Raw genomic sequence first — 56,011 nt, forward strand, 5'->3', positions numbered from 1 at the left:
GGAAAATGCACACCATACGAGGCCGGACGTGAACGAAACACATCGAGGACGATTGACGCGCGAGGGCATCCGCATCCATGAGACTGCGGATTTTGCTGGTATGCACCGGGCCGGGGCACTTGCCGCGCAAATCCTCGACGAAATCGCAGAGCATGTCTTTGTCGGACAAACCACCGCCGCCATCGACAAGCTGATCGAGGACAAGGTTAACGCCTCTGGCGCGAAATCCGCCACCATCGGGTATAAGGGCTATCAGCACGCCAGCTGCATCAGCGTCAATCACGTGGTCTGCCATGGCATTCCCGGCGACAAGGTGCTCAAGGATGGTGACATTCTGAACGTCGATGTGACGGTGATCGTGGATGGTTGGTTTGGCGACACGAGCCGGATGTATGTAGCAGGCAAACTCAGCCGCAAATCCGAACGGCTAATCCAGGTCACACATGACGCCCTGATGAAGGGGATCGAAGCCGTGCGCCCCGGTGCCACCTTTGGCGATATCGGCCACGCGATCCAATCTTACGTCGAGGCGCATCGCATGTCGGTGGTGCGTGATTTCTGCGGGCACGGCTTGGGCCGCGTGTTCCATTCACCACCCAATGTGCTGCATTACGGGCGGGCAGGCAGCGGGCCGCGTCTGGAAGAAGGCATGTTCTTCACCATCGAGCCGATGGTCAATCTCGGACGCCCCGAAACCAAAGTGCTCGCCGATGACTGGACCGCGGTCACCCGCGACAAATCTCTGTCGGCGCAATTCGAACATTCCATCGGCGTGACCGCCACCGGCGCCGAGATTTTCACCCTCTCGCCTGCGGGAAAATTTCATCCGACATGGGCGTAAAACCCCTGCGGGTTTGATCGTGATCGAAACGAATTTCAAAGAGCGTTGATAGGCTGCTCTCACCAAAATAGCGGTAAATCAAACGGCTATAGCGGCTTTGCCGGGGCCTGTGGGGTAAACTCGCAACGATCAGGCTTGATGTCCACCAAAGGCGTGCCATCCAGACAATCCAGCCCCCGAACGATCAACACCGCCCCCTCTACCCCGATCAGGCGCACCTGCGACGTGCCAATGGGATTGGGCCGCTGCGGCGAGCGCAGGGCAAAGGTGCCAAAATAGCGCGTACCATCCCCTTTCGGGTTCTGCCGCACCAGATCCCGCCGGGACCGGTCCAACCAATACAGAATTTCAAGATGCTTATAGGCCGCGATTCCCTCCAGCGCCGCGACCCAAGGTGCAAACACCTCAATCCGACACTCTGGTCCCTCCAGCTGCCCCTGCCGCGGGCACTCTTCGCGCCGGGTCCATGGGGTGTTGATCCGACCAATGAAATGCAGCGCGGCATCCTGCCCCTCTGGCAGCACCGTGGTCTCCTCGCCCGGACGCAATCGCATGTCCATCCCAACGCTCTCCGCCTCAGTAAACGTCTTGCCAGTCATCCTCGTGGAACACCTCACCAAGCGCCATCCAACGCACCCGCACCCGGGCCACCCGCGTATCCGCCCAAGTGCGGAACACGATCTCAAACCCATTTGGCGTGATCTTTTCCGCCGTCACATCGGCACGGGCATTGGTGGCGCTGTCCATATCCCAAAGCGACAGGGCCACATGCACCGCAGGTTCGGACTTGAACGGGCTGGCAAAGGTGATCAACTTGCGCCGCTCACGCGCGCCTGATCCGGTCCACATTTCGCCCCCATCAGCAAAATCTGAAAAGAGGACATCATCCCCCTGTTCGATCCCAATAGCTTGATTGATCAAGAATTTCATATGATGCCTTCCGAAACTCTGGCGAGCCTACACCGATTTTCCGGCAAAATTGAGAGCAAAAAAAAGAAAAAAGGGCCGCAGAACGGCCCCTTTGATAGCAGAATCCGCCGCAACCTCAGTTGGAAGACAACCCGATATGGTCGCCTACAGCCACCATATCCGCCAAGAGCTTGGCCATCTCGTCGACAGGGCCGGGCTCATTGACGAATTTTTCCTGCGCATGCGCCAACTTGTCGGTCGCCGCATCCACCATCGCCTTGAACGCTTCGCGCGTCATATCCTCACGCGCAACGGCCTGCTCCGCAAGAACGGACACGCTCTTGCCGCTGATCTCGGCGAAACCGCCGGTCACAACATATTCCTTTTCGCCCGATGGCCCCGACACCCGCAGGATACCGGGCCGCAGCGTGGTGATGAGCGGGGCGTGATCGGCCATGGCGGTCAGATCGCCCTCAGCCCCCGGAATGCTCACCTCATGGGCAGCAACCGAGGCCAAAAGCCGCTCGGGGCTCACCAGATCGAATTGCACTGTTTCAGCCATCTCGGCCTCCCTCATGGTGTCAGGCCCGCGCGGGGATCACCCGCGCAGGACCGTGACAGGCGTTGATCAGGCCGCGTCAGCAGCCATACGTTCGGCTTTGGCGAGCACGTCGTCGATGCCGCCCACCATGTAGAAGGCACCTTCGGGCAGGTGATCATACTCGCCCGCGACCACGGCCTTGAACGATTTGATCGTTTCTTCCAGCGGCACCTGAACCCCGTCAGAGCCGGTGAACACCTTGGCCACGTCGAACGGCTGGCTGAGGAAACGCTGGATTTTCCGGGCACGCGCCACGGTCAGTTTGTCCTCTTCGCTCAGTTCGTCCATGCCCAGAATGGCGATGATGTCCTGAAGCGATTTGTAACGCTGCAAAATCCCCTGCACGTCACGCGCAACCTGATAATGCTCTTCGCCCACGATCTGCGGGTCCATCAGACGCGAGTTCGAGTCGAGCGGGTCCACAGCCGGGTAAATACCAAGCTCGGAAATCGCACGGCTAAGAACGGTCGTTGCGTCAAGGTGGGCAAAGGTCGTGGCAGGTGCCGGGTCGGTCAAGTCGTCCGCAGGCACGTAAACGGCCTGAATGGACGTGATAGACCCCTGCTTGGTCGAGGTAATGCGCTCCTGCATGGCACCCATGTCGGTGGCCAGCGTCGGCTGATAGCCCACGGCAGACGGGATACGACCCAACAGCGCCGACACCTCGGACCCTGCTTGCGTAAAGCGGAAGATGTTGTCGACAAAGAACAACACGTCCGACCCGGACTGATCGCGGAACTGCTCGGCCAGCGTCAGGCCGGTCAGGGCCACACGCGCACGCGCCCCCGGAGGCTCGTTCATCTGACCATAGACAAGGGCCACTTGGCTTTCTTCCAGATTATCGGGCTTGATCACGTTGGATTCGATCATCTCGTGATACAGGTCGTTCCCTTCACGGGTCCGCTCACCCACACCGGCAAACACCGAATAGCCCGAGTGCACCTTGGCGATGTTGTTGATCAGTTCCATGATGAGAACCGTCTTGCCCACACCGGCACCGCCGAAGAGGCCAATTTTGCCGCCCTTGGCATAGGGGGCCAGCAGGTCCACAACCTTGATCCCCGTCACGAGGATCTCGGATGCGGTCGACTGCTCGGAAAACTCCGGCGCAGGCTGGTGGATAGAGCGGTATTCCGTGGCCTTGATCGGCGCGCCCTCGTCCACCGGCTCACCGATGACGTTCAGGATGCGGCCCAGGGTCGCGTTGCCCACCGGCACCGAAATCGGCGCACCGGTATCGCTCACGGCCTGACCGCGCACGAGGCCTTCGGTCGCGTCCATCGCGATGGTGCGCACGGTGTTCTCGCCCAGATGCTGCGCCACTTCGAGGATCAGCTTCTTGCCGTGGTTGTCGGTCTGCAGCGCGTTCAGAATGGCTGGCAGATCGCCGTCAAATTGAACGTCCACAACGGCGCCAATGACCTGCGTCACCTTGCCTTTTGCATTTGCCATGTTTCGTCTCCGGTTCTCTTACAGCGCTTCCGCGCCGGAAATGATTTCAATTAGCTCGTTGGTGATCACGGCCTGACGCGAACGGTTGTATTCAATCGTCAACCTGTCGATCATATCGCCAGCGTTGCGCGTCGCATTGTCCATCGCGGACATACGCGCACCCTGCTCAGAGGCACCATTTTCCAACAGCGCGGCAAAGATCGCGGTCGCCACCCCACGCGGCAAGAGATCGGCAAGGATCGCCTGCTCGTCGGGCTCGTAATCATAGAAGCTGTCGGTATCGACCTTGCCCGCCGTGGTGTCCACGTCAAACGGGATCACCTGCTGCATGCTCGGGATCTGGCTGACGACGTTCTCGAACCGCGAAAAGAAAATCTTCGCGACATCGAACTCGCCCCCGTCGAACCGCTTGAGCACTTCGGCCGCGATCCCTTGGGCATCGGCATACCCAAGGCGCTTGACCTCGCTCATGTCGACGTGACCCACGGAATATTGACCAAAGTCGCGCTTCATCGCGTCACGGCCCTTCTTGCCAACGGTCAAGATCTTGACCGTCTTGCCCTTGGCCAGCAACTCGGCGGCATGGGTTTTGGCCAGCTTGGCGATGTTCGCGTTGAAGCCACCGCAAAGGCCCCTCTCGGCAGTCATCACCACCAAGAGATGCACCTTGTCCTCACCCGTGCCCGCCAAAAGACGCGGCGCATTGGCCGCATCCCCGACAGAGGCCGCAAGCTTGCCCATTACCGCGTTGAAACGCTCGGTATAGGGGCGGGCCTGCTCGGCAGCATCCTGAGCGCGGCGAAGTTTTGCCGCGGCAACCATCTGCATGGCCTTGGTGATCTTGCGGGTCGATTTGACCGACGCGATCCTGTTTTTCAGGTCCTTGAGATTCGGCATTGCCTTATCTCCCCCTTATGCGAAGTCAGCGGCGAATTCGTCCAGCGCAGCTTTGATACGGTCCTCGGCCTCACCCTTGATCTTGGGGTCTTCCTTGGTGATGTATGCCAGCAGATCGGCATGTTTGCCGCGCAGGTGCTTGAGCAGACCTTGCTCATAGCGGCCCACTTGGCTCACCGGGATCTTGTCCAGATAACCCTTGGTGCCCGCATAGATCACGCAGACGATCTCGGCATTGGTCAGCGGCGAATACTGCGGCTGCTTCATCAACTCGGTCAGACGCGCACCACGGTTCAGCAACTGCTGCGTTGCCGCGTCAAGGTCGGACCCGAACTGAGCAAAGGCCGCCATCTCGCGATACTGCGCCAGTTCCAGTTTCACCGGACCCGCGACCGACTTCATCGCATTGGTCTGAGCGGAAGAGCCCACACGCGACACCGACAGACCGGTGTTCACAGCCGGACGGATACCCTGATAGAACAGTTCCGTCTCAAGGAAGATCTGGCCGTCGGTGATCGAGATCACGTTGGTCGGAATAAACGCCGACACGTCGCCACCTTGGGTTTCAATGATCGGCAGCGCGGTAAGCGAGCCCGAACCATTGTCACTGTTCAGCTTGGCCGAACGCTCCAGCAGACGGGAGTGAAGATAGAACACGTCCCCCGGATAGGCTTCACGACCGGGCGGACGACGCAGCAACAGCGACATCTGGCGATAGGCCACGGCCTGCTTGGAAAGGTCATCGTACACGATCAGCGCGTGACGGCCATTGTCGCGGAAATGCTCGGCCATCGCGGTTGCGGAATAGGGTGCCAGGAACTGCATCGGCGCGGGGTCCGACGCGGTGGCGGCCACGACGATCGAATATTTGATCGCGCCGCTCTCTTCGAGCTTTTTCACCAGCTGCGCCACGGTCGAGCGCTTCTGGCCCACAGCGACGTAAACGCAATAGAGCTTCTTGCTCTCGTCGTCGCCCGCCGCTTCGTTATAGATCTTTTGGTTCAGGATCGCGTCCAGCGCCACGGCAGTCTTGCCGGTCTGACGGTCACCAATGATCAGCTCGCGCTGACCGCGACCGATCGGGATCATGGCGTCCACGGATTTGAGGCCAGTCGCCATCGGCTCGTGCACCGATTTACGCGGGATAATGCCGGGGGCTTTGACGTCAGCCAGACCGCGGGTCTTGGTTTTGATCGGGCCCTTGCCATCCAGCGGGTTGCCCAGACCGTCCACAACGCGGCCCAACAGCTCGTCGCCAATCGGCACGTCCACGATGGACTTGGTGCGCTTGACGGTGTCGCCTTCCTTGATGTCACGGTCCGACCCGAAGATCACGACACCGACGTTGTCGCTCTCAAGGTTCAGCGCCATGCCCATGATCGAGCCCGGAAACTCGACAAGCTCGCCAGCCTGAACATTGTCCAGCCCGTGAACCCGTGCGATCCCGTCACCCACCGAGAGAACCCGGCCGATCTCTGCAACTTCGGCGTCTTGGCCAAAGTTCTTGATCTGGTCCTTCAGGATCGCAGAAATCTCTGCTGCTTGGATACCCATTTATCCGACCTCTTTCATTGAATTCTGGAGGGAATCGAGCTTGGAGCGGATCGACGTGTCGATCATCTTCGAGCCCATCTTGACGACTAGACCGCCGATGAGGCTTTCATCAACGGTCGCATTGATCTTGACATCCTTGCCCACGCGCGCCTTCAGCGCTTTGGCCAGCTTGTCGGACTGCGCCTTGGTCAGCGCCTTGGCACTGGTGACGTCGGCGCTTACTTCGCCCTTGTCTTCGGCAATCATGGCGTTGAGCTGCGTAATCAGTTGCGGCAGCACAAACAGCCGCCGCTTCTGGCCCATCAGCGCCAGACCATTCTGAAGCTCGGGCAGCAGCTTCATCTTGGCCGCCACGGCGGACATCGCAGAACCCTGCACATCCCGGCTCAGAACCGGCGAGGCGATCATCGCACGCAGGTCGTCGCTGTCATTCAGCGCCTGTGCCAGATCAGTGAGATTGCTTTCGAGTTTGGCCAAGCCTTTGGCCTCTCTCACAAGCTCGAATATCGCAGTGGCATAGCGCGCGGCAATGCCAGTAGAGATCGAAGCTGGTTCGGACACGTCCACCCTTCCGATAATCTGGCCCCGGTTGGTCAGGCGTGACGCGGGGTCACATCCGGGGACGTTGGCATAGGTTGCGCCCAACGACGCACCCAAATTCGGCTGCGGTGTAGCAGAGCCTTCCCAAGCGGGCAAGCCGCTTGAAAACTATTGTATACTAATGAATACAGCGCAATTTCAAATACTTAACTCAGGTGCGACCTATTGCGCGCATTTTAATCTTCAAAAAGTTTCACTTTTTACTACGAAATGGCGATTCCCCTCACGAATGCCCCGCCCAAAGCATGGTCAAGCGTTAACGCTATCAGTGTTTTTGAGAGGCGTCGCGCGATTTTTGCGCCATCGGCCAAACGCCGCCAAGGCCGCATTGCGGCCCTTACCCCAGCGGCGAGACGCCAAAGAAATGCGGATGCGCCACCAAAAGCGCGGCGTATAGAAACAGGCCCAAGATGCCCCGCATCAGCGCCGCGCCCCCGCTCTGCGGTGCCATTCCCGCCCGCCGCCGGGCATGGTCCAGCCGCAGCCATTCTGCCCCCATGATCCGCCGCTTGCGCCGGTCGATCAGCACCGCCCCCAAGATGGCAAAGCCCGCGAAACTGCCAAACAGGATCACATGCGCCAGATCCCCATTGGCAAGCAAATGCCCCAAGGCCCAAAGCGCCAGCGCCACCAGCATCGGATGCCGCGTCACCCGCACGAGCCCCGGCCGCTCGGGATCGAACCGCGCGTTGTTCGCCCCGCCAAAGGAAAACGGATTGGGCCTGCCAATGGCCAGCGCCAGAATTATGCAGACCGCCAGCATCACGCCCAGCGTCACGTAACCTTGCCACGGCGCCCAATCCCAGAGCGGCAAAAACGGCGCGCGCCCCGCCGCACCAATGACCCATGCCAAGACGCCCAGTGACAAAAGCGAATAGCCAAGGGTGAATCCCCTCGGCCCCAACCGCTCCACCAGCCATGCCTTGACCTTGGGGCGCACCGGCACCGAATGGCTCAGGAAAAACCCGCCAAACGCCGCGATGAATTCCGCCCAGCCCATCACGCCGCCGGGATCGTCTTTGCCGGTTTCTGTCGCAGCATCAGCGGCCCGTACAGCACCGCAAACCCGCCAAAGGCCCCGATCCACGCGGCACCCGACAGCGCATGCAACATACCCGCCTCCGCAGGCAAAACCCCCGCCGCCAGTCGTGCCAGCACAGATACCACCAGCGCGAGGTAAATCGCCACCGTGCCGCCCCCTGCCGTCAATGGCCGACCCGTATGGCCCAGTGTCGCCCGCGTCATCACCGCCAGCGTCATCAGCCCTGCCGCCCCGGCCATCCACAGGTGTTGCACCGCAGCCATGCCGAATATGCCCGAACTCAGCCCCTCAAGCCCAATGGCCAACGCCCCCAGCGGCACAAAGGCATAGGCCAGATGCAAAACCCAAACCAACGGCTCTGCCCCGGTGCGATCCCCTGCCCAGCGCGCCAGACGCATCGCGTGGCATGCACCGGCCACCACCAGCGCCCCGCCCGTGGCCAATCCATCAGGCCGGGCGATCCACATCCCCAGCGCCCCCAACAGCAGCAAGAGCGCCAGCTTGTCGAACCGCTGCATCGGCGGCACAGGCAGCCGCCCAGGCCCCCGCCGCGCCAGCCAGTTGCGCGTAAACGACGGAATGATCCGCCCGCCAATGACCGGGATCATCATCACCACCGCCGCCAGCCCCACCCGCAGCCCATAGCCCTGCGCGGCATAATCGCCCCGCGCCGCCTCCCAATGAAACAGGCCATTGCCCAGCGCAAAGACCGCCAGCATCACCAGCACAATCAGATTGCGCCAGTTCTTGCCCGCCACGATCTCGCGCAGCATGACCGCGCCCAGAACAACCGGCATCGCCAGATCCATCAGCGCCACCGCCATAGGTGGCACCCCGGCAGACACTAGGACCGCCACGCGCCCCAACAGCCACAGCGCCGCCAAACTCGCCAGCGGCCAGCCGACAATGGGCAAACGCCCCGTCCAATTCGGCACCGCCGTCAGCATGAATCCGGCAATCACCGCCGCCAGATAGCCAAATAGAAACTCATGCGCATGCCAACTCACCGGGTCAAAGCCTGTCGGCAGGCTCAGCGCGCCCGTCAGCATCAGCACCCAAAGCGCCATGATCCCCGCCGCCCAAAGGCCCGCCCCTAGGAAAAAGGGCCGAAACCCGAAACTCAGGACCGCAGGCCCGCGCCAGCTCCGCATTTGTTCCGCCGTGCTCGTCATCTCTTGTTCCTTTCGGCCCCAAGGCCCGTGTCCGTCACGACCATGTCGAGCGGAATGTCATGCGGCTGCGGATAGATGGTCTCGATCTGCGCCGAGCTCAGCGCAATGCCGATGCTCACCGGGCGTGGGTCAAGCGCCGCCAGCGTGCGATCGAAATAGCCGCCGCCATAGCCCAGCCGGTAACACCCCGTCGTCCAGCCAATCATCGGCGCAAGGGTGATCTCGGGCGTCACCTGCTCCGCCTCGGGCGGCGGCACTGGGATATTCCAATCGCCCCGCACCATCTTGGTCTCTGGCGTCCAGCGACGAAAGACAAGCGGCGCGGCCTTGACCTCGACGATGGGCAACGCAATCCGCACCCCGCTTGAATGCCACTCCGCCATCAGATCACGCAGATCCGGCTCGCCTTTGATGGGCCAGTAGCAGGACAGAACCTTGCCCCGCGCCCCGTTGAACCTCTCTTGCACCACCGTGCGCAGATGATCCGCCAAGCTTCGCCCAACCTCTTGCCGCGCCGTAACACTCAAGGCACCGCGCAAGCGCCTGAGACGCTGACGCTCGGCCTTGCGCCACCGCGCGACATCGCGCGCCTGCGCCGGATCGGTGACAAGAGGGTCGAAATAGGCTGGGTCCACCTCCCCCGCCATACAGGGTGGTGAGGCATATGTGCCCGGCTTCGAGGTATCGGACATAACGCGGTCCTTTCCGTGGTTCGGGACGGGCACGCGGCACCAATCCCGCTTTGCATTCTCGTCTAGCCCTGCTAATAGGTATTGTAAATACCGATTAAAGCGGAACCCTAGCGACCATGCGCCTCACCTCCTTTACCGATTTTGGCCTGCGGATGCTCATGCGGATGGCCAGCGCCCCCGACCGCGCCTTTTCCAGTGCCGAGTTGGCAGCCGAGTTTGACCTCTCGCGCCACCACCTCGCCAAGATCATGCAACGGCTGTCACAGGCTGGCCTGATCGACACAAAGCGTGGCGGCGGCGGCGGTGCGATCCTCGCCCGCCCCCCATCAGAGATTCGTTTGGGGGATGTGATCCGCCACCTCGAATCCGGTCAGGCACTTGTGGTCTGCTTTGGGGCAGATGCGGGAGAATGTTCCCTCGACGGGCGCTGCCGACTCAAGGCGCGTTTGAAGGCGGCAGAGCGCGCCTTTCTCGACGATCTCGATCGCAGCACATTAGCCGACATCGCACTCGACCAGCGGCCACCGATTGCGGATGTCGCGACCTTACATAATCGACCCTGATTCCTTAAGGTCTGTAAGGTCTTAGACCGGCTTGGCCTCTGGCTGCGGGTTCAGCACCGACAGCGGTTTGCGCACTTTGTCCCGCAACCCCGGACCGCTTGGGGCCTGCACCCGTTTTGTGGCCTCAACCATCAGCACCCCGCCCGAGACAACGACCGATAGCTTGCCCCCCATCCGCTCCCACATGCCCGCCGTCTTGCGCCAGAACGGGCGCTCTGACGGTGGCTGATAAAGAGCCGTCGCATGGCGCTCGGGCAAAAAGTTCTGCGATTTCAATTGGCTTTCCAGCTGCGTCTGGCTGTAGGGCCGTCCAAAACCAAACGGCGTGCGATCCGATCGCGACCACAGACCAGCCCGGTTCGGCACAATAAACAGCGCCGACCCTCCCGGACCCAAGACCCGCCAGCACTCCTCCAGCACCGCGCCGGGCTGCTCCGAAGTCTCCAGCCCATGCACAACCAAGAGCTTGTCGACATGCCCCGTTTCCACAGGCCAAAACGTCTCTTCACAAAGCACCGAGATGTTCGGCATCCCCTGCGGCCATCCGATAACCCCTTGAGGTGCGGGCATTAATCCAATCACCCGACGCGCATCGGCAAGATAGGGGCGCAGAAACGGCACAGCGAATCCATAGCCCACCACGGTCTGGCCTTGTGCCTCGGGCCAGAACTCCGCAACCTGCGCGCGCAAGGTTTTCTGCACCGCGCGCCCCAATGTGCTGCGGTAGTAAAAATTTCGCAGGTCTTGAACGTCCAGATGCATTGCAGCCCGGCCAAAGATCAGTCACTCTCGACCCTAACACTAACCGGCAATCGGGAAAATACCATGGTTTTGCAAATCCTTACTGTTCCCTGCCTAGCCGACAACTATGCCTATCTCGCGCATGATCCGGCCACGGGGGTGACCGCGGTGATCGACGTGCCAGAGGCCGAACCGATCCTGCAAGCCCTTGATAAAAAAGGTTGGTCCGCCTCTTTGGTGCTGCTTACCCACCACCACGCCGACCATGTTCAGGGCCTCGATGCGGTGCGCGCGCGGCATTCCGTATCGGTGATCGGTGCCGCCGCTGACGCACACCGCCTGCCCCCCCTTGATCATCGCGTCACCGAAGGTGACCTGATCAAGATCGGATCGGAAGAGGGGCGCGTCCTCGATGTCTCTGGCCACACGCTCGGACATATCGCGTTTCACTTCCCCACAAGCGCCATGGTCTTCACCGCCGACAGCCTGATGGCCATGGGCTGCGGGCGCGTATTCGAAGGCACAATGCCGCAAATGTTTGAAAGCCTTGGGAAACTTGCCAATCTCCCGCCTGAGACGCTGGTTTGTTCCGGTCACGAATACACGCAAAGCAACGCGAAATTCGCACTGACCGTTGACCCCGACAACCCCGCCCTTATATCAAGGGTCAAAGAGATCAGCGCCGCCCGCGCCGCAGGTCGGCCCACTGTCCCCTCAACCCTGGCCGAGGAATTGGCCACTAACCCGTTTCTGCGCGCTGAAAACGCGAGCGTGCAGGCACATTTGGGCATGTCCGGTCGCGCTCCGGTTGATGTCTTTGCCGAAATCCGCGCCCGCAAGGACCGTTTCTAAGCGGGGCGTGATGAAAACAACGCTGGTCACACGAAATGTGAGCCAGTTTGATGAAATAATCCTTGAAGACTGGCCACTATCGACCAAACTTTAAGATTATGAGGCCAAGGTTAGTGGGCAGCCCGCCCCGGCCAAGATCAGAAGGAGCACGACCGTGCCTTCATTCTCGAACACGCTCGAACAGGCAATCCATGCGGCATTGGCTCTTGCCAATGCACGTCAGCACGAATTCGCGACACTCGAGCACCTTCTGCTCGCCCTTGTCGACGAACCCGACGCCGCCCGCGTCTTGAAGGCGTGTAGCGTCAATACAGAGGAATTGCGCACCACTCTGGTGGAATTCATCGATGATGACCTCGCCAATCTGGTGACTGACATCGAAGGGTCAGAGGCGGTGCCAACAGCGGCATTCCAGCGCGTGATCCAGCGCGCGGCAATCCATGTCCAATCTTCGGGCCGCACCGAAGTGACCGGGGCCAACGTGCTCGTCGCGATCTTTGCAGAGCGCGAGTCGAACGCCGCCTATTTCCTGCAAGAACAGGATATGACGCGGTATGATGCGGTGAATTTCATCGCCCATGGCGTGGCCAAGGACCCGGCCTATGGCGAATCTCGCCCCGTTACCGGCGCTTCCAGCCAAGAGGGTGATGGGGCTGCCAAATCGACAGAAACCGATGCGGTCGAGGCGGGCGACTCGGCGCTTGCGAAATACTGTGTCGACCTCAACGAAAAGGCCCGCAAGGGTGACATCGACCCACTGATCGGCCGCGATGCGGAGGTTGAGCGCTGCATTCAGGTGCTCTGCCGCCGCCGCAAGAACAACCCGCTTTTGGTGGGTGACCCCGGCGTAGGCAAAACCGCCATCGCCGAAGGCTTGGCGCATAAGATCGTGCAGGGGGAAACCCCGCGCGTCCTGTCGCGCACCACGATCTATTCGCTTGATATGGGTGCCCTGCTCGCGGGTACACGTTATCGGGGCGATTTCGAAGAGCGCCTCAAGGCGGTCGTGACCGAGCTTGAAAAACACCCCGATGCGGTTCTGTTTATCGACGAGATTCACACAGTGATCGGGGCTGGTGCCACCTCGGGTGGGGCGATGGATGCCTCAAACCTCCTGAAGCCTGCCTTGCAGGGCGGCAAACTGCGTTGCATGGGCTCAACCACCTACAAGGAGTTCCGCCAGCATTTCGAAAAGGATCGCGCGCTTGCCCGCCGGTTCCAGAAAATCGACGTGGCAGAACCGACGGTTGAGGATGCGGTCAAGATCCTTAAAGGTCTCAAACCGTATTTCGAGGATCACCACAGTGTGAAATACACCAATGAGGCGATCCGCTCTGCGGTCGACCTCTCGGCGCGCTACATCAATGATCGCAAACTGCCTGACAAGGCCATCGACGTGATTGACGAGGCTGGAGCCGCCCAGCATTTGCTGGCAGCTTCCAAGCGGCGCAAGAGTATCGGGGTCAAGGAAATCGAAGAGGTGGTGGCCAAGATCGCCCGTATTCCACCGAAAAACGTATCCAAGAACGATGCCGAAGTTCTCAAGGACCTTGAAGGCACGCTCAAGCGTGTGGTTTTTGGCCAGGACGCAGCTATCGAGGCACTCAGCTCTGCGATCAAACTGGCACGTGCTGGCCTGCGCGAGCCGGAAAAACCGATTGGCAACTACTTGTTTGCCGGCCCAACTGGCGTTGGCAAGACCGAGGTGGCCAAGCAATTGGCCGATACTCTGGGCGTGGAACTCTTGCGGTTCGACATGTCGGAATACATGGAGAAACACGCGGTTTCGCGCCTGATAGGGGCACCTCCGGGCTATGTCGGCTTTGATCAAGGCGGCCTGCTGACCGACGGCGTCGATCAACATCCGCATTGCGTTCTCTTGCTCGACGAGATCGAAAAGGCGCATCCCGATGTCTTCAACATCCTGTTGCAGGTGATGGACCACGGCACGCTGACCGATCACAATGGCCGCAAGGTGGACTTCCGCAATGTGGTTCTGATCATGACCTCAAACGCAGGGGCTGCCGAACAGGCGAAATCCGCCATCGGCTTTGGCCGTGACCGGCGCGAGGGCGAGGATACTGCCGCCATCGAGCGGACGTTTACGCCCGAATTCCGCAATCGCCTGGATGCTGTTATCTCGTTCGGCGCACTGCCGAAGTCGGTGATCCTCAAGGTGGTCGAGAAATTCGTGTTGCAGCTTGAGGCCCAGTTGATGGATCGCGATGTGACCATCGAACTGACACAGGCGGCGGCGGAATGGCTGGCGGACAAAGGGTATGACGACAAGATGGGCGCACGCCCCTTGGCCCGTGTCATTCAGGAGCACATCAAGAAGCCGCTGGCCGAGGAGCTACTGTTTGGCAAGCTTCTCAAGGGCGGTGTGGTGACCGTTGGGGTCAAAGACAACAAGATCGACCTCGTGGTCGAAGGCCCTGTGACGCGCCGCCTTACCGGCAAGAAAAAGCCACCCTTGCTGACAGCCGAATGACGGCTAGGCTTGGAACGGCACTTGCGATCCTGACACTGGCGGTGGCCCTTCCGGCCACCGCCCAACCACCCAAGTTGAGCCTGCCGCTAGACTGCGACATCGGGCGAACGTGCTATATTGAAGATTACGTTGATACCGATCCGGGACCCGGACAACGTGACTACACCTGTGGCATAAAAAGCCGGGATGATCATCGCGGCATTGATTTCATGCTTTTATCCTTCGACGACATGGAGGCAGGCGTCAATGTTCTTGCGGCCGCCTCGGGCACCGTTGCCGCCACGCGCGACGGCATGGCCGACACCGCTGTCACAGCCGAAACCCGCGATGCCATCCGAGGGCAGGAATGCGGCAATGCGGTGCGCGTTGATCATGGCGACGGCTGGCAAACGCTCTATTGCCACATGAAACAAGGCTCTCTCAGCGTTCGTCAAGGCGACATGGTAAAGGCAGGAGATGTGCTGGGTCAGGTGGGTCTTAGCGGGTTAACCAATGCCCCCCATGTGCATTTGGGTGTCTTGCGGGACGGGCAGATTGTCGATCCCTTTGCGCCCGACGCGCGTGATACTTGCGGTGCGCCCCTCGATCAGAGCCTGTGGGAAATCGCTCTGCCCTATGATCCCGCCGGGCTGTTCACCGCCGGCTTCTCGACCGCTGTACCAGAGTTTGAGGCGGTGCGCTCTGGCGCTGCGCGTGCCAGCACCGCGCAACCTGATCAGCCAATAGTCCTTTATGGCCATGTCTTTTATGCGCAACCGGGCGACCTTTTAACTCTGACCGCAGAGGGACCGCAGGGCGAGATTTTCACCCACGAGATCACGCTCGACGCCCCGCAAGCCCAACTCTTTCGTGCCTTTGGGCGCAAGGCGCCGGAGGGCGGATGGGAGCCGGGCGATTATCGTGGCTATGTGCGCCTGACGCGCGGCGAGGCGATTCTTGCAGTCCGGCACGCCGATATCACCATCGCACCCTAACGCGCAGGTTATCGGGTTGTCAGCTTCAACTCGATGCGCCGGTTTTGTGCCCGAGCGGCGGGCGTATCCTCTGGATTGACCGGCTGAAACTCGCCATAGCCATTGGCCGAGAGCCGCCCTGCCGGAAAACCAAGAGCCCCCGTAAGGTAGCGTACAACCGAAAGCGCGCGCGCTTGGCTCAGCGCCCAGTTATCGGCAAACCGCGCGCCCTCGATGATCGGCACATTATCCGTATGCCCATCGACCTGAAGCACCCAGTCGATCCCCTCGGGAATATCGCCAATCACATTGCGCAGGATGCCTGCAACCTTGGCAATCTCGCTTTGCCCTGCGGCTGACAAATCCGCCTCACCCGGAGCAAAGAGCACCTCGGACGAGAACACGAACCGGTCGCCTACGATTTGAACGCCCTGCTGCTGACCCAACACATCACGCAGGCGGCCAAAGAATTCCGAGCGGTATTTTTCCAGATCCTCTTTCTCGGCTTCCAGAAGACGTGCGCGCTCTTCTTCCGCGATCCGCCGCCGCCGCTCTTCGGCGGCCACACGGGCAAGGGCGGTGTTCAACTCATTGCCAAGCGACTGCAACTGCACTTCGGTCTCCGCCTCACGGGCCTTGGATTCGTCCAACAGCGCCTGAAGACCTGAAAGTTGTTGGCGCAGGGCGGCCACCTGCTGATTGAGCAAAGCCTGCTGCTTTTGTGCCTCGGTGGCCTGCGCCGCCTCTTCGGATAGCTTCGAGCGCGCCTCGGCCAATAGCGAAGCGCGTGTTTCGGCCTCAGTCATCTGCGTGGCAGCGGCAGCTTCGGCAGCGCGTTGCGCGGCAAGGGCGGCTACCAATTGATCCCGCACAGCCTGCGCCTCTTGCGCGCTTTGCGCCGCCACATCGCGGGTCTCGTCCAACTCGCCACGCAGCCGCGCGATATCCGCCTCTTGTTCTGCGGCACCCTGCTCCGCATCCAAGAGCGCCTGTGCCAATTGGCTGTTCAAATCCGCCCGCGCCGTTTCCGCCGCCGCAAGTAGCGTCAGCGTTTCCTCGGCGCGCTTGCGTTGTTCTTCCAGTGCCAGCGTCATCGCGGTCAGTTCCGCATCCGCCTCTGTTAAACGCGCACGCAGAGCTTCGGCTGCAGCGGCCTCAGCCAGACGCGCCTGTTCTTCGGCGCTTAATCTCTGTTCAAGAACAGCCTGCGTCTGAGCCGCATCGGCGTTGCGCTGCCGCAGGCCCGCCGCGAGCGCCTCAAGCGCCTCACGCCGGGCGGCAGCTAGGCGCGCGGCCTCTGCCTGAGCATCCACCTCGTCGCGCAAGCCCGCAAGGGCCAGTTGCAACTGCTCTTGCTCGCTCAGCAACTCTGCGCGCGCGGTCTCAAGATCGGAGATACGCCCCTGTGCAGTCTCGCGTTCCGCCAAAAGGCCCGCGACCTGTTCCTCAAAGCTGGCAATGCGCCCCTGCGCCACTCGCAGCGCTTCGGCCTGTGCAGCCTCTCGGGTGCGGGCGTCGTCAAGCGTTGCGGTCAAGGTGCCAACCCGGCTTTCCAACCCCGCGCTGCGATCCTGTTCCAGTCCAAGCGCCAGCGACAGCGCTGCCACCTCCGCCGAGAGCGCATCAAGTTTTGTCGCTTGGCCGCTGATTTCCTCGCGCAGAACGAATTGCACCATCATGAAGATCGTGAGCACAAACATCAGCACCAGCAAGAGGCCAGTCATGGCATCGACAAAACCTGGCCAAATCGACGATTGCAACCGCGCGCCACTGCGCCGCGAGAGGGCCATGCTCAGCCCTCCTCAGCCTGATCCGGATCGGAGCGTGGCACGACCGGGCGTGTCGGACGCGGCGTAGTCGCCGGGCGCGCCTGCCCCAGAACCCGCGTCAGGGCCGCCAGATCGGTGCGCAATTCGGTCATGGTTTCCTGTCGTCCGGCGCTGATTTCTTCAAGAATACGCAGCATCTGCACATCGATTGACCGAAGTCGCATCCGGCTTTCCGCATCAATCCCCTCATGTGGGGTCGTTTCGCGCGCCTCAAGTGTGGCAATCAATCGTTCCTGCCCCTCAGCCAGACGCAAAAGTGCCAATTGCACGGGGTTCTGATCGCTCATCCGATGGGTCAGACGCTCGATGGAATCCGCCAAAACCCCAAGTTTCTGATCGACCATCGCGCGGCTCATGTCTGACTGACTGAGCATGGATTGCAGCGCATCCATCTGCTCGGCCATGTGATCGAGCAGATGCGTCACAGCGCCACCGCCCCCGTCACCACCCTCGCCGTCACTACTGGCAAAACCCACCCGCGTGATCGTGGACATCCATTCCTCAAGCTCGCGGTAGAACCGATTTTGCCCGTGCCCGGCAAATAGCTCCAGCAACCCCACCACCAGCGATCCAGCAAGCCCCAGAAGCGACGAGGAAAAGGCCACACCCATGCCACCCAATTGCGCCTCAAGACCGCTCATCAAGCGATTGAAAACGGCAATGCCTTCTTCTCCCTCTTGCGGGGCAAGGCTGCGGATCGTGTCGACAACAGCAGGCACCGTTGTAGCCAAGCCATAAAACGTGCCCAAAAGCCCAAGGAAAATCAAAAGGCTGACGATGTAGCGGGTGATCTCGCGCGCCTCGTCGATCCGTTGCGCGACCGAGTCTAGGATCGAGCGCGCCGAGGTAGAGGCAATCTGCATCCGCTTGCCACGCGAGCGCAACAATGTGGCCAAGGGCGCCAGCATCGAGGGCGGCTGCGTCATCTCATGCCCGGGCAGTTGCGCGGCAAAGCCATCGATCCAGCGGGCAGAACCGATCAGTTGTAGCACCTGCCAAAAGGTGGCGATCACCCCCAGCACGAAGACAAAGAAAATGAACCCGTTGAGCCAGAGATTGGCCTCGAACACCGGCAGCACTCTGGGAAGCGCCAAAAAAGCACCAAGAGCGGTTAGCCCGAGCACCACCAGCATCAAGAATATCTGGCGGTAGGGATATGAAAACTGCGGCTCGACCTCACGGTCCGGCTGGTCCATCTGGACGCTCCCGACACTTGGATTTCTTGGCCCAACCCTACGCGGCTTGAACGCCTAAGCCAAGGATTTATCCACAGATATGGCGTACCCGCCGCACCAGCCAGTCTAGCTCTTTGTCATGGATGCCCAACTGGCGCAAATGATCGGCAGTGTTGAAGAGATATTCGGTATTGGGGCCGCGCCCCCCCACCGCGCGGGCGATGATGCCCGCCTGCTCCTCAAGATCAAGGCCGCCGCAATACTGGACGTGATCAGGGTCGATCACATAGGTCACAGCCTCGACCCGGCGCCCATCGGTTAGATCAATCTCTAGCATCCGCTCCAGATAGGCGGAGGAAATCAGCTCGCGTTCGCGCAAATAGGCCAGCACGTCTTCGGCCTCTGCTGGATCAGCCCGGAGCGCGACCCCCTGACAGAGCGCGCCGGGGCTGGCATCGAGCGCCAGCACTAGACCGGGCAGGTCATCGGTTCCACGATGGTGAATGCTGCGCATACAAAAGCTGCGATGATAATCGGGCAGACGGGCAATCACGCGCTCTACCGCGTCAAAGCCGGGGTTCCACACCAACGATCCGTATCCGAAAACCCACATCGCCTTTGCCTCTGTTCCTTGCGCCCTACCCCCTATAAACAGCTCTTGATAGGCATGAAAGGGGCGCGCATCATGAGATTTCTGCTTGCCGTGATCGTGATCGCCGCATCGGGCTGGTCCGGTTATTGGTTTATCGGGCAAAGCGGGTTGAACCGTGGGTTTGCCGCTTGGTTCGAAGCCCGGCGCGCCGACGGTTGGGTTGCCGAAGCCTCGGACATTGCGGTGCAGGGATTTCCAAACCGCTTTGACACGGGCTTCACGGACCTTGTGCTCGCCGATCCCGAGACGGGGCTGGCTTGGGAGGCGGAGTTCTTTCAGATCCTGGCGCTCAGCTATCAGCCGAATCATCTCATCGCTGTTTGGCCAGATCAGCAGTTGATCGCCACACCACAGGAGAAGTTCTTGGTCGAGAGCGAGGATATGCGCGCCAGCCTGCGGATTGCGCCCGACACGCGTTTGGCCCCGGAACGCGCCACGCTGACGGCGGAATTCCTGCAAATCACCCCCGAGGCCCGGCCAGACGAGGCGACCGCTCTGACCAGTCTGACATTGGCTGCCGAACGCCAACAAGAGACAGAGTACCGTCTGGGCCTATCGGCCGAAGGTCTGACGCTCGCCGCACCCTGGCAGGCGCGACTTGATCCGCAAGGCCGCCTGCCCCGCCAGATTTCCGGGCTGCATGCGGATTTGACGGTGCGTTTTGACCGGGTCTGGGACCGCAGCGCGGTTGAGGATGCCCGGCCACAGCCGACCGAGATCAAATTAAAGCTGGCGGATGCCAAATGGGGACAGTTGCATCTGCAGGCGGCAGGTGAGGTGACAGTAACGCCCGAAGGCTGGCCAGAGGGCGAGATCACGCTCAAGGCGCGCAACTGGCGCGACATGCTGCGCATCGCCGCTGAAACCGGTGCGGTGCCTGAGAGCATGCTGGGGACACTGGAAAACGGATTTTCCCTTATGGCGCAAATGTCGGGCAATCCCGAAACGCTGGATGTACCGCTGACGTTTCGCAACGGTCGTATCCAGCTTGGCCCTATCCCGATAGGCCCTGCGCCAGTTCTGCGACTGAGATAGGATCAAACGCCGTCGCGCAGAGCAACAAACGCGGGCCAAGCATCCGGGTCCGCCACGGTCTTATCCCGGCAAAAGGGATTGCAAAAGCCAAAGATCCGGCCTTCGCTTTCCATGAGGTCGGTCACCGGATCGCCGGAATAAGGGCAAGCCATGTTCTCAGGCGTGCCCTCGGCCACAGCGCGTGCCGGTCGCGGCACCGGCCCGGGCCAAGGCACTGTGGCATAGGGTTTGGCATAGCGGGCAAGCGTCGCACCGCGCACCAGCCCCATCGCCCGCCAACGGCGGAACGCGGGGTCGGCCAGATGAGCGGCGACATAGGCACGGGCCTCCTCGGACACCGAAAGGCCGTAGCCCGCAATCCGTGCCGCCACTGGGGCAAAGAACGCATCTGCCGCACTATAATCACCACAAAGCCAAGGGCCGGTCGGCGCGCAGGTGGCGCGGGCGTGCTGCCATAGGGTTTCGATCCGCGCCAGATCAGCCAGCACCGCCGCCGAAGGTGTCACGCCGGAATAGGCAGTGCGCAGGTTCATCGGGCAATCGCCGCGCAGCGCGCCAAAGCCCGCGTGCATTTCGGCTACAAGCGTTCGCGCCGTGGCGCGGGCACGCGCATCCTTGGGCCATATCCCCGCCTCGGGATGGCGGCTGGCCAGTTCCTCGGCCATGGCGAAACTGTCTGACACTGCCACACCTTCGGGTGTGACCAACACGGGCACTGTGCGCGCCGGGGCCAGATCCGCCAATTGCTGCGCCACGCTTGCTTTGGCATCAAAATCGAGCAAGCGCACGCGATACGGCACTCCAAAGCGCGCCAGCAAGAGCCAGCCGCGCAGGGACCAAGAGGAATAGGCGTAATCGCCAAGGATGAGATCATAGGTCATGGCGCGATGCTATCTCTGGCTGTGGCTGGTTCCTAGCGCGATTTTGTGCGTCTCGACATCACGGATGATGATTGATCACCTGTGCGCGCCAGCCCCCATTAAGCCAGTGCAATTCCGTCACTGAAAGGTTGTCGATCCGATGCCCAAATGCTTCATAGGCCGTGACGCCAAGCGCCGCTTGGACTTGGGTCAGGATTGCGCCCATATGAGCCACGGCTACTATGTCGCGCCCCGGATAGGCCATGCGCAGCCGCTCCGCGGCCCGAGACACGCGCGCCGATACCTCATGCCAGCTTTCGCCTCCGGGCGCGCGGATATCGCCCGGTTGCTCCCAGAAGGCGCGCAAAAGGGGTTGGTCGGGCACCGTGTCAAAGGCCTGTAACTCCCAGGCACCAAAGTGGATTTCGCGCAGGTCAGCATCATCGGGCAGCCTTTCACGCCCACCTGAAATGGCGTCAGCGGTTGTGCGCGCACGGCTCAGGTCCGACGAAATCACTATGGCATTGCTGGGCAAATGCGAAGCCACCCGTGCCAGCCGCGCCGCATCGCTCAAATCTGCAGGGATATCCGACCAACCTACCATGGATTTGGCATGGGTGGGGCCGTGGCGCACCCAGAAAAAGCGGCTCAAGGCAGCGTGCCCTTGAGCACCTGCGGCAGGCCCGCAATAACATGCACCACCAGTTCAGACCGCGCCGCCAAAACCTGATTGACCCGCCCCTGCGCGTCGCGGAATCGGCGGGCAAGCGCGTTATCCGGCACGACCGACAGGCCCACCTCGTTCGAGACCATAACAACCGGCGCAGCACAGGCATCCAGCGCCGCGAGAAGCGCCGATTGAGCCGCCTCAAGATCATGTTCCGCCAAGAGGTGATTGCTGAGCCACATCGTGATACAATCAAGCAACACGATATCGTCCGCCGCCGCCTGTTGAAGCGCGGGCGCCAGATCAAGTGGCGCCTCGATCGTGCGCCAATCCGGGCCGCGCGTCACCCGATGACGCACCAACTTGGCCTGCATTTCATCGTCAAAGGCCTGTGCCGTCGCAAGATAAACGCGGTTACGGCCCGTGCCGGTGACAAGCGCCTCGGCAAAGCCCGACTTGCCCGAAGCGGCCCCACCTAGAACAAGGCTCAGTCGTGGATGGTTCGACACGCGCACTCCTTTTTTTAATCCGGTCACGCCTGCGCTGCGTAGCACTTTGCGACAAGAGGAAAAAGGGCGCAACGAAGTCACGCCGCCGATAGGGGGAAATCCGATGCCACTCGACGCACCGCAGCAAAGGTCCATGTCTCGCACCGCCATGAAAGCGGAAATGCTGGATGCCGAAACCGAATTGGCGCTCGCCTACGCCTGGCGCGATCAGCGCGACGAAGAGGCTTTGCATCGCCTCATCAACGCCTACATGCGGCTCGCGATTTCCATGGCGTCGAAATTCCGCCGCTACGGTGCGCCGATGAATGACCTCATCCAAGAGGCTGGCCTCGGCTTGATGAAGGCTGCTGACAAATTTGACCCTGATCGCGGCGTACGCTTTTCGACCTATGCGGTCTGGTGGATCAAGGCCAGCATTCAGGACTATGTGATGCGCAATTGGTCGATGGTGCGCACCGGGTCAACCTCATCGCAAAAGTCGTTGTTTTTCAATATGCGCCGGGTGCAAGCGCGGCTGGAACGTGAGGCGCTTGCCAATGGGGAGCAGCTTGACGGCTATCAATTGCGCGAAATGATTGCCCATGAGGTGGGTGTTCCGCTGCGCGATGTTGAGATGATGGAAGGTCGGCTCTCGGGGTCTGATTTTTCATTGAACGCAACGCAATCGTCAGAGGATGAAGGTCGCCAGTGGATCGACACGCTTGAGGATGACGGCGCGCGCGGTGATGAGATCGTGGAACGCGACCACGACATGCATGCCCTGCGCACATGGTTGGCCGATGCGCTGTCTCGGTTAAACGACCGCGAACGCTTTATCGTGCGCGAACGCAAGCTGCGCGATGATCCGCGCACCCTTGAAAGCCTTGGTGAGGAATTGAACCTTAGCAAAGAGCGCGTGCGACAGCTTGAGGCAGCAGCCTTCCAGAAAATGCGCAAACATCTTGAAAAGCATGGGGGCGAGGTGCAAAACCTGCTCGCATGATCCTGCGCGCGCTTGCCCTCTTTACTGGCCTCTTGATAGCCGGACCCGCCCTATCGCAGGATGTGGTGATCTTGGGCGAGGTGCATGACAACCCCGCGCATCATGCCGAACAGGCAGCGCGGGTGCTTGAATTGCAACCCAAGGCGATCGTGTTCGAGATGCTGACCGAGGAGCAGGCATCAAAGGTGACACCCGAGCTGCGCGGGGATCAAGCAAAATTGGCCGAAGCCCTTGCATGGGATGAAAGCGGCTGGCCCGATTTTGCCATGTATTACCCCATCTTCAGCGCCGCACCAGAGGCGCAGATCTATGGCGCGCAGGTCCCTCGTGAGGCCGCAAGATCGGCGCTGTCAACAGGGCCTGCCGCCTCTTTTGGCCCAGAGGCCGCACGCTACGGCCTTGACCGCGACCTGCCCCCAGAGGAACAGACCGCGCGGGAAACACTCCAGATGGAGGCGCATTGCAACGCCCTGCCCCCAGAGATGCTGCCCGGTATGGTTGCTATCCAACGCCTGCGCGATGCGGTTTTAGCCCGTACAACGATAGAGGCGCTCGAGGCAACCGGCGGTCCAGTGGCGGTGATCACGGGCAATGGCCACGCCCGCCGCGATTGGGGCGTGCCTGCCTATCTGACCAAGGTCGCGCCCGATCTCGACATCTGGGTTTTGGGCCAGACCGAAGATGACAGCCCCCTTGACGGTGGGTTTGACATGGTTACAAGCGCGCCTGCGGTAGAGCGGCCCGATCCCTGCGCGGCCTTTCAGTGATCTGCCGCACCCTTGCGCGGCCCCTGCCCCGGCCCTAGTGTCAGGGCACATGTCACAGGGAACCCCCATGCTCGGCTCGAAACGCATTCTTTTGATCATCGGCGGCGGTATCGCGGCCTACAAGACGCTTGACCTCATCCGGCGTCTGCGCGAACGCGGGGCCATGGTAACGCCGGTGCTGACGCGCGCCGGGGCGGAATTCGTGACACCTTTGTCAGTCTCGGCCTTGGCTGAGCGCAAAGTCTTGTCAGACCTGTTCGACCTCACCGATGAGGCAGAGATGGGCCATATCCAACTTAGCCGCTCTGCCGATCTGATCGTGGTGGCCCCGGCCACCGCTGACCTCATGGCCAAAATGGCAACGGGGCGGGCGGATGACCTTGCCTCGACGGTTCTACTCGCCACGGATACGCCCGTGCTGATTGCCCCTGCAATGAACGTGCGGATGTGGCAACACCCTGCCACAGAGCGCAATATCGCCACGCTCAAAAGGGATGGCATTGCCTTTGTTGGCCCCAATGCGGGCGATATGGCCTGCGGTGAGCACGGTCCGGGCCGCATGGCCGAAGTGCCGGAAATCCTGAGCGCTATCGAAACAGCGCTTGGCAACGGCCCCTTGCGCGGACGCCGCGTGCTTGTAACCTCCGGCCCCACGCATGAGCCCATCGACCCGGTGCGTTATATCGCCAACCGCTCGTCAGGGGCGCAGGGCACGGCAATTGCCGGCGCGTTGGCCGCGCTCGGGGCGCAGGTGATCTTTGTCACTGGCCCAAGCACGGTGCCGCCACCCGATGGGGTAACAGTGATCCGCGTCGAGACAGCGCAAGAGATGCTCGCGGCGGTTGAACAGGCCCTGCCGGTCGAGGCCGCTATTTGTGCCGCTGCTGTCGCGGATTGGCGCGTGACCAGTGCCAGCGAGAGCAAAATCAAGAAAACCAAGAGCGGTCTGCCGGTGCTGGAATTTGCCGAGAACCCCGACATTCTGGCGACGCTCAGTCAAAGAACGGAAAGCAGACCACGGCTGGTTGTAGGCTTTGCCGCGGAAACCGATGACGTCATCGACAACGCCACCGCCAAACGGGTGCGCAAAGGCTGTGATTGGATCGTCGCCAATGATGTGCGCCCCTCTACGGGCATCATGGGCGGCACCGAGAATGCCGTGACGCTGATCACCGCAGACGGGGCCGAGGAATGGCCGCGCATGGGAAAGCATCAGGTGGCAGAGTTGCTGGCTGCTCGGATTGCAACGGTGCTGACCTGAAATCATGCGTATTTTCAAAACGATGAAGAGGGGCCCATGCTGACCGTCGCGGTTCAATGGGAGGAGGGCGCCGACCGGGCCCTTGGCCTGCCCACCTATGAAACCGCCGGCGCGGCGGGGGCCGATCTGCGCGCGAATTTCCCGGATCGCGGGGCAGTTACCCTTGCGCCCGGCGCGCGGGTGCTGGTGCCCACAGGGCTGCGACTGGCCATTCCAACGGGGTATGAGGTGCAGCTGCGGCCCCGCTCTGGCCTTGCCCTGAAACACGGGATCACACTCCCCAATAGCCCCGGCACCATCGACAGCGATTATCGCGGGCCGTTGGGCGTGATTGTACTGAATGCCGGAACAGAAACCTTTGAAATCACACATGGAATGCGGATCGCTCAGATGGTGGTGGCCCCTGTTCTGCAGGCGCGGTTTGACCTGGTCGAAACGCTGGAGCCGACCGCGCGCGGCGCGGGTGGGTTCGGCTCGACGGGGGTTGAGTGATGCTGCTGGTGGGGGTCATGGCGGCGGTGCTCTGGGGCATCGGTGCTGCATTGGGAACACCGCGGCGGCTTCGGTGGGGGATGATCGCAGGGCTATGGGCGGGGGTCGTTCTGGCGCATTTCGTACTGCCTGCTGGCCACCCGCTACGCATGGCCACGGGAGAGAGCCCGGCGCTCTGGCTGATGATCGGCGGGGCGGTGGCAATCGGGCTGGTGTACCGCCAAGGATTGCGGCGCTTGCGCGCCCGCTCAGTGCGGGGCGAAACACCAAGAGACACAGCTAAGCCCTTGTTTTCAGAGACAGAGCTTGGACGCTATGCGCGTCACATCGTGCTCAGGGAAATTGGTGGGCCGGGGCAAAAATCGCTCAAACAGGCCCGCGTTCTGGTGATTGGCGCGGGCGGTCTTGGCTCTCCGGCGCTGCTCTATCTGGCGGCGGCGGGTGTGGGCACCATTGGGGTCATCGACGATGACACGGTAGACAATTCCAACCTGCAGCGGCAGGTGATCCACCGCGATGCAGACATTGGCCTACCCAAAGTGCAATCGGCCATGGCGGCGATGCAGGCGCAAAATCCGCATGTCGTGGTGCGCCCATATCAGCGGCGGCTAACGCCCGAGATTGCCGCAGACCTCTTTGCGGACTATGATCTGATCCTTGACGGAACTGACAATTTCACCACGCGCTACCTCGCCAATGCAGCTGCGGTCAAGACATCTAAGCCACTGATTTCCGGTGCTTTGTCGCAATGGGAAGGACAGTTGAGCGTGTTCGATCCGGCCAATGGCACCCCCTGCTATCAATGCATTTTCCCAGAGGCCCCCGCCCCCGGTCTTGCGCCCTCTTGTTCTGAGGCGGGCGTATTGGGGCCCCTGCCCGGCGTAGTCGGCGCGATGATGGCAGCAGAGGCTATCAAGGTGATCACCGGCGCGGGGCAGGCGCTGTGCGGCGAGATGCTGATCTATGACGCGCTTTATGGCGAAAGCCGCAAGATCGGGCTAAGCCGCCGAGAAAATTGCCCCATATGTGGGGGAAGAGGAGAGAAGAATGACCAACATGTTGCTGGCTGATTGGAATACGACGTTTGATCTCGCCCCGTTCGATGCGATTTCAGACGCGGATTTTGCGCCCGCGTTCGACACCGCCCTCGCCCAAGCGCGCACCGAGGTGATGGCCATCGCGGAAAACTCGGCCCCTCCCAGCTTTGCCAATACGATTGAGGCGCTAGAAGCGTCAGGAAAGGGATTGGACCGCGTGCTGTCGATGTTTTACACATTGGCGGGCGCGGACAGCAATCCCAAGCGGCAGGAATTGCAGCGCGAATTTGCCCCAAAGCTCGCAGCTTATTCGTCGGAACTCTATGGAAACAAAGCGCTTTTTGCGCGGATTGAGAGCCTTTGGGCGGCGCGGGATACGCTCGATCTGACACCGGAAGAAGCGCGTTTGCTGATGCTGACCCACCGGGGATTTCGCCGCTCTGGCGCGGCATTGACCGGGGATGAAGAAGCCCGGATGCGCCAAATCATGGCGCGGCTGGCGGAATTGGGAACGGCCTTCACGCAGAACCTTCTGGCGGATGAGGCCGGGTGGCATATGGAATTGGCAGAGGCAGATCTGGAGGGATTGCCCGACTTTCTGGTCGATGCCGCCCGTTCGGCGGGGCGTGAAAAGGGGTTAGAGCAGCCGGTGATCACCTTGTCACGGTCGTTGATCGTGCCGTTCCTGCAATTTTCGCCGCGCCGCGACTTGCGGAAAAAGGCATATGAATCATGGGTTTCGCGTGGTGCCATGGGCGGTGAGACCGACAATCGCGAGGTGGCCGCCGAGATTTTGCGCCTGCGCGCAGAGCGGGCCGCGTTGTTGGGCTATGAAAGCTTTGCCGCCTACAAGCTGGAAACCGAGATGGCCAAGACGCCGGAGGCGGTGCGCGACCTCTTGATGGCGGTTTGGGAACCGGCCAAGGCGCAGGCGGAACGAGACGCGGCGCGGCTTACGGAAATGATGCAAGCCGATGGAATCAATGGAGAATTAGAGCCGTGGGATTGGCGTTACTATGCCGAGAAACGGCGGCAGGCCGAGCATGATCTGGAGGAGGCGGCGCTCAAACCCTATCTGTCGCTGGAGGGGATGATCGCGGCGGCGTTTGGCTGTGCCAATCGGCTATTCGGGTTGGAGTTTCGCGCGCTGGATGTGGCCCTCTACCACCCCGATTGCCGGGCTTGGGAGGTGACGCGCAATGGGAACCATGTAGCTGTTTTCATTGGAGATTACTTTGCGCGCGTGTCCAAGAGATCGGGCGCTTGGTGTTCTGCGATGCGCGGTCAGGCGAAGCGGCCAGCGGTTCAGGGCCCGGTGGTGATCAATGTGTGCAACTTCGCAAAGGGTGATCCGGCGCTTTTGAGTTATGACGATGCGCGCACGCTCTTTCACGAGTTTGGGCATGCGCTGCACCAGATGCTGTCAGATGTAAATTATGAAAGCATTTCAGGGACTTCCGTGGCTCGGGACTTTGTTGAACTGCCCTCACAGCTCTATGAGCATTGGCTGGAAGTGCCCGAGGTGCTGGAGCGCTATGCGACGCATGTGACGACGGGCGAGGCTATGCCTCGGGAATTGTTGGAGAAATTGCTGAAGGCGGCGAATTTTGATCAAGGGTTTCAGACGGTGGAATATGTCGCCTCTGCCCTTGTCGATCTGGCCTTTCATGAGGGCGAAGCGCCCGCCGACATTATGACCAAGCAATTGGAAATATTGGATAATCTTGGAATGCCAAGGGCCATAACCATGCGCCACGCCAGCCCGCATTTCGCGCATGTGTTCTCTGGGGATGGCTATTCCAGCGGCTATTACAGCTATATGTGGTCCGAGGTGATGGATGCGGATGCCTTTGCCAGTTTCGAGGAAGCGGGCGGGGCATTTGATGTGGAGCGGGCCAAGGCCTTGGAATCGCACATTCTTTCGCGCGGCGGGTCAGAAGATGCGGAAACGCTCTATCTAAAATTCCGCGGGCGTATGCCGGGGGTGGCGGCGCTGCTCAAAGGACGCGGGCTTGCGGCGTGAGCGGTGTAAGCTCTGTAAGGTTTGACAGGTGATTATGTAAGGTCAAAGCGGGGATTGGGGGCGCTGCCCCCGTCCCGGATAAAATCCGGGACTCCCCCGAGGTATTTCGGGCCAGATGAACCCCGGTTTTAGATCGTCTGATCGTAGTCGCCCACGCCGGGCTCGGTGCGGATGACGGCATCAAGATCGGCGAAGATGGCGCGCATTTCGGCGTCGCTCACGCTGCTTTCGCAGACGACAACAAGGTTGGGCGTGTTGGAGGAGGCGCGCACGAGGCCCCAAGAGCCGTTATCGAGAATGACGCGGGCGCCATTGACGGTCACGACCTCTTTGATGGTGCGCCCGGCGAGCGGTTCGCCTGCGGCATGACGCGCGACAAGGCGCGCGACGATGCGATCCAGCACAGCGTATTTCTCGGTATCGGCGCAATAGGGCGACATGGTCGGGGTCGAGTAGGTCACGGGCAGCGCGCGGCGCAGGTCGGACATCGACATATCTGGGTTGCGGTCCATCAGTTTACAAATCTCGACGGCGACGCGCATGCCGCAATCGTAGCCGCGCCCGATGGGTTCGGCGAGAAAGTAGTGACCGGATTTCTCAAAGCCTGCGAGCGCGCCCAATTGCTTGACCCGGCGTTTCATATGGCTATGGCCGGTTTTCCAGTAATCGGCGGTGACGCCGTTTTTGATGAGTTCAGGGTCAGACGCAAAAAGGCCGGTGGATTTCACATCGGCCACGAAAGTGGCGTTGGGGTAAATCTTGGACAGGTCGCGCGCCATGATGACGCCCACCTTGTCGGCAAAGATTTCCTCGCCCTCGTCATCCACAACGCCGCAGCGGTCGCCGTCGCCATCAAAGCCAAGCGCGAAATCGGCCCCCGTGGCGCGCACGGTTTCGGCCATGTCATGCAGCATTTCCATGGCTTCGGGATTGGGATTGTAATGCGGAAAGGTGTAATCGAGCGTGTTGTGGGAGGGGATCACCTCGACCCCCAAGCGTTCGAACAATTCAGGCGCGAAGGCGGAGGCGGTGCCGTTGCCGGTGGCGCAGACGACGCGGAGTTTGCGGGTCATGCGGAAATCACCCACGAGATCATCAAGATAGGCCTCGCGCACGCCGGGGACAAAGGCGTATGCGCCGCCGGGGCGCGGCTCGCCGCGACCCTCAAGCACGATATCGCGCAGTTCGGCCATTTCATCCGGGCCATGGGTTAGCGGGCGGTCAAAGCCCATCTTGACCCCGGTCCAGCCGTTTGGATTGTGCGAGGCGGTGACCATGGCGACGGCGGGCACATCGAGGTGGAATTGCGCAAAATAGGCCATGGGCGAAAGGCAGGGGCCGATATCCTTGACCTGAATTCCGGCCTGCATAAGGCCAAGGATCAGCGCGTTCTTGATCGAAAGCGAGTAGTCACGATAGTCATTGCCAACCGCGATCACCGGCGCGATGCCGCGCGCGTGCATTTGCGTGCCAAGACCGAGACCAAGCGCGGTAATGCCCGGCAGATTGATCTGGTCGGGATATTTCCAACGCGCGTCATATTCGCGAAAGCCGGTAGGGGCGATCATCGGGTCGCGCAGAAATTCCCACGTGTTCGGCGTGACGGTTGGCAAGGGTTTGGTCATGAAAGCACTTTGTCGGTCAGAGGTGGATCGGATTGGCCTTGGCCAGACGGTCGAACTGCATCAGCGTGTCGATGAGGGCTGACATTTGCGTGAGCGGGATCATGTTGGGCCCATCAGAGGGCGCGTTATCCGGGTCTTCATGGGTTTCGATGAACACGCAGGCCACGCCCAAGGCGACCGCCGCGCGGGCCATGACGGGGGCGAATTCGCGCTGCCCGCCGCTGCTGCCGCCGCGCCCGCCGGGCTGTTGCACCGAATGGGTGGCATCCATCACCACCGGATAGCCGGTTGCGGCCATCTGCGGCAGGCTGCGCATATCGGCGACAAGGGTGTTGTAGCCAAAAGACGTGCCGCGTTCGGTCAGCAGGATGCGGGTGTTGCCGGTGCTTTCGATCTTGGAGATGACATTGGGCATGTCCCAAGGGGCGAGAAACTGGCCCTTTTTCACATTGATCACCGCGCCGGTTTCGCCCGCTGCGATCAAAAGATCGGTCTGGCGGCAGAGAAAGGCGGGGATTTGCAACACATCGGCCACCTCGGCCACCGGCGCGCATTGGTCGGCGGTGTGGATATCGGTCAGCACCGGCAGGCCAAGCGTATCCTTGACCGATTGCAGCACTTTGAGCCCTTCATCGACCCCAAGACCGCGCTTGCCCGAGAGCGAGGTGCGGTTCGCCTTGTCAAAGCTGCCCTTGAAGATCAGCCCAGCGCCGTGGGCGGCGCAGGCCTCTTGCAGGGTGCCCGCGATCATCTGGGCGTGATCGGCGGATTCGAGCTGGCAAGGCCCGGCGATGAGGGTCAGGGGGCGGTCATTGCCGATGGCCCACCCGTTGAGGTCGATATGTTTCATATCAGGAAGACACCTGTTCACGCAGAATGGACGCTGTAAGCGAGATGAGCAGGTAGATACCAGAAAAGATCAGGAAGGCCAGTATCGTATTCTCAAAGGCGCGCGGATAGGAGGAATCTTGCGATGCGAGGGGCCGCACGCTGACTGTCAGATAGCGAACCTGCTTGTTGGCCTCGATCTCGGATTGGCGTTTCGCCTCGAGTGCGGATTGCAGCACGAGATCGGCGGTGGCGAGGTCGGCCTGTGCCATCTGAATGGCGGCAGTTTTGGAGGCGAGCGAGCTTTCGCCAGCCGTGGCCTCGGTCAGGCGGCTTTTCTGGCGGGCAAGTTCGGCGCTGAGAATCTCGATCTCGCTCTGGAGTGCCTCGACGCGCGCGGGATTGGGGCGGGCGTTGTTGAGCTGAATATTAAGCGCCAGTTCCTTTTCCTGAAGCTGGAGTTCGACAGTGTTCACAAGGCTGCGGATGCTGGCAATCTCGCCCTCGGGATCAAGGATGCTGCCCTCTTGCAGGGCCACCAGCATTTGCTGGGCGGCGCGGCGGTCGGCCTTGGCCTGCTCGAGGCTGTCTGCGGCGGTGCTGACCGCATCGTCGCGTTTCTGGCGGCTGAGGTCATCTACGCGCTCTTCGGCATATTTGATGAGGCGTTCGGAAAAGGTGGCGCTGAGGGCAGGATCGGCGGTCGAGACCTCCATCCGGATGACGCCTTCGGTCGGGTCGTAGCCGAGTTTCACGTATTTGCGGTAGAGCTTATAAGCGGTTTCGTGGCTGGCATCGGGATCGAGCCGCTGGAGCGGGTCGATCGATGGATCGCTGAAATGCGCGCGAAAGCCGAGTTCCTCGTCAAGGCGCAGCATCGCGTCTTTGGATTCCAGATATTCTTGGGTTGCGATGGCATCCTGACCCGTGGCGAATTGGCTGGGGATAAGGCCACCAAGACCACCGCCCGTGCTGCTGCCGCCATCCGCCGAGAGGATCAGAAAGGCGGATTTGGTCGCATACATCGGCGTGGCGATCACGTAGAAATAATAGCCAACCACGATGGTTGGCAGCAGAACAAAGGCCGCAAGGCGCGAGAAGAGCAACAAAAGGCGACGGCGGCGGCGGCGGCCAATATCGCGCTGAATCTCTTGAATTTCCTTGGCGCGGCGGTCGGCCGGGCTGACCTCGGTCGAGGGGAGGGTTTGGCGCGCGACGGGCACGGTTTGCGGCAATTGCACCCGGCCTTCGGGCGGGGGTGTGGCCGCAGAGGTGCGAGCCGTGGGCGGCGGCGGTGGCGGGGTGGTGCCCCCATCGCTGGCCACAAGTTCGAGGATATTGGCGCGCTGGAACGGGTCGATGCCGCGCGCGCGCAAGAGCCGCACGGCGTCAAAATCCGATGTCGGGGCAAGCCCGTATTTTTGCGCCAGACGCCGGGCCATGCGCAATTCGCGCCCGGTCAGACCCTCGCGGCGGATATCGTCGATATTCTGGCTGGTCGCGGTTTCGCGCGCCGAAGATACCAGCCCCTCTTGCAGGGGTGGGGGTGTCTCTGCGGCGGGTGCCGCAGGGGCTGCGTCAGCGGAGGTGGCGACGCGCGGCGCGAGGGGATCGACAGTCCGGCGGATGCGGAATTTTCTAGCCTTGGGTTTCGTAGTCATAAAGCTCTTTTGCCTCTTCCAAGGTGTCGAACATATACAGTTTACCGCCCATCAGCACTGCGGCGGAACGGGCGAATTTCTCCAACACCTTGGGATCATGCGAGACGATGATCACGGTGGTGGTGCGCAGGCGTTCCTGAAGGATATCGCCAGCTTTTCGGTTGAACTCGACATCGGTCGAGCCGGGCATGCCCTCGTCGATCAGATAGATATCGAAATCGAGGGCCAGCATGAGCGCGAAGCTGAACCGCGCGCGCATGCCCGAAGAATAAGTGCCGAGCGGTTGGTCGAAATATTCGCCCAAGCCACAGAGCCAGCGGCAATACGCCTCGATGTAATCAGGATCGAGACCGTAGAGCCGCGCGATATAGCGCGAGTTATCCAGCGCCGAGAGGCGATTGATAACGCCGCCCATGAAGCCCAGAGGAAAGGAGATGCGGCAGCCACGACGGATCACACCCTCGTCTGGTTTTTCCAGCCCAGCCATCATGTTGATCAGCGTCGTCTTGCCGGTGCCATTGGGCGCGAGGATCCCAAGGCTATGGCCAAGCTCAACGCGGAACGACACCCGGTCGAGGATGACTTTGCGCTGTGTGCCTGTCCAAAAGGACTTGCTGACGTTCTCAAACTCGAGCATTCAATCGCCCCGGTAAACCTGCTCTCCCCGACTATAACGGGATAGTCTTAAGGTCGGCTTAGCCTGCTTTTTATTATTATTGCCGATCTGGGAACAATTTGCCACGGCAACAAGGCAAGATTGTGATCAAATGCCAAGATTTCATGGCAATTTCCGGACAGGCGTGGCGAGTGGGTGACGCCGCGCGCATCAAGCGACGGGTCAAGAGGTCTCGGAGATTGCCCCAGCCGCCGCGCTGCGCTAGGGACGAAACCAGGACGCAGCACGAGTAAGACCCATGAGCCGGATTTGCCATATCGAGTTGGACGATGCCAACCTTCCGCCGCCCACGCCCGAAATCGAGCAGGAGCGTAAGGTGGCAATGTATGACCTTATTGAGGAAAACAGTTTTGCGCTGCCCATGCGCGAAGACCGGGCTGTGCCCGAGGGGCCCTATCGACTGGGGCTGGCGATCCGCGAGAAGCGGCTGGTGTTTGACATCCGCACTGACACGGACGAACCCGCAGCCGAGTTTCATCTGTCGCTGAGCCCGTTTCGGCAAGTGGTCAAGGATTACTGGGCCATCTGCGAAAGCTATTTCGACGCGGTCAAGAACATGCCCCCCAGCCAGATCGAAACGATCGACATGGCCCGGCGCGGGATTCACAACGAGGGCGCGCGGGTGTTGGCCGAACGCTTGGAGGGCAAGGCCGAGATCGACAACGACACCGCGCGGCGCCTGTTTACGCTGATCTGCGTGCTGCATTTCGGGGGCTGACGAATGCACGAACCGCTGCCGCAGTCGGTGCTGTTCTGTTGCGATCACAACGCTGTCCGCTCGCCCATGGCCGAGGGGATCATGAAAAAGTTCTATGGCTCTGAGACCTATGTGCAATCGGTCGGCGTCAAGAATGACATGGAGATCGACGGGTTCAGTATCGCTGTCTGCCGCGAGATGGGGGTGGAGCTAGAGCGGCACCGCAGCCGCAGTTTTGATCAGATGGAGCAATGGGGCGACGATCTATCGTCGTTTGACCTGATTGTGGCACTTAGCCCGGCCAGCCAGCGGCGGGCGCTGGAACTGACACGTTTTTTTCATCTCGATGTCGTTTATTGGCCGATCATGGACCCGACCGGCCTTGCACAGACGCGCGAGGCGCGGTTGGATAGCTATCGTCAGACCCGAGACCAAATCATCGGGCATTTGCAAGACCGTTGGGGACCCCCCCGGGAGGATTTATGAACGAGACCGTCAAAGCCTATTTCGATGCCTTCAACCGGGGCGATGTGCCCGCGATGCTGGCCTGTCTGAGCGATGATGTGCGCCATCATGTGAACGAGGGGCAGGTGCGGACGGGCAAGGACCTGTTTCGTGACTTTTGCGACCATATGAGCCGGTGTTACCGCGAAGAGTTGACCGATATGGTGATCTTTGACGCCAAGGGCGGCACACGGGCGGCGGCGGAATTCGTGGTCAATGGCACCTATCTGGAAACCGATGCGGGCCTGCCAGAGGCACACGGCCAGACCTATATCCTGCCCGCCGGGTCGTTTTTCACGCTCAAGGATGGGCTGATCACCCGCGTCGTGACCTATTACAACCTTGCAGATTGGGTGAAACAGGTTTCGGCATGATCCGGGTCACGCGGCTGACGGGGGCGGCGCTGAGTGAGGCGCTGCCGGATGTGGCGCGCCTGCGGATCGAAGTGTTTCGCGCCTACCCCTATCTCTATGACGGCGATGCCGCCTATGAAGAGCGGTATTTGCAGGTTTACCGCGACAGTGCCGATGCCATTCTGGTGGGGGCCTATGAGGGCGACCGGCTGATTGGTGCCGCCACGGGCGCGCCGATGGAAGATCATGCAGGCGATTTCGGCGCGGCCTTTGCCGAGAGCGGCATCGCCTTGGAGCGGATCTTTTACTGCGCCGAAAGCGTGCTGCTGCCCAGCTATCGCGGGCAGGGCATTGGCCATCGGTTTTTCGATCTGCGAGAGGCGCAGGCGCGAGAGTTGGGGCGCGAATATGCGGCGTTCTGTTCGGTTGTGCGGCCCAAGGATCATCCGGCGCGGCCCGAGGGATATCAGCCGCTTGACGCTTTTTGGCGCAAACGGGGCTATGCCCCGCTGTCAGGAGCGGTGGCGCAATTCAACTGGCGGGAGATCGGTGCAAAGAGCGAGCGCGCGCATGATCTGCAAGTCTGGATGCGCGCGCTCTGAGCCCGCCGCATCTGCGGCCATGGGATTTGCGCCACGCTTGGCGGAAAAAGCGAAAGTTTCGCTGGTCATTCCACGGATTGCTTTGCTACTCAGAACGTGCCGGGGGGCGCAGAATGGGGAACGTGACGGATGACACGGATTTTCACCATCGCCCTTGGCGTGAGCCTGAGTGCGATACTGAGCCTGACGGCCCTGACCACAAGTGCCGCGGCGCAATCCGAGGGGCGTCAACGTCTGGGCTATGGCCTGCTGTTCACCAATGACGTTCTGGGCGACACGGATGATCGTTGGCGCACGGGCTCGATCACGTCGAGCCGGGTTTGGGGGCCGACATGGCAGGGCCAAGCGCCTTCGGGCATCGGACAGCTGCTGGAATTCCGGTTTCACGGCGAGGTCATCGCACCCGAAAACCTGAGCCGCCCCGCCGCGCTGGATCGGCCCTATGTGGGCGCGCTTGGCTTTGGCCTGCATACGCATTTTCAGAAAGCACAGGTGGATTACGCGCTTGGGGCGGATCTGATCGTGACCGGGCCGCAGACGCAGCTTGATGATTTTCAAGACTTTTTGCACGGCTTTCTGGGCGGGCGCGACGTTGGCAACCGGGTTAGGCGCAATCAGATCGACGATGGGATCCGCCCTTCGGGTGTGTTTGAGGCGAGCCGTGAGTTCGAGCTTGGGTTCGCGCGGTTGCGCCCCTTTGCCGAGGCGCGGCTTGGGGTTGAGGATCTGATCCGGGCCGGGGCCGACATCACCTTTGGTGACATTGGGCGCGGCGAATTGCTGGTGCGGGATGCCGTGACCGGCCATCGTTACCGCGTGGTGCGGACCGAACAGGCGGGCACGGCGTTTCTTTTGGGCGCGGATATCGCCTATGTCGATGACAGTGATTACCTGCCCGCGCGCAGCGGTGTTACCCTGACCGAGGATCGCACCCGCGTACGGGCGGGCATCCATTGGGAAAACCACAACGGCGCGTCGCTATTCTATGGCATGACATGGCTGAGCGAGGAATTCGACGAGCAGCGCGAAGGCCAATTTCTGGGCGCTGTGCAGTTCCGGCTTCGGTTCTGACAAAAATGCAATCAAGGGCTTTTCAGACTGATTCGCCTTTGCTACCTTAACGATAATAATAAGCGATAAAAAAAGAAACGAAGAGGCAGGCAGTCAGGGTTATGGGGACGGGCTTTCGAGGCACGTTCGTCATTTCCTGGTCGCAAACAGAACTGGATGGGATGTCGACTGCACCGGTGCAGTCGCTTTCGGTAGGACAAACATGGTCCTGGCGGGGCGATGCGGTGCGGGTCGACGGGCCAAATCAACTGTTGCGCTTGGAAGGGGCGAATGGGGAAACCGTGAACCGCAAACGTGCGGCACGGATGGTGCGGCGTCTGGTGGGCGCGGCGATGAACAACACGCGCGAACTGATCCCGGCGGAGATGGAAGAACCGCTGATGGATCTGGGCTTTGTCGTTACCGACGGCACGCGCAGTTACACGGTCACGATCATCGAAGTGGGCCGCGAGGCGGCACCGCTTTTGATGTTTCATGACGAGATTCCGCCGCGAGGGCGCGAGATGTGGATCGTGCATCACTCGCTTGAGGGGATGCGCGGGGCATCTACCGGACCGGCAAGCGGGGGGGTGATCTGTTTCACCCCCGGCACGCGGATCGAGACGCCCGAGGGCCCGCGTCTTGTCGAGGAGTTGCGCGAGGGCGACCACGTGCAGACCCGCGACAATGGGGCCGAGGAAATCCAATGGATCGGCAGTCGCCGGATGAGCGGCGCGCGGCTTTTTGCCATGCCCAAGCTGCGCCCGATCCGGTTGCGGGCCGGCGCGCTTGGGATTGGGCGGCCGGATGCCGAATTGCTGGTCAGCCCCGAGCACCGGATGCTGGTGCGGGGCGATGTGGCGCGCGCGCTTTTCAACACGCCCGAGGTGCTGGTGATGGCACGGGACCTGATCAACAATGACACGGTGGCGGTCGATCTGGCATCGCGCGAGGTGACCTATATCCACCTGCTTTTGCCCCGCCATCAGATCATCTGGGCCAATGGCGTGGAAACCGAGAGCTTTCATCCCGCGAGCACGGCGCTGTCGACCTTGGATGAAGGTGACCGCGCCCGGCTATTGGCGATCAATCCCAATCTCGAATATGAGCCCAACCATTATGGCGGCTATGCCCGGCGCTGTCTGAGCGGATCGGAGGCGGCGATCCTTGCGCATGAGGCGGCCTGAGGGGCGGGGGCGCTGCCCCCGGACCCCCGAGGTATTTTTGGCCAGACGAACGCGCAGGCGCAGCTTTGGCTGCGTTCCGACCTTTACCCCGGGCATGGGTGGTTTATGACGGGCAATAGCTCAAGCCTGAACCGGAGATCCCGACGTGACCCCCAAAACTGTCCCTGATGTCATCTTTCACACCCGCGTGCGCAATCCGGCGCTGGAGGGCGACAACCCGTTTGAATGGAAGGATGTGAGCACTGCCGATATTTTTGCAGGCAAGCGTGTGGTTGTCTTTGGCTTGCCCGGCGCGTTCACGCCCGCCTGTTCCGAAAGCCACCTGCCCGGCTATGAGCGGCTCTATGACGATTTTCTGGCCGCAGGGATTGACCGGGTGATCTGCACTGCGGTCAACGATGCCTTTGTCATGTTTCAATGGGGCAAGGCGCAGGGGATCGAAAAGACCATGATGCTGCCGGATGGCAATGGCGATTTCGCCGCAGGCCTTGGCATGTTGGTCGATCGCTCGCGGCAAGGGATGGGCAAGCGCAGCTGGCGCTATTCCATGCTGGTGGAGGATGGCAGCATCACCGCGCTTTTTGCCGAGCCGGGGTTGCAGGACAACCCGGCGGGCGTACCGGTCAAGCTGTCGGATGCCGAGACATTGCTGGCGCATATCCGGCAGGCGGGGTGAGGCGGGCTTTGGACGCGCAAGACCCCTGTTGACACCCGCTGGGGCGCCTGTATAAGCGCGGCTTCATTGGTGTTGGTGGACCCTGCAAGGGGAGACCTGTCGGCTGACCGGAACGTGCCGGGACGCAGAGGACAACGCCCTTCGATTCAAGTGAAGGAGATCAGCCGTGACCAAACGCACGTCTGCCAAGTACAAAATTGACCGCCGGATGGGTGAAAACATCTGGGGCCGTCCGAAATCCCCCGTCAACAAGCGTGAATATGGCCCCGGCCAGCACGGTCAGCGCCGCAAGGCAAAGATTTCTGACTTTGGCCTGCAGCTGCGCGCCAAGCAGAAACTGAAGGGCTATTACGGCGACCTGACCGAAAAGCAGTTCCGTCGCATCTATGCCGAGGCCGAGCGTCTTAAGGGCGACACCGGCGAGAACCTGATCGGCCTTCTGGAGCGTCGTCTGGATGCCGTGGTTTACCGCGCCAAATTCGTTGTGACCATGTTTGCTGCACGCCAGTTCGTGAACCATGGCCATGTCACCGTGAATGGCCAGCGGGTCAACATCCCCTCCTACCGTGTGAAAGAGGGCGATGTGATCGAGGTTCGCGACCGTTCCAAGCAGATGACTGTTCTGCTTGAGGCCGTGCAACTGGCCGAGCGCGATGTGCCCGATTACGTCGAGGCGGATCATTCCAAGATGAAGGCCACCTTTGTCCGTCAGCCCGGCCTGTCGGATGTGCCTTATCCGGTGATGATGGAACCGAACCTCGTGATCGAATTCTACGCGCAGAACTAAGCGTTCTGAAATTCAGCGAAGAGGCCGCGACGGGGAACCGCCGCGGCCTTTTTCTTTTGGTGCTGGTCAAGCCGGGGCACCAAAGCTAGAACCTCTGACGACAGACGGGGAATGACATGACCAAGATCACGCCGCAGCCGGGCATCATGGAAATCGCGCTTTACAAGAGCGGGGAGGCCGTGATCGCGGGCAAATCCGAGACGCTGAAACTCTCGGCCAATGAGAGCCCCTATGGGGCCTCGGACAAGGCCAAGGCGGCCTTTGCCCGCTCTGCCGCGACGTTGCACCGCTATCCCGGCACCGACCATGCCGACTTGCGCGCCGCGATTGCCGAGGTGCATGGGCTGGACCCCGCGCGCGTGATCTGTGGCGTGGGATCGGATGAGGTGTTGCAATTCGTGGCCCAAGCCTATGCCGGGGCGGGCGACGAGGTGATCCATACCGAGCACGGCTTTGCCATGTATCCCATTCTGGCGCATGCGGTTGGTGCCACGCCGGTCTGTGTGGCCGAGCGGGACCGTGTGGTGGATGTGGACGCGATCCTGAGCGCCTGCACGGCGCGGACGCGGATTGTCTTTATCGCCAATCCCGGCAATCCCACGGGCACGATCCTGCCCGAGGCGGAGTTGGCGCGGTTGGCAGAGGGCCTGCCCGAGAGCGCCATTCTGGTGCTGGACGGGGCCTATACCGAGTTTGCCGATGGGTATGACGGTGGTGTGGCCCTTGTTGAGGCGCGCGAGAATGTCATCATGACGCGCACCTTTTCCAAGGCCTATGGTCTGGGCGGGCTGCGGATCGGTTGGGGCTATGCGCAGGGGGCGATGATCGAAGTGCTGAACCGTATCCGGCAGCCCTTTAACCTGTCGCCCACGCAATTGGCCACCGCAGAGGCGGCGATGCGCGATCAGGAGTGGTTGACCAAAGTGGTCAGCGACACCGCGCGCAATCGCGCATGGTTGACCGAGGCGCTGCGAGAAACCGGCGTCGAGGTGGACGAGAGCCATGCCAATTTCGTATTGGCGCGCTTTGGGTCCGAGGACGAGGCGGCGGCCTGTGATGCGGCCTTGCGCGCCGATGGGATCATCGTGCGCCGGGTGGGCGGCTATGGCTTTCCCAATGGGTTGCGGATCACGGTAGGCGAGGAATCCGCCTGTCGCCGAGTGGCGCATGTCATTGGCCTGTTCAAGGGGGTTCGCTGATGGCGCATATCTATGACCGGGTGGCGCTGATCGGTCTGGGGCTGATTGCATCGTCGATGGCGCATGCGATGCGCCGCGCGGGCGTTGTGGGCGAGATCACCGGCTATGCGCGCTCTGACCAGACGCGGGAGGTGGCGCGCGAAATCGGGCTGTGTGATCGCGTCTGCGAGAGCGCGGCAGAGGCGGCGACGGGTGCCGATCTGGTGGTGCTTTGCGTGCCGGTGGGCGCGATGGGGGCGGTGGCCGCTGACATCGCGGGGGCGCTCAAGCCCGGTGCCACGGTCAGCGATGTGGGATCGGTGAAGAAGGCGGTGATCGAGGCGGTCGCGCCCCATATCCCGGCGGGCGTGCATTTCGTGCCTGCGCATCCCTTGGCAGGGACCGAGCATTCGGGGCCGCGCGCGGGCTTTGCCGAGCTGTTCGAGAATCGCTGGTGCCTGATTGTGCCGCAGGCGGGCAGTGACCGGGCGGCGGTGGAGCGGCTGGAGGCGTTCTGGCAGGCGCTTGGATCGAACACCGATGAGATGGACGCCGAGCATCACGATCTGGTTCTGGCTGTGACAAGCCATGCGCCGCATCTGATTGCCTATACGATGGTCGGCGTGGCCGACGATTTGCGCCGCGTGACGGACAGTGAAGTAATCAAGTATTCCGCTGCCGGTTTTCGGGATTTCACCCGGATTGCCGCCTCTGATCCGACCATGTGGCGCGATGTATTTCTCAACAACAAGGAGGCGACATTGGAAATTCTGGGCCGCTTTACCGAGGAGTTGTTTGCGCTGCAACGCGCCATTCGCATTGGCGACGGGGCGCATCTGCACGCCTATTTCACCCGCACCCGCGCCATTCGGCGGGGCATCATCGAAGCCGGGCAGGACACCGCCGCGCCGGATTTTGGCCGGGTCAAGAAGGCATGAGGCGGGCGGTTCTGGGCATGGCGATGGGGCTCAGCCTGATCGCCTCGGGTTGCGGGCGCAGCGACAATGATGAGGTCAGCCGGGGCGGCGGGCTTTGTGGTGATCCGGGGCTGATCGGGTCTGTCTCGGGGTTCAAGTCTCACGAAGTGAATGGCTGTGGCATCGAGCGCGCGGTGCGGCTTGAATCTGTGCATGGCGTGCGGCTGAGCCAAGCGGCGACGCTGGATTGCCCGACGGCGCGGGCGTTGGGAAAATGGGTGGACCGGAGCGCCAAGCCGGCGGTCGGGCGCATGGGCGGCGGTTTGACGGGGCTACAGGTGCCCGCGCATTACGTCTGCCGCACGCGCAATAGCCAGCCCGGCGCACGCATCTCCGAACATGGGCGCGGCAAGGCCATCGACGTATCGGCGTTGCTGCTCAAGGATGGCACGGAAATTTCGGTGTTGCGGGATTGGAATAGCGGACATAAGGGCCGCATTCTCAAGCGCGTGCATGGCGAGGCCTGCGGAACATTCGGCACGGTGCTGGGGCCGAATTCGGATCGGCACCATCTGGACCATCTCCATTTCGACACGGCCAAACATGGCAACGGGCCCTATTGCCGGTAACAGTCAGGCGGGGATCACGCGTGTGGTGCGGCGGCGCAACAAGAGCGCATCCTTGATCCGGCCTTTGAGACCCCGCGGCGGCAATATCTCGCGATCCTGTTCGAACACTGCGCCATTGAGCGTGGGGTCATACCAGAGCGCAAGCGCGGCCCCCCAGCGCGCCGCCTGCGCCGGATCAAGACCATGGGGCACGCCCATGCGGGTGGCGAGCATGCCGGGCATCCAGTCGGTCAGGACAATCCCCGGAAAGCGGTCGGCAAGATCCGCCACAAGCGCGCGCGTCAGGATGCGCCCAGCCCCTTTGGACACCGCATAGGCCGAGGAGGCGGGCAAAGGCCACAGATCGGCAAAGGTCGAGACGTTGAGGATGCGGCCAAAGCCGGTCTCGACCATGCTGTCCAAAGCAAGCCGGGTAGAGGCGACGGTGCCGCCCAGATTGATCGCCATGGTTTGCGCGAAACTCTCGGGAGTTTCATCCAGAAAATCACGGCGCGGATAGATGGCGGCGTTATTGATCAGCAATGTCACCGGCGCGATTTGGATGATCTGGGCAAAGGCCGCGCGCAGCGCCTGCGGGTCTGCGACATCGGCGATGAGGGGCGTGATCCGACCGCTTGGGTCCATCGCGGCGGTCTCGGCAATCCCCTCGGGCGCGCGGCCAAGGGCCACGACGCGCTGACCGCGTGCCGCGAGTTCGAGCGCCAGAGCGCGCCCTAGCCCGCCGCCTGCGCCGGTGACAACCGCCATGCCATCCGAGAGCCTCATATCTCTGCCTTTCTGCGCTGCGCGATCCCCTCGGCCACGCGCAGCGCGTTGGCAGCGATGGTCAGGCTTGGGTTGACCCCCATAGACGAGGGCATGAAGGACGCATCCACGACATAGAGATTGTCCACCCCATGCGCGCGGCACTCGGGGTCAAGAACGCTGGTCGCGGGATCGGTGCCATAGCGCAGCGTGCCGCAGGGATGACCAAAGTTCAACTCTGGCGTATGGGTGAGAAAGAGCCGCCGATGCCCGCGCAGCCCCGCGCGCAGGGCGCGACGAAAGGCGCGGCGGCGGCTGAGCAATTCGGGGTGAAGCGTATAGCTGATGTCGATGGCATCGGGGGCCCTGTGGTCATAGGTAACGCGGTTCTCGGGGTATCCCAGATCCTCCATCAGCCCGACAAAGACCTGCGCCCGCCCCAGGATGCGCGCAGCAAGCGCCGCAGGCAGGCGGGTGAAATGGCGCAAGGGGCGGATTTGGCGTAGCGCGGAGCGGTCGAACATGCCGTTTAAAGTATGCACAATCTCGCCATAGCCCGCCGCGATGCCCATGGCCTGCACCGTTCCAAAGCGCTGCCCGTCGCGGTGGTAGAAGTCGCGGAGCGAGATCGTCTTGGTCGGGCCGGATTGAGGCGTGCCGCGCGGCGGCCAGAGGGCAAAAATCTCGTTGAGGTGGAACATGAGGTTGCGGCCCACGAGGCCCGAGCCATTGGCGCAGCCGTCGGGCCAGTGCTCGGAGGCGGAGGCCAGAAGCAAGCGGGGCGAGCCAAGCGCACCTGCGGCCAACACGATCCGGGGCGCGGAGAGCGTGAAGGTTTCGCCGTCGCGTGTGACCTCGATATGGGTGACGGTGTGGGCCGTGCCGCAGAGGCGGCGCACGGTGCAACGATCGAGGAGGGCCGCGTTGCCAGTGGCAAGGGCCGGTTCCACCCCAGCAGAGCGGCCATCCATCTTGCAGGGTTTGGGGCATTTGACGCCCAGACACTCATGGCAATCGGTCAGGTGGCGGATCGCGGAATGGAGGCGGTAGGGATGCAGCCCCGCCGATTGCAGGCTGCGCATGAGCGCGGCATCCGTGGCAGAGAAGAGCGGCGGGCGGTGCAGGGGCGTGACCGGTTCCGGCGAGAGCGGATCGGGATCGCCGCAGATATGCAGCAGGGTTTCAGCCTCGGCATACCAATCACGCATCGCGTCAAAGCCGCCGGGCCAACCGCCGGTGGGGTGCGGGCGCGTCTCTGTCGCCTCTAGATCATGGCGCTCGGGGCGTTCCAGCGTGGCGGCGTAGAAGACCGAGGACCCGCCCACCCCGGCCCCGATGGGACCGAAGAATTCTGATGCGCGGCCATTGATCTGTGCGCGGATGGGCCCCGGCCAATAGCCGCGCAATTGGCGGGCGGTGGGATCGAAGATTTCGGGATTGAGCCCCTGACGTTCGGATCGGTGGCCTTGGGGCCCCTTTTCGACGAAAAGCACCTTGAGGCCGCGTTCGGCAAGCCTGCGCCCGATCAGGCCGCCACCCATGCCGGTGCCGATAACGATCACGTCCCATTTGCCCTCTCGGATCGCGGCGGTCATTGCGGGGCCTCGAAAACGGGGGCGAACAGATCGCTGAGCGCGATGGCGGCGCGGTTGGTGAGGTGGTTGTTGTCGAAATAGAACGCTTGGCCCGCCTGCATCACGCCGCAGGTGCGGGCATCGCAGAGGCGCTGCCACGGGTCAATGAGGATGATCGCGCCAGACTGCGCCAAGGCCATCAGCGGGGCCTCGGCATGCGCGGCGCGCGCAAGGGCCGTGGCGCGGGGCACGGTGAGGCGGGTCGTGTCATCGGGGCTCATGCGGCCATGCACGAGCGCGCGGGCCACGGCGCGGGAATCGTACTCTGGCACCTCGGGCGGTTGGCGCAGGATGTGGATTTGGGGAAACTGCGGGGCGAGTTCAGCAAGGGTCCGGGTGAGGGCGGCATTGAAAAGCGTGTGTTGCGGGCCTTGGGGCAAGAGGCTGCCCGGTTCGGGCGTGAGGGTGATGCGGTTGTGGGCGTCCAGCCCGACGCCCTGCCCTTCGGCGTAATAGGACCAGCGGCCTATCAGAAGCAGGGTGTGCAAGCTCTCAATTTGGGCCAACCCGCTGCGGATGATCTGATTGGCGCGGGTGCAGGCGGCATCCTGCGCCGGGGTGGCGGCGGTTTCCGTCTTGGCCACGTCAAAGAGCGGCGGGCAGCCCGCGTGCCACAGGATCAGCGCGGGGCGGTTGGCGGCGAAGGCGGCGGCCTCTAGCCCCTCTTTCATGGCGCGCAGGTGGCTATCGCCCCAGATCAGCACTTGCGGTGGCCCATCGGGGCCGATGGGGCAGGTTTCAACGCCCGCGAGCGGGCCAGTGGCGGGGATGGTGCAGCGCGACCAGTCCTGATTGAAATCACCAGAGGCGGCGATATGCGTGCGCAATTCGGGGGCAAAGCGGGTGGGCAATCCATCACCGCGCCAAAGGAGCAGGCCCACTGCCAAGAGAGTCAGCGACGCAAGCGCCGTGCCCGAGACAAGCGCGCGGGTGCCACCCTGTGTCTGGCGCACGGGGCGTTCAACATAGCGCCACGAGAGGATGGAAAGGGCAAAGGCGAGCGAAAGCCAAAAGGCCGCTTCGATCGGGCCGGAGTAGCCATCGCGCCAATAGGACGAGAGAACGAAAACCGGCCAATGCCAGAGATAGAGCGAATAGGAGATGAGGCCGATGAAAACCGGCGCAGGGTGCATCAGCGCGCGGTTGACGGGGTTGGTATCGCGGCCATTCCCGAGGATGAGCAGCGTGCCTGCCACGGGCAAGAGCGCTTGCCAGCCGGGAAAGCCCTCGGCCCGGATCAGGGTAATGCTGGCGAGGATCATCGCCAGACCGGCCCAGGAAAGCGCGGGGTGAAGGGCGAAACGCCAGCCTCGTTCTTGGCCCGCGATGGCCAGCAAGACGCCCGCCAGCAATTCCCACGCGCGGAAGGGAAAGAGGTAAAACGCCGCCGTGGGCGAGCGCGGCGTGAGCCAGAGGCAAGCGGCGAGCGAGAGCGCGGCGAGGACCGCAAGGATCAACGGCAGGGTGGGCCGCCAGCGGGCGAGGGCCAATAGAAGGAACGGCAGAACGATGTAGAACTGTTCCTCAACCGCCAGCGACCATGTGTGCAACAGCGGCTTTTCCTCGGACGCGCTGTCGAAATAGCCCGCTTCGCGGTAGAAATGGATGTTGGAGAGATAGACGGTGGCGGCGATGAGGGACTTGCCGAATTCACGGTATTCGAACGGCAAAAGAATGAGCCAGCCAATCACCAATGTGGCCGCCGCCATGGCGAAATAGGCGGGGGCCAAGCGGCGCAGGCGGCGCAGGTAAAAGCGGGCAAGGCGGATGCGGCCCGTTTCCCTCAGGTCCGACCAGAGGATGCCGCCGATCAGAAAGCCAGAGATGACAAAGAAGATATCGACCCCGACAAAGCCGCCGGGGATGCCCGGCATCCCGAAGTGATAGAGCACGACCGACAGCACCGCGATGGCGCGCAACCCGTCGATTTCGGGGCGATAGGCGGCGGCGCTCATGCGGCAAAGACCTCGGGCAATGGGGATTTGGCCAGCAGGGCATCATAGATGGCGCGCACTTGGCCGGCCTTGGCGGCCCAAGTGGCCTGTTCCAGTACCCAAGCGCGGCCCGCCTGCCCCATAGCGGCGAGGGCGGCGCGGTCTTGGGAGAGGTTTTGCAGGGCCGCGGCAAAGCCTGCGATGATCTCGGCCCGGCTGCCTAAGGGCACCTTGACCCCGCGCGATGCGGTGACCAATTCGCCGGGGCCTGCGTAATCGACGATCAGGGGCGGCACGGCCAGGGCCATCGCCTCAAGCACCACGCCGCCGCCGAATTCGCGGATCGAGGGAAAGGCGAAGAGATGACAGGTGGCCAGCACGTCCTGCACATGGGCATGTTCGAGCCAGCCGTGAAAGGTGATGTGCGCGGCCACGCCCAAGGCGTCGGCCTGCGCGCACAAGGCGGGCATCATGGGCCCGTCACCCACCAGATCAAGATGCAGGCGCCCCGCGCGCAGCAGGGGGGCTGCAGCCTCGATCAACATATCGGGGCCTTTGTAGGGCACCAGCCGCCCAACGAAAGCCGCGCGCAGGGGACCATCGGGTGCCGGTGTGGCAATGCGGGAAAAGCGGGCCGGGTCGATGGCGTTTTCGGGCAGATAGACGGTTTTGGCGCGGGCAAAGCCGGGCAATTCGCCCATCGTGTGGCGTGAGCCTGCGAGGATCGCAGCGCTATGGCGCAGGGTCGCGGTGCGGCCCGGCAGCGCCTTGTAGGCGCTGCGCAGATAGCTGAGGTATTCACGTTCGCGCCGCCGCTCGGCATCAAAGCCTGCGGGCCATGGCACGCCGCCATTGAGCGGCCCAAGGACGAAGGGCACGCCCGCGCGGGCGCATTTGGCAGAAAGGGACGAGGAAATCGTCGGGCTGAGGGGGGTGATGCGGTGGACGATGTCATAGCGCCCGGCGCGGATCGCCTCGCCGAACTGTCGCCAGACCAGATGCTCGAACCATGGATAGCTGAGGGCGTTGATCAGTTGCAGCGTGGTCCAGCCCTTGCCCTGCCCCATGCGCAACCGCTCGCCCAAGGCCCAGAGCGGGCGCGCGAGCGCTTCGGAGTCGATGGAGGTGAAATCCACGCCTTCGGTCAGCCCCGCGCGCAAAAACGCATCACGGTTGCGGATTTGGGTGACGATATGCACCTCGGCCACCTCGCGCAGGGCGGTGGCCAGTGACCAGCCGACCAGCGGCACGCTGACCCATTCGGGATTGGCGGCCTCGGCGATGGCCAGCACGCGGGGGCGGGTCATGGGGCCTGTCTCACATGATCGGGCGCCAGCCCAGAGGGCGGCGGCGGGATGTCTCGGGGCGCTGATGGCGCGCGGCCTCGGCCAGCCCAAGCACGGCCCCGGCAAAGAGCCATGTGAGCGGCGTGAGCGTGGCATTGGGCAGCATGTCAATCAGGTTGATCGCCAGCAAAAGCGCGACGGGGCCAATCAGGCGCATATGCGCGGCATCGCCCAGACGGCGGGCATAGACCCAAAGCATCAGGACCGGCAGGGCGACAAGGCCGAATTCGGCCAGATATCCGACCCATCCGAAGATGCCGATCAGGATGATCCAGCGCCCGTCAGTTACGGTTTCGATCACGCCGGTGATGGGATTGAGGATATGGTTGCGCCCCCAGCTGCCCCAGCCAAAAAGCGGCTTGTCCAGAGCGCGCTCCATCAGGATATCCTCGTTATCCAAGCGGAAGCGCAGCGAATTGGCGCGGTCGGGATCGACCTTGGCGGCCTGTTCAAGAATCCAGTCAACCGGGATCAGCCCCGCCCCTTTGAGCACCGGATAGCAAATGGCCACCACCGCCATCACCCCTGCGATGCGGATTTGCATCCGCGTGGGCAGGAAGAGTGCCAGCGGTGCCAAGTAGACGCCATACATGAGCGAGCCCAGTGATTTGCAAAGCACCAGCACAGCCCCAAGGTAGAGCGCCGCCAAAAGATAGAAGATGCGCCGCCGCACATCGGCCTCGCGCGCCAGAGCGATGGCGCAGGTCATGGCCATGACAGTGAAAAAGGCAACCCAGAGACCGTGATACATGAAAACGATGGGGCGGAACCCGCCCGAGCGCATCATCTGTTCGAAACTGTGTTGGAAATAGCCGTAGATCCAGATGTTAAGCTGCGGTGAAAGGCGCACCTCAAGAAGCATCGGCAGGGAATAGATCAGCCCACCCAGCATCAGCGCCATGACCAATTCGCGCAAGCCTTTGGGCGTGGCCAGATGCTGCCGGGCCAAAAGAAACGGCAAGAGCAGGATGGATTGCAAAAGGACAAGGGCCACCATGTCCTTGAGGCCCAGTGCGGGCAGGCCGATGCGCCCGTAGAAGACCGGCTCGCCATTAGTAAGGACCGTGGCGATGGGGCTGAAGATGAAGAGCGCGATGAGGACGCGGGCAGGCAGGCTCTGGGGCAAGAGCGGCGCGCGGGACTTGGCGTGGATGAGGCAAATGACGAACGTGGCAACGCTGGGCAGCGATTCCTTGGTCAGGGGCGGCATGAGCGGGAAATCAAAGGCGGCAGGCGGCGGCGGCAGGAACATATAGGCCCCCAAGAGGGACCAGATCAGCGCGCGCTCAATGGGCCAGCGCCGGAACATCACCAGCGTGATCAGCGGCCAAGCGGCCAGCATCAGATAGGCCAAGGCATTGGGCATGACGCGCCGGGCACCTCTTTGACTGTTTCGCCAGTCTTGCCGCAGGGCGCGGCGCGGCCCGGAAAGGCCGGATGGCAGGGTCAGCCTAAGTGCCAAGACCCCTAAATTTCAACAAATTCAAACCGTCGGATCGGGATTTTGGCCGCAAGGTGCATCAATGTGCCAGTCCGGGGCAGATTGTCCCGTGCGCGAGGATCTCCGCACGGGCCATGGGCGCAAGCGCCTAGCAGCCCGTTCCAGTCAGCACCACGCGGAACGTGCAGAGCATCACCCGCAGATCGGTCCAGAAAGACAGATCCCGCAAGTATTTCCGATCGAATTCCGAGCGTTCGGCAAAGCTGCTCTCGTTCCGCACGGAGATCTGCCAAAAGCCCGTGATACCGGGGCGCAGCGCGTAATAGTCGCGGCCGGGATAGAGCGGCGTTTGGCAGGGCATCATCGGGCGCGGGCCGACGATGGACATATCCCCAATCAGCACGTTCCAAAGCTGCGGCAACTCGTCAAGCGAGCTTTTGCGGATGAGGCGACCGATGCGGGTGATGCGCGGATCATGGCGCAGCTTTTGATGCTCGTCCCATTCCAGCCGGCGCGCAGGATTGGCGGCAAGATAGCTTTCAAGCTGAGCATCGGCGTTCAGCACCATGCTGCGCAGCTTCCACATCCGGAAGATGCGGCCATTCTTGCCAACCCGGTTCTGCGCGTAAAAGGGCGAGGCCCCATCGCGCGCAATCAAGACGCTGAGCACAGCCACGACCAAGATCACGGCCGGAGCCGCAAGCAGGACGATGACGATGTCCAGAACGCGTTTAAAAAAATTTCCGTAGACCTGAATCGATTTCAATCCGACAGCCGGATTTTGAATCAAATTCGCGTCCTCTCGGTGCAAAGGCACCGAAACCGATCGCAAAGACATGGCAGCACTCCCCAGAATCTCGAAACCCCAAAACCGTTTACACATATACTGCCCGGCCCGTTGTCACGGGATGTGCCGGTCGTCTGGCACGTCTCCGCAATTATGTCCGAAAGATGGCGTAACTGTCGCCAGAGTTCGGCAGGCTTAGGCACACGTAATGCGTCACTTTTCGCATATGACTTCGGTCGGGCAACTTACCCCAAGGATACAACCGGCCAATGCCCCCACTGCCTGTCGTTTCCAGATTTACTAAGTATTAAGCTAACTTAAACGTTGATGCACCGTGCCCAGAACCAAGTCAATAACCCCAAAAAAATACAACTTAGGGGTGTTTTACCCTTCCAACACTTCCGTTCAAAAGCGACAGGCCATCCGGCAATAGCCCTTGTTTTGCCGCAATGCGCCTGAGCCAATTTGTCCGTCTGCGACCAGATCACGCCACATTTTCACCACAAACTGTCCCGCCAAATGGTCATCAGATCACCGGTCACATGCGGGGCAGCACGCCGAATTGTATCGCCTCTCGAAACAACCACTCGATACCCGGCGCATTGCCTATGGGATAGGGGGAAAAATAACGTATTGGTTGCCAAGTCCGGGAAGCGACGCAGCGTAATGTTGCGCCTTGGGAAACAGGGCAAGGGCCGGGGCGCAAACCAAGGCGCGCGCGCGCAGCCCCAGCAAGTGCGACGCAGGTTTGCCACAATTCGGACACGTTTAAGGAGAGCTGGACAGTATCCTTTTGCGGGCTAAAACAGCCGCGCGGCGGGAAATTGCGGCGAATCACTCGGCCCGAACGGGGCAAAAACGCTGGAATCCGCATTAAAATGCCGCCCGGCAGGACCGGACGGCGATTGTGGCAGAATTAGGACCTAGGGTCAGGCGCGCACAAGCGCCTCATAGGCCTGAGAAACGTCGCGCGTCATCGCGCCCACTTCAAAGGTGTAATCGCCGATCTGACCCACCGGCGTCACCTCGGCGGCAGAGCCGGTCAGCCAGCACTGTTCAAACCCTTCGAGTTCCTCGGGCATGATATGGCGCTCATGCACCTTGATCTGGCGATCCTTGAGCATACCGATCACGGTCTGGCGCGTGAGACCATTAAGGATGGCATCCGCCAGAGGCGTATGCACTTCGCCATCCTTGACGAAAAAGATATTGGCCCCCGTCGCCTCGGCCACATAGCCGCGATAGTCGAGGAACATGGCATCCGAGCAGCCCTTAGCCTCGGCGGCATGTTTGGACATGGTGCAGATCATATAGAGACCAGCGGCCTTGGCGGCGACGGGAATAGTCTCGGGGCTGGGGCGCTTCCATTTGGCGATGTCGAGCTTGGCGCCCTTCATTTTGGCGTCGCCATAATAGTTGCCCCATTCCCACGCGGTCACGGCCATGCGGATCGGGTTGCGCGCGGCGGCAACGCCCATATCGGGGCCAGCGCCCCGGAACGCGACAACGCGCACATAGGCATCGGTCAGGTTATTGGCCTCGAGCACGGCGCGTTTGGCGGCCTCGATCTCGTCCACCGTATAGGGGATCGCCATATCCATCAGCTCGCCGGATTTCAGCAGGCGTTCGGAATGGGCACGGCTTTTGAAGACTTTGCCGCCATAGCAGCGCTCGCCCTCAAAGACGGAGCTGGCATAATGCAGCGCGTGTGTCAGGATATGCACATTGGCATCCCGCCACTCCACCATTTTGCCATCCATCCAGATTTTGCCGTCCCGATCGTCATAGCCAGACATTTCCGCTTCCTCTTCACCATGTTTGCATTTATTGCGCTGTATATGTCCGCCTCGGACATAATATTGCGCAAAAACTGAGATTCGGTAGCAGTTTGATCTTGGAATGTCAACAAAGCTGACTTAATGTGAAATATGTAGCTCGTAAATTGTGAACGGAGCCTAGGCATGGCCGAAATGCATGGCGGCGAAAACCTGTTGTTTCTAACGGACGAGCAATTGCGGCAGGGTATTGAGGCGATGTTTTTCGCCTATCGTGGGTTCACGGCTGACCCGGATCGTATTCTGGCGACCATGGCCTATGGCCGGGCGCATCACCGGGCCATCCATTTCATCGCCCGCAGCCCCGGCACCACGGTAAATAACCTGCTGGCCATTCTTGGCGTGACCAAGCAATCGCTGAACCGCGTGCTGCGGACCTTGATCGAAGACGGGCTGGTCGAAAGCAGGGTCGGCACCGCAGACAAGCGCGAGCGGCATCTGACGCTGACCGAAGCGGGGGCCGCATTGGAACGCAAGCTGTCGGATGCGCAGCGCGCGCGCATGCGTGCCGCCTATCGCGCGGCGGGGCCACAGGCCGTGGCCGGGTTTCGTCAGGTTCTGGAGGCGATGATGGAGCCAGAATTGCGCCGCCGCTATCACGCCATTCGGGAGAGTGACACATGACCGAGCCCGCCCCCCATCTGCTGATCGTCGATGACGACGAGCGCATTCGCGGCCTCTTGCGCAAATTTTTGATGCGTCACGGTTTCCTGGTCTCGATCGCGCGCGATGCGGGCCACGCGCGGCGGGTGCTGGCGGGGCTGGATTTCGACCTGATCGTGATGGATGTGATGATGCCCGGCGAAAGCGGTGTCGAGTTGACGCGCGCGTTGCGGGCCACCCACAAGACGCCGATCCTGCTGTTGACGGCCAAGGGCGAAACCCCCGACCGGATCGAAGGCTTGGAGGCGGGTGCAGATGATTACCTGCCCAAGCCGTTCGAGCCCAAAGAGCTCTTGCTGCGGATCAATGCAATCCTGCGGCGGATGCCCGAGCCGGAACAAGAGCCGGCGCAACCCAAGGTCGTGCATCTGGGGCCGGTGCGCTATGACATCGAGCGCGCGGAACTAAGCCGGGCAGGCAAGCCTGTGCGCCTGACCGCGACCGAAGTGCAACTGATGCGGATCTTTGCCGAGAACCTGCGCAAGCCGGTCAGCCGCGCCAAGCTGGTCGAGGATCTGGGCCGCGCGGGCGGGCAGGCGCAAGAGCGCGCCGTGGATGTGCAGATCACCCGCCTGCGCCGCAAGATCGAGAGCGACCCCAAGCAGCCGCGCTATCTGCAAACCGTGCGCGGCGAGGGCTATATGCTCGCGTCGGATTAAACGACAGCGCAGACTGGGGGCGCTGCCCCCGCCCCGGACCCTGTCCGGGGCCCCCCCGAGGTATTTCGGGCCAGATGAAGCCGGAACCGCATGGCATTGCCGTATCGCCGCGCGTGACGTTCACCGGCGCAACGACCATGAAATCCGGCAGTTTTGGTGGGAACCAGCGTCAAACCATGATCGATTCGCGCCTAGAGCGAGAATTTTTTAGCGCAAGACTTGTAGACCCTTGCCCCAATACGGGTTGGACGTCGCCCTGACACTGGCGCAATGCCGCTGCTGGATGGGCAACCCGCCGCCGAAATCAGCGCCATTTGGGCCGTTTCAGCCTCGAACAAGAGCCGAAACACGGCGCGCGCAGAAAACTGCCGATCCTCAGGCGAAAACACGTCACCACGGCGCGCCACCCGATTTGCACGATTGCGTGACTGCCCGTACCCCGATGGCGCGATGCCGGAACACATGGGTGATCGTAAGTGCCAATCAGGGCAAATCGGGAGACTGAAATGGACTCACAATTGTATGCTGACGGTATTCGTTTTGTACATATTCTTGCTGTTTGCGCAGGGCTTGGGACGTCGATTCTTGCAGATATCCACGCAGCCAGCCGTTTAAGACAACGGATAGATGACGAGTTTCTTGAGCTGCTGCATCGGTACCACCAGGTGGTCGTGGCCGCGCTTGTCGTGATGTGGGCGAGTGGTCTGGTGATCATCGGGATGAAAACCGGATTTGACGCGGCTCAGATGACGCCAAAGCTGGTGGGGAAAGTCATCACCGTGACGCTGCTCACGATCAATGCGTGGTTCATCGCCGCCAAGATCATGCCGATCTTGAAGAATGCAATCGGCCAGACGATCCTTGATCTGTCACGGCGGCAGCGGTTTGGAATGGGACTGATCGGAGGGATCTCTACCGCCAGTTGGATGCTTGCTCTGGCGATGGGTGTCAGCAAGTTCCTCGCTGCAAGCCCGGCGGAAACCTTTGTCTATCTTATGCCTATAGCCTATGCCGCCTGCGTGCTTGGAGCGCTCTGCGTGCTTGTGACCCCCGGACCATCGGGAGTGAGACAGTATCAGCCTGCCTGATACGTCCAAAAAGGGGCCGTTCATGCGGCCCCTTTGACTCTGCTCTTGTCCTTGCCTGAGACCCCATTCGGGTTTATGTGCAGGGTATGCAACGGTTCGTCTTTTTCAACATAACCGACCACGCGCGGCTACCGGCCCGCTTTTTTGGCATGACCTGCACCGTCCTCGCACGTGCATGAGGGCCGGCGCTGACCGCGCATGCCCACTCCCCCCTTTATTGATCGAAACCAAACACGAAAAGAGAGAGCCATGTCTGCTCCGCGTACACTCTATGACAAGATATGGGATGCCCATGTGGCCCATGAGGCCGAAGATGGCACCTGCCTTTTGTACATCGACCGCCACCTCGTGCATGAGGTGACAAGCCCGCAGGCCTTTGAAGGGCTGCGGATGGCGGGCCGCAAGGTGCATGCCCCCGACAAGACCATTGCCGTGCCGGATCACAACGTGCCCACCACGCTGGACCGCGCCAATGCCGCCACCATGACCGAGGACAGCCGTATTCAGGTTGAGGCGCTGGACAAGAACGCGCGCGATTTCGGCATTCATTATTATCCGGTGTCGGATGTGCGCCAAGGGATCGTGCATATCGTGGGGCCGGAACAAGGCTGGACCCTGCCCGGCATGACCGTGGTGTGCGGCGACAGCCACACCGCGACGCATGGGGCCTTTGGCGCGCTGGCGCATGGCATCGGCACCTCTGAGGTCGAGCATGTGTTGGCCACCCAGACGCTGATCCAGCGCAAGGGCAAGAATATGAAGGTCGAGATCACCGGCAAGCTGCGCCCCGGTGTGACCGCCAAGGACATCACCCTGTCGGTGATCGGGGCCACCGGAACCGCAGGCGGCACCGGCTATGTGATCGAATATTGCGGCGAGGCCATTCGCGATCTGAGCATGGAAGGCCGTATGACGGTCTGCAACATGGCGATCGAGGGCGGCGCGCGCGCGGGCCTGATCGCGCCGGATGACAAGACCTATGACTATGTCAAAGGTCGCCCGCATGCCCCCAAGGGCGCGCAGTGGGAGGCCGCGCTTAACTGGTGGAAGACGCTCTATTCCGATGATGACGCGCATTGGGACAAGGTGGTCACGCTGAAGGGTGAGGATATTGCCCCCGTCGTCACATGGGGCACCAGCCCCGAGGACGTGTTGCCGATCACCGCAAGCGTGCCTGCGCCGGAGGATTTCAAGGGCGGCAAGGTTGAAGCCGCGCGCCGGTCGTTGGAGTATATGGGCCTCAAGCCCGGTCAGAAGCTGAGCGATGTCGAGATCGACACCGTCTTTATCGGGTCTTGCACCAATGGCCGGATCGAGGATCTGCGTGCTGCGGCGGCAATCCTGAAGGGCAAGAAAATCGCTGTGAAACGGGCGATGGTTGTGCCCGGTTCTGGCCTTGTGCGCGCACAGGCCGAGGAAGAGGGGCTGGCGGATATCTTCATCGAGGCTGGGTTTGAATGGCGGCTTGCGGGCTGTTCCATGTGTCTGGCGATGAACCCCGATCAGTTGTCACCGGGCGAGCGCTGCGCGGCCACGTCGAACCGCAACTTTGAGGGGCGTCAGGGGCGCGGCGGACGTACGCACCTGATGTCACCGGCCATGGCGGCAGCGGCGGCAGTGACAGGACGGCTTACAGATGTGCGGGAGATGATGTGATGGAAAAATTCGAAAAGCTGAGCGGTATCGCCGCCCCCCTGCCCTTGATCAATATCGACACCGATATGATCATCCCCAAGCAGTTCCTGAAAACGATCAAGCGGTCGGGCTTGGGTGTGAACCTGTTTGACGAGATGCGCTATGATGATGACGGCAAGGAAATCCCCGATTTCGTGCTGAACAAGCCGCAGTATCGCGACGCGCA

The 56,011-nt window shown here is 61.7% G+C and carries 56 protein-coding genes (1 of these 56 only partly in view); 28 read left to right on the forward strand and 28 right to left on the reverse strand.

Annotation, left to right across the window (positions count from 1 at the left end):
- Positions 1 to 28: 28 nt before the first annotated feature.
- Positions 29 to 841 carry a type I methionyl aminopeptidase gene (gene map / locus ACLGGT_RS02050; RefSeq protein ID WP_037297480.1) on the forward strand — a complete coding sequence of 271 codons (813 nt, stop codon included), beginning with the start codon at positions 29 to 31 and terminating at the stop codon, positions 839 to 841.
- Between the two features lie 86 nt (positions 842 to 927).
- On the opposite strand, the gene tsaA is transcribed toward map, so the two are convergent.
- The 10 genes from tsaA to ACLGGT_RS02100 form a co-directional block, all read right to left on the reverse strand.
- A complete protein-coding gene (gene tsaA / locus ACLGGT_RS02055; RefSeq protein ID WP_081506755.1) occupies positions 928 to 1,401 on the reverse strand; it encodes a tRNA (N6-threonylcarbamoyladenosine(37)-N6)-methyltransferase TrmO in 474 nt (157 codons plus the stop codon).
- A 16-nt stretch (positions 1,402 to 1,417) separates the two neighbouring features.
- On the reverse strand, positions 1,418 to 1,771 hold the full coding sequence (locus tag ACLGGT_RS02060) for an H-type lectin domain-containing protein (RefSeq protein WP_008280718.1): 354 nt from the start codon (positions 1,769 to 1,771) through the stop codon (positions 1,418 to 1,420).
- A 115-nt stretch (positions 1,772 to 1,886) separates the two neighbouring features.
- The gene (locus ACLGGT_RS02065) at positions 1,887 to 2,312 is read right to left on the reverse strand and encodes a F0F1 ATP synthase subunit epsilon (RefSeq protein WP_037297481.1); all 426 of its coding nucleotides are present in this window, start codon (positions 2,310 to 2,312) and stop codon (positions 1,887 to 1,889) included.
- 66 nt (positions 2,313 to 2,378) lie between these two features.
- Positions 2,379 to 3,803: a F0F1 ATP synthase subunit beta gene (atpD, locus tag ACLGGT_RS02070; protein WP_008280720.1), complete on the reverse strand. Its 1,425-nt coding sequence runs from the start codon at positions 3,801 to 3,803 to the stop codon at positions 2,379 to 2,381.
- An 18-nt stretch (positions 3,804 to 3,821) separates the two neighbouring features.
- The gene (locus ACLGGT_RS02075) at positions 3,822 to 4,700 is read right to left on the reverse strand and encodes a F0F1 ATP synthase subunit gamma (protein ID WP_008280721.1); all 879 of its coding nucleotides are present in this window, start codon (positions 4,698 to 4,700) and stop codon (positions 3,822 to 3,824) included.
- Positions 4,701 to 4,715: 15 nt separating this feature from the next.
- A complete protein-coding gene (atpA, locus tag ACLGGT_RS02080; RefSeq protein ID WP_008280722.1) occupies positions 4,716 to 6,254 on the reverse strand; it encodes a F0F1 ATP synthase subunit alpha in 1,539 nt (512 codons plus the stop codon).
- Positions 6,255 to 6,821, reverse strand: a complete 567-nt coding sequence (locus tag ACLGGT_RS02085) for a F0F1 ATP synthase subunit delta (protein ID WP_437194929.1) — start codon at positions 6,819 to 6,821, stop codon at positions 6,255 to 6,257.
- Between the two features lie 370 nt (positions 6,822 to 7,191).
- Positions 7,192 to 7,854, reverse strand: coding sequence for an NnrU family protein (locus ACLGGT_RS02090; RefSeq protein WP_437194930.1), 663 nt, complete (start codon positions 7,852 to 7,854; stop codon positions 7,192 to 7,194).
- Positions 7,854 to 9,068, reverse strand: a complete 1,215-nt coding sequence (locus ACLGGT_RS02095; RefSeq protein WP_437194931.1) for an NnrS family protein — start codon at positions 9,066 to 9,068, stop codon at positions 7,854 to 7,856. The genes ACLGGT_RS02090 and ACLGGT_RS02095 overlap by 1 nt, the downstream gene beginning before the upstream one ends.
- On the reverse strand, positions 9,065 to 9,760 hold the full coding sequence (locus ACLGGT_RS02100; protein ID WP_375553071.1) for a 5-formyltetrahydrofolate cyclo-ligase: 696 nt from the start codon (positions 9,758 to 9,760) through the stop codon (positions 9,065 to 9,067). The genes ACLGGT_RS02095 and ACLGGT_RS02100 overlap by 4 nt, the downstream gene beginning before the upstream one ends.
- A gap of 116 nt (positions 9,761 to 9,876) precedes the next feature.
- Here ACLGGT_RS02100 and ACLGGT_RS02105 point away from each other — a divergent pair, with 116 nt between their 5' ends.
- Positions 9,877 to 10,323 carry an RrF2 family transcriptional regulator gene (locus tag ACLGGT_RS02105; protein ID WP_081506758.1) on the forward strand — a complete coding sequence of 149 codons (447 nt, stop codon included), beginning with the start codon at positions 9,877 to 9,879 and terminating at the stop codon, positions 10,321 to 10,323.
- A 21-nt stretch (positions 10,324 to 10,344) separates the two neighbouring features.
- Here the strand turns inward: ACLGGT_RS02105 and ACLGGT_RS02110 are convergent, their stop codons facing one another.
- Positions 10,345 to 11,085: a methyltransferase domain-containing protein gene (locus ACLGGT_RS02110; protein WP_008280729.1), complete on the reverse strand. Its 741-nt coding sequence runs from the start codon at positions 11,083 to 11,085 to the stop codon at positions 10,345 to 10,347.
- A 63-nt stretch (positions 11,086 to 11,148) separates the two neighbouring features.
- Between ACLGGT_RS02110 and gloB the strand changes: the two genes are divergently transcribed.
- From gloB to ACLGGT_RS02125, 3 genes are all read left to right on the forward strand, one after another.
- The gene (gene gloB, locus ACLGGT_RS02115) at positions 11,149 to 11,916 is read left to right on the forward strand and encodes a hydroxyacylglutathione hydrolase (RefSeq protein ID WP_437194932.1); all 768 of its coding nucleotides are present in this window, start codon (positions 11,149 to 11,151) and stop codon (positions 11,914 to 11,916) included.
- A 154-nt stretch (positions 11,917 to 12,070) separates the two neighbouring features.
- Positions 12,071 to 14,407: an ATP-dependent Clp protease ATP-binding subunit ClpA gene (gene clpA / locus ACLGGT_RS02120; RefSeq protein ID WP_037297487.1), complete on the forward strand. Its 2,337-nt coding sequence runs from the start codon at positions 12,071 to 12,073 to the stop codon at positions 14,405 to 14,407.
- Entirely contained in the window at positions 14,404 to 15,381 is a 978-nt protein-coding gene (locus tag ACLGGT_RS02125) for a M23 family metallopeptidase (RefSeq protein WP_437194933.1), read from the forward strand. Before clpA ends, ACLGGT_RS02125 begins: the two co-directional genes overlap by 4 nt.
- A gap of 8 nt (positions 15,382 to 15,389) precedes the next feature.
- Here ACLGGT_RS02125 and ACLGGT_RS02130 read toward each other — a convergent pair whose 3' ends face one another.
- The 3 genes from ACLGGT_RS02130 to ACLGGT_RS02140 all read right to left on the reverse strand — a co-directional run bounded on the left by ACLGGT_RS02130 (position 15,390) and on the right by ACLGGT_RS02140 (position 18,977).
- Complete coding sequence (locus tag ACLGGT_RS02130) at positions 15,390 to 17,150, reverse strand: peptidoglycan -binding protein (RefSeq protein ID WP_437194934.1); 1,761 nt, start codon at positions 17,148 to 17,150, stop codon at positions 15,390 to 15,392.
- Positions 17,151 to 17,152: 2 nt separating this feature from the next.
- Positions 17,153 to 18,385, reverse strand: coding sequence for a hypothetical protein (locus tag ACLGGT_RS02135; protein WP_008280734.1), 1,233 nt, complete (start codon positions 18,383 to 18,385; stop codon positions 17,153 to 17,155).
- Between the two features lie 67 nt (positions 18,386 to 18,452).
- Positions 18,453 to 18,977 (reverse strand): gamma-glutamylcyclotransferase, encoded by a 525-nt coding sequence (locus tag ACLGGT_RS02140; RefSeq protein WP_437194935.1) that lies wholly within the window; start codon positions 18,975 to 18,977, stop codon positions 18,453 to 18,455.
- 72 nt (positions 18,978 to 19,049) lie between these two features.
- Here ACLGGT_RS02140 and ACLGGT_RS02145 point away from each other — a divergent pair, with 72 nt between their 5' ends.
- Positions 19,050 to 20,051: a DUF2125 domain-containing protein gene (locus tag ACLGGT_RS02145; protein ID WP_437194936.1), complete on the forward strand. Its 1,002-nt coding sequence runs from the start codon at positions 19,050 to 19,052 to the stop codon at positions 20,049 to 20,051.
- A gap of 2 nt (positions 20,052 to 20,053) precedes the next feature.
- Here ACLGGT_RS02145 and ACLGGT_RS02150 read toward each other — a convergent pair whose 3' ends face one another.
- From ACLGGT_RS02150 to cobU, 3 genes are read right to left on the reverse strand one after another with little or no spacing between them, the layout of a single operon-like run.
- A complete protein-coding gene (locus ACLGGT_RS02150; RefSeq protein WP_437194937.1) occupies positions 20,054 to 20,932 on the reverse strand; it encodes a glutathione S-transferase in 879 nt (292 codons plus the stop codon).
- A 58-nt stretch (positions 20,933 to 20,990) separates the two neighbouring features.
- On the reverse strand, positions 20,991 to 21,563 hold the full coding sequence (locus ACLGGT_RS02155) for a histidine phosphatase family protein (RefSeq protein WP_219435096.1): 573 nt from the start codon (positions 21,561 to 21,563) through the stop codon (positions 20,991 to 20,993).
- Positions 21,560 to 22,093 carry a bifunctional adenosylcobinamide kinase/adenosylcobinamide-phosphate guanylyltransferase gene (gene cobU, locus ACLGGT_RS02160; RefSeq protein ID WP_437197386.1) on the reverse strand — a complete coding sequence of 178 codons (534 nt, stop codon included), beginning with the start codon at positions 22,091 to 22,093 and terminating at the stop codon, positions 21,560 to 21,562. The genes ACLGGT_RS02155 and cobU overlap by 4 nt, the downstream gene beginning before the upstream one ends.
- 142 nt (positions 22,094 to 22,235) lie before the next feature.
- Here cobU and ACLGGT_RS02165 point away from each other — a divergent pair, with 142 nt between their 5' ends.
- The 6 genes from ACLGGT_RS02165 to ACLGGT_RS02190 all read left to right on the forward strand — a co-directional run bounded on the left by ACLGGT_RS02165 (position 22,236) and on the right by ACLGGT_RS02190 (position 28,649).
- Positions 22,236 to 23,069 (forward strand): RNA polymerase factor sigma-32, encoded by an 834-nt coding sequence (locus ACLGGT_RS02165; protein WP_008280740.1) that lies wholly within the window; start codon positions 22,236 to 22,238, stop codon positions 23,067 to 23,069.
- Positions 23,066 to 23,836: a ChaN family lipoprotein gene (locus ACLGGT_RS02170; RefSeq protein WP_437194938.1), complete on the forward strand. Its 771-nt coding sequence runs from the start codon at positions 23,066 to 23,068 to the stop codon at positions 23,834 to 23,836. Before ACLGGT_RS02165 ends, ACLGGT_RS02170 begins: the two co-directional genes overlap by 4 nt.
- 67 nt (positions 23,837 to 23,903) lie before the next feature.
- Positions 23,904 to 25,097 (forward strand): bifunctional phosphopantothenoylcysteine decarboxylase/phosphopantothenate--cysteine ligase CoaBC, encoded by a 1,194-nt coding sequence (gene coaBC, locus ACLGGT_RS02175; RefSeq protein WP_437194939.1) that lies wholly within the window; start codon positions 23,904 to 23,906, stop codon positions 25,095 to 25,097.
- 36 nt (positions 25,098 to 25,133) lie between these two features.
- The gene (gene dut / locus ACLGGT_RS02180; RefSeq protein WP_008280743.1) at positions 25,134 to 25,589 is read left to right on the forward strand and encodes a dUTP diphosphatase; all 456 of its coding nucleotides are present in this window, start codon (positions 25,134 to 25,136) and stop codon (positions 25,587 to 25,589) included.
- A complete protein-coding gene (locus ACLGGT_RS02185; RefSeq protein ID WP_437194940.1) occupies positions 25,589 to 26,659 on the forward strand; it encodes a HesA/MoeB/ThiF family protein in 1,071 nt (356 codons plus the stop codon). Before dut ends, ACLGGT_RS02185 begins: the two co-directional genes overlap by 1 nt.
- Entirely contained in the window at positions 26,637 to 28,649 is a 2,013-nt protein-coding gene (locus ACLGGT_RS02190) for a M3 family metallopeptidase (protein ID WP_437194941.1), read from the forward strand. The genes ACLGGT_RS02185 and ACLGGT_RS02190 overlap by 23 nt, the downstream gene beginning before the upstream one ends.
- 128 nt (positions 28,650 to 28,777) lie before the next feature.
- Here ACLGGT_RS02190 and ACLGGT_RS02195 read toward each other — a convergent pair whose 3' ends face one another.
- Genes ACLGGT_RS02195 through ACLGGT_RS02210 form a run of 4 tightly spaced genes read right to left on the reverse strand, consistent with a single transcriptional unit; the run spans position 28,778 to position 33,400 of the window.
- Positions 28,778 to 30,274, reverse strand: coding sequence for a phosphomannomutase/phosphoglucomutase (locus tag ACLGGT_RS02195; protein ID WP_008280746.1), 1,497 nt, complete (start codon positions 30,272 to 30,274; stop codon positions 28,778 to 28,780).
- Positions 30,275 to 30,290: 16 nt separating this feature from the next.
- Positions 30,291 to 31,124: a 3-deoxy-8-phosphooctulonate synthase gene (kdsA, locus tag ACLGGT_RS02200; protein ID WP_008280747.1), complete on the reverse strand. Its 834-nt coding sequence runs from the start codon at positions 31,122 to 31,124 to the stop codon at positions 30,291 to 30,293.
- A gap of 1 nt (position 31,125) precedes the next feature.
- On the reverse strand, positions 31,126 to 32,763 hold the full coding sequence (locus ACLGGT_RS02205; RefSeq protein ID WP_437194942.1) for a capsule biosynthesis protein: 1,638 nt from the start codon (positions 32,761 to 32,763) through the stop codon (positions 31,126 to 31,128).
- A complete protein-coding gene (locus ACLGGT_RS02210) occupies positions 32,741 to 33,400 on the reverse strand; it encodes an ABC transporter ATP-binding protein (protein ID WP_008280749.1) in 660 nt (219 codons plus the stop codon). Before ACLGGT_RS02210 ends, ACLGGT_RS02205 begins: the two co-directional genes overlap by 23 nt.
- A gap of 277 nt (positions 33,401 to 33,677) precedes the next feature.
- Between ACLGGT_RS02210 and ACLGGT_RS02215 the strand changes: the two genes are divergently transcribed.
- The 11 genes from ACLGGT_RS02215 (at position 33,678) to ACLGGT_RS02265 (ending at position 42,019) form a co-directional block, all read left to right on the forward strand.
- Positions 33,678 to 34,157, forward strand: a complete 480-nt coding sequence (locus tag ACLGGT_RS02215) for a UPF0262 family protein (protein WP_008280750.1) — start codon at positions 33,678 to 33,680, stop codon at positions 34,155 to 34,157.
- A 3-nt stretch (positions 34,158 to 34,160) separates the two neighbouring features.
- Positions 34,161 to 34,622 carry a low molecular weight phosphatase family protein gene (locus ACLGGT_RS02220; protein WP_008280751.1) on the forward strand — a complete coding sequence of 154 codons (462 nt, stop codon included), beginning with the start codon at positions 34,161 to 34,163 and terminating at the stop codon, positions 34,620 to 34,622.
- On the forward strand, positions 34,619 to 35,014 hold the full coding sequence (locus ACLGGT_RS02225) for a ketosteroid isomerase-related protein (RefSeq protein WP_008280752.1): 396 nt from the start codon (positions 34,619 to 34,621) through the stop codon (positions 35,012 to 35,014). The genes ACLGGT_RS02220 and ACLGGT_RS02225 overlap by 4 nt, the downstream gene beginning before the upstream one ends.
- The gene (locus tag ACLGGT_RS02230; RefSeq protein ID WP_437194944.1) at positions 35,011 to 35,595 is read left to right on the forward strand and encodes an N-acetyltransferase family protein; all 585 of its coding nucleotides are present in this window, start codon (positions 35,011 to 35,013) and stop codon (positions 35,593 to 35,595) included. The genes ACLGGT_RS02225 and ACLGGT_RS02230 overlap by 4 nt, the downstream gene beginning before the upstream one ends.
- Positions 35,596 to 35,724: 129 nt before the next feature.
- Positions 35,725 to 36,666, forward strand: coding sequence for a lipid A-modifier LpxR family protein (locus tag ACLGGT_RS02235; protein WP_008280754.1), 942 nt, complete (start codon positions 35,725 to 35,727; stop codon positions 36,664 to 36,666).
- A gap of 101 nt (positions 36,667 to 36,767) precedes the next feature.
- On the forward strand, positions 36,768 to 37,832 hold the full coding sequence (locus ACLGGT_RS02240; protein WP_422000202.1) for a Hint domain-containing protein: 1,065 nt from the start codon (positions 36,768 to 36,770) through the stop codon (positions 37,830 to 37,832).
- Between the two features lie 145 nt (positions 37,833 to 37,977).
- Entirely contained in the window at positions 37,978 to 38,508 is a 531-nt protein-coding gene (locus ACLGGT_RS02245) for a peroxiredoxin (RefSeq protein WP_081506774.1), read from the forward strand.
- Positions 38,509 to 38,674: 166 nt separating this feature from the next.
- Positions 38,675 to 39,295 carry a 30S ribosomal protein S4 gene (gene rpsD / locus ACLGGT_RS02250; protein ID WP_437194945.1) on the forward strand — a complete coding sequence of 207 codons (621 nt, stop codon included), beginning with the start codon at positions 38,675 to 38,677 and terminating at the stop codon, positions 39,293 to 39,295.
- Positions 39,296 to 39,411: 116 nt separating this feature from the next.
- Positions 39,412 to 40,494 carry a histidinol-phosphate transaminase gene (hisC, locus tag ACLGGT_RS02255; protein ID WP_081506775.1) on the forward strand — a complete coding sequence of 361 codons (1,083 nt, stop codon included), beginning with the start codon at positions 39,412 to 39,414 and terminating at the stop codon, positions 40,492 to 40,494.
- The gene (locus ACLGGT_RS02260) at positions 40,494 to 41,411 is read left to right on the forward strand and encodes a prephenate/arogenate dehydrogenase family protein (RefSeq protein ID WP_437194946.1); all 918 of its coding nucleotides are present in this window, start codon (positions 40,494 to 40,496) and stop codon (positions 41,409 to 41,411) included. The genes hisC and ACLGGT_RS02260 overlap by 1 nt, the downstream gene beginning before the upstream one ends.
- Entirely contained in the window at positions 41,408 to 42,019 is a 612-nt protein-coding gene (locus ACLGGT_RS02265) for an extensin-like domain-containing protein (protein WP_437194947.1), read from the forward strand. Before ACLGGT_RS02260 ends, ACLGGT_RS02265 begins: the two co-directional genes overlap by 4 nt.
- A 3-nt stretch (positions 42,020 to 42,022) precedes the next feature.
- Here the strand turns inward: ACLGGT_RS02265 and ACLGGT_RS02270 are convergent, their stop codons facing one another.
- The 7 genes from ACLGGT_RS02270 to ACLGGT_RS02300 all read right to left on the reverse strand — a co-directional run bounded on the left by ACLGGT_RS02270 (position 42,023) and on the right by ACLGGT_RS02300 (position 51,701).
- Positions 42,023 to 42,784: an SDR family oxidoreductase gene (locus tag ACLGGT_RS02270; protein ID WP_437194948.1), complete on the reverse strand. Its 762-nt coding sequence runs from the start codon at positions 42,782 to 42,784 to the stop codon at positions 42,023 to 42,025.
- Positions 42,781 to 44,358 (reverse strand): GMC oxidoreductase, encoded by a 1,578-nt coding sequence (locus ACLGGT_RS02275; protein ID WP_437194949.1) that lies wholly within the window; start codon positions 44,356 to 44,358, stop codon positions 42,781 to 42,783. The genes ACLGGT_RS02270 and ACLGGT_RS02275 overlap by 4 nt, the downstream gene beginning before the upstream one ends.
- The gene (locus ACLGGT_RS02280; RefSeq protein ID WP_437194950.1) at positions 44,355 to 46,352 is read right to left on the reverse strand and encodes an acyltransferase family protein; all 1,998 of its coding nucleotides are present in this window, start codon (positions 46,350 to 46,352) and stop codon (positions 44,355 to 44,357) included. Before ACLGGT_RS02280 ends, ACLGGT_RS02275 begins: the two co-directional genes overlap by 4 nt.
- Positions 46,349 to 47,638, reverse strand: coding sequence for a glycosyltransferase family 4 protein (locus ACLGGT_RS02285; protein ID WP_437194951.1), 1,290 nt, complete (start codon positions 47,636 to 47,638; stop codon positions 46,349 to 46,351). The genes ACLGGT_RS02280 and ACLGGT_RS02285 overlap by 4 nt, the downstream gene beginning before the upstream one ends.
- Before the next feature lie 10 nt (positions 47,639 to 47,648).
- Positions 47,649 to 49,043, reverse strand: a complete 1,395-nt coding sequence (locus ACLGGT_RS02290; protein WP_437194952.1) for a hypothetical protein — start codon at positions 49,041 to 49,043, stop codon at positions 47,649 to 47,651.
- 223 nt (positions 49,044 to 49,266) lie between these two features.
- Positions 49,267 to 49,956 carry a sugar transferase gene (locus ACLGGT_RS02295; protein ID WP_008280766.1) on the reverse strand — a complete coding sequence of 230 codons (690 nt, stop codon included), beginning with the start codon at positions 49,954 to 49,956 and terminating at the stop codon, positions 49,267 to 49,269.
- Between the two features lie 878 nt (positions 49,957 to 50,834).
- Positions 50,835 to 51,701 carry a branched-chain amino acid aminotransferase gene (locus ACLGGT_RS02300; RefSeq protein WP_008279017.1) on the reverse strand — a complete coding sequence of 289 codons (867 nt, stop codon included), beginning with the start codon at positions 51,699 to 51,701 and terminating at the stop codon, positions 50,835 to 50,837.
- 165 nt (positions 51,702 to 51,866) lie between these two features.
- On the opposite strand from ACLGGT_RS02300, the gene ACLGGT_RS02305 reads away from it, so the two are divergent.
- From ACLGGT_RS02305 to leuD, 5 genes are all read left to right on the forward strand, one after another.
- On the forward strand, positions 51,867 to 52,364 hold the full coding sequence (locus ACLGGT_RS02305; RefSeq protein ID WP_008279018.1) for a MarR family winged helix-turn-helix transcriptional regulator: 498 nt from the start codon (positions 51,867 to 51,869) through the stop codon (positions 52,362 to 52,364).
- On the forward strand, positions 52,361 to 53,062 hold the full coding sequence (locus ACLGGT_RS02310) for a response regulator (protein ID WP_008279019.1): 702 nt from the start codon (positions 52,361 to 52,363) through the stop codon (positions 53,060 to 53,062). Before ACLGGT_RS02305 ends, ACLGGT_RS02310 begins: the two co-directional genes overlap by 4 nt.
- Positions 53,063 to 53,580: 518 nt before the next feature.
- Complete coding sequence (locus ACLGGT_RS02315; protein WP_437194953.1) at positions 53,581 to 54,150, forward strand: hypothetical protein; 570 nt, start codon at positions 53,581 to 53,583, stop codon at positions 54,148 to 54,150.
- A gap of 249 nt (positions 54,151 to 54,399) precedes the next feature.
- On the forward strand, positions 54,400 to 55,806 hold the full coding sequence (gene leuC / locus ACLGGT_RS02320; protein ID WP_081506783.1) for a 3-isopropylmalate dehydratase large subunit: 1,407 nt from the start codon (positions 54,400 to 54,402) through the stop codon (positions 55,804 to 55,806).
- Positions 55,806 to 56,011: the start of a 3-isopropylmalate dehydratase small subunit gene (leuD, locus tag ACLGGT_RS02325; RefSeq protein WP_008279022.1), read on the forward strand. The gene runs 400 nt beyond the window's last position; only the first 206 of its 606 coding nucleotides appear in the window; the start codon lies at positions 55,806 to 55,808; its stop codon lies beyond the right edge, outside the window. Before leuC ends, leuD begins: the two co-directional genes overlap by 1 nt.

The sequence above is a fragment of the Roseovarius sp. MS2 genome (assembly GCF_051447875.1).
Lineage (GTDB): Bacteria > Pseudomonadota > Alphaproteobacteria > Rhodobacterales > Rhodobacteraceae > Roseovarius > Roseovarius mucosus_A.

Coding starts and splice junctions, on each gene's coding strand:
- ACLGGT_RS02135 (WP_008280734.1), bottom strand. CDS start 18,385: ATGGACCAGCCGGACCGTGAGGTCGAGCCGCAGTTTTCATATCCCTAC.
- ACLGGT_RS02285 (WP_437194951.1), bottom strand. CDS start 47,638: ATGACCCGCCCCCGCGTGCTGGCCATCGCCGAGGCCGCCAATCCCGAA.
- ACLGGT_RS02125 (WP_437194933.1), top strand. CDS start 14,404: ATGACGGCTAGGCTTGGAACGGCACTTGCGATCCTGACACTGGCGGTG.
- tsaA (WP_081506755.1), bottom strand. CDS start 1,401: ATGGACATGCGATTGCGTCCGGGCGAGGAGACCACGGTGCTGCCAGAG.
- ACLGGT_RS02130 (WP_437194934.1), bottom strand. CDS start 17,150: ATGGCCCTCTCGCGGCGCAGTGGCGCGCGGTTGCAATCGTCGATTTGG.
- ACLGGT_RS02290 (WP_437194952.1), bottom strand. CDS start 49,043: ATGCCCAATGCCTTGGCCTATCTGATGCTGGCCGCTTGGCCGCTGATC.
- ACLGGT_RS02140 (WP_437194935.1), bottom strand. CDS start 18,977: ATGTGGGTTTTCGGATACGGATCGTTGGTGTGGAACCCCGGCTTTGAC.
- ACLGGT_RS02230 (WP_437194944.1), top strand. CDS start 35,011: ATGATCCGGGTCACGCGGCTGACGGGGGCGGCGCTGAGTGAGGCGCTG.
- leuC (WP_081506783.1), top strand. CDS start 54,400: ATGTCTGCTCCGCGTACACTCTATGACAAGATATGGGATGCCCATGTG.
- ACLGGT_RS02225 (WP_008280752.1), top strand. CDS start 34,619: ATGAACGAGACCGTCAAAGCCTATTTCGATGCCTTCAACCGGGGCGAT.
- ACLGGT_RS02110 (WP_008280729.1), bottom strand. CDS start 11,085: ATGCATCTGGACGTTCAAGACCTGCGAAATTTTTACTACCGCAGCACA.
- ACLGGT_RS02145 (WP_437194936.1), top strand. CDS start 19,050: ATGAGATTTCTGCTTGCCGTGATCGTGATCGCCGCATCGGGCTGGTCC.
- ACLGGT_RS02220 (WP_008280751.1), top strand. CDS start 34,161: ATGCACGAACCGCTGCCGCAGTCGGTGCTGTTCTGTTGCGATCACAAC.
- ACLGGT_RS02205 (WP_437194942.1), bottom strand. CDS start 32,763: ATGACTACGAAACCCAAGGCTAGAAAATTCCGCATCCGCCGGACTGTC.
- ACLGGT_RS02095 (WP_437194931.1), bottom strand. CDS start 9,068: ATGACGAGCACGGCGGAACAAATGCGGAGCTGGCGCGGGCCTGCGGTC.
- hisC (WP_081506775.1), top strand. CDS start 39,412: ATGACCAAGATCACGCCGCAGCCGGGCATCATGGAAATCGCGCTTTAC.
- atpD (WP_008280720.1), bottom strand. CDS start 3,803: ATGGCAAATGCAAAAGGCAAGGTGACGCAGGTCATTGGCGCCGTTGTG.
- ACLGGT_RS02260 (WP_437194946.1), top strand. CDS start 40,494: ATGGCGCATATCTATGACCGGGTGGCGCTGATCGGTCTGGGGCTGATT.
- ACLGGT_RS02275 (WP_437194949.1), bottom strand. CDS start 44,358: ATGACCGCCGCGATCCGAGAGGGCAAATGGGACGTGATCGTTATCGGC.
- ACLGGT_RS02265 (WP_437194947.1), top strand. CDS start 41,408: ATGAGGCGGGCGGTTCTGGGCATGGCGATGGGGCTCAGCCTGATCGCC.
- ACLGGT_RS02065 (WP_037297481.1), bottom strand. CDS start 2,312: ATGGCTGAAACAGTGCAATTCGATCTGGTGAGCCCCGAGCGGCTTTTG.
- ACLGGT_RS02105 (WP_081506758.1), top strand. CDS start 9,877: ATGCGCCTCACCTCCTTTACCGATTTTGGCCTGCGGATGCTCATGCGG.
- ACLGGT_RS02195 (WP_008280746.1), bottom strand. CDS start 30,274: ATGACCAAACCCTTGCCAACCGTCACGCCGAACACGTGGGAATTTCTG.
- kdsA (WP_008280747.1), bottom strand. CDS start 31,124: ATGAAACATATCGACCTCAACGGGTGGGCCATCGGCAATGACCGCCCC.
- ACLGGT_RS02270 (WP_437194948.1), bottom strand. CDS start 42,784: ATGAGGCTCTCGGATGGCATGGCGGTTGTCACCGGCGCAGGCGGCGGG.
- ACLGGT_RS02295 (WP_008280766.1), bottom strand. CDS start 49,956: ATGTCTTTGCGATCGGTTTCGGTGCCTTTGCACCGAGAGGACGCGAAT.
- ACLGGT_RS02305 (WP_008279018.1), top strand. CDS start 51,867: ATGGCCGAAATGCATGGCGGCGAAAACCTGTTGTTTCTAACGGACGAG.
- ACLGGT_RS02215 (WP_008280750.1), top strand. CDS start 33,678: ATGAGCCGGATTTGCCATATCGAGTTGGACGATGCCAACCTTCCGCCG.
- ACLGGT_RS02210 (WP_008280749.1), bottom strand. CDS start 33,400: ATGCTCGAGTTTGAGAACGTCAGCAAGTCCTTTTGGACAGGCACACAG.
- ACLGGT_RS02300 (WP_008279017.1), bottom strand. CDS start 51,701: ATGTCTGGCTATGACGATCGGGACGGCAAAATCTGGATGGATGGCAAA.
- ACLGGT_RS02235 (WP_008280754.1), top strand. CDS start 35,725: ATGACACGGATTTTCACCATCGCCCTTGGCGTGAGCCTGAGTGCGATA.
- ACLGGT_RS02150 (WP_437194937.1), bottom strand. CDS start 20,932: ATGACCTATGATCTCATCCTTGGCGATTACGCCTATTCCTCTTGGTCC.
- ACLGGT_RS02075 (WP_008280721.1), bottom strand. CDS start 4,700: ATGCCGAATCTCAAGGACCTGAAAAACAGGATCGCGTCGGTCAAATCG.
- ACLGGT_RS02280 (WP_437194950.1), bottom strand. CDS start 46,352: ATGAGCGCCGCCGCCTATCGCCCCGAAATCGACGGGTTGCGCGCCATC.
- ACLGGT_RS02100 (WP_375553071.1), bottom strand. CDS start 9,760: ATGTCCGATACCTCGAAGCCGGGCACATATGCCTCACCACCCTGTATG.
- ACLGGT_RS02240 (WP_422000202.1), top strand. CDS start 36,768: ATGGGGACGGGCTTTCGAGGCACGTTCGTCATTTCCTGGTCGCAAACA.
- ACLGGT_RS02090 (WP_437194930.1), bottom strand. CDS start 7,854: ATGGGCTGGGCGGAATTCATCGCGGCGTTTGGCGGGTTTTTCCTGAGC.
- gloB (WP_437194932.1), top strand. CDS start 11,149: ATGGTTTTGCAAATCCTTACTGTTCCCTGCCTAGCCGACAACTATGCC.
- ACLGGT_RS02310 (WP_008279019.1), top strand. CDS start 52,361: ATGACCGAGCCCGCCCCCCATCTGCTGATCGTCGATGACGACGAGCGC.
- ACLGGT_RS02185 (WP_437194940.1), top strand. CDS start 25,589: ATGCTGCTGGTGGGGGTCATGGCGGCGGTGCTCTGGGGCATCGGTGCT.
- dut (WP_008280743.1), top strand. CDS start 25,134: ATGCTGACCGTCGCGGTTCAATGGGAGGAGGGCGCCGACCGGGCCCTT.
- ACLGGT_RS02190 (WP_437194941.1), top strand. CDS start 26,637: ATGACCAACATGTTGCTGGCTGATTGGAATACGACGTTTGATCTCGCC.
- ACLGGT_RS02170 (WP_437194938.1), top strand. CDS start 23,066: ATGATCCTGCGCGCGCTTGCCCTCTTTACTGGCCTCTTGATAGCCGGA.
- ACLGGT_RS02165 (WP_008280740.1), top strand. CDS start 22,236: ATGAAAGCGGAAATGCTGGATGCCGAAACCGAATTGGCGCTCGCCTAC.
- coaBC (WP_437194939.1), top strand. CDS start 23,904: ATGCTCGGCTCGAAACGCATTCTTTTGATCATCGGCGGCGGTATCGCG.
- ACLGGT_RS02060 (WP_008280718.1), bottom strand. CDS start 1,771: ATGAAATTCTTGATCAATCAAGCTATTGGGATCGAACAGGGGGATGAT.
- atpA (WP_008280722.1), bottom strand. CDS start 6,254: ATGGGTATCCAAGCAGCAGAGATTTCTGCGATCCTGAAGGACCAGATC.